Source organism: Psychrobacter immobilis, assembly GCF_904846285.1.
Classification (GTDB): Bacteria; Pseudomonadota; Gammaproteobacteria; order Pseudomonadales; family Moraxellaceae; genus Psychrobacter; species Psychrobacter immobilis_D.
The window spans coordinates 1-57,671 of the sequence record NZ_CAJHAD010000016.1 but is presented as its reverse complement, the minus strand read 5'-3'; the positions used below and the strand labels follow the sequence as shown (position 1 = coordinate 57,671).

Genomic DNA, 57,671 nt, shown 5'->3' with positions numbered 1-57,671 from the left:
GTGATAGAAATATAGAAATCAATACCGGTGGTTCTGGCAGTGCAAGTCAAACGCTTAGCCTAGGAGATGATGGGCAATCAACATTATCTGGTGACGCCACGACCTCAAGTACCGCAAAAGGCAGCAGTCGCTCGGCATCAAGTGGCAACCGCGGTGCCAGCAACAGTGAAATTGTCAACCTCATCAAACGAAACTATAATCCGCCGACAGCAGCGAAGGGCTCGACGCAGCGCACCACCTTAACCATCACTGTCAATGCCAGTGGTAATGTGGTGAGTGTCTCCGCTTCAGGGCCTGACAGCGCGGTCAATGAAGCTGCTAAGCAAGCGGTGTTAAATACTGGCAGCTTACCAATTGATGCCGATGACCCTAAATATCCTACCTTTACCATTCAGTTCAAGGGCAGCAATTAACCAGTTGCTCTAAGACGATATTATTGCTAACTTTAGCTTAAAAATCATTGCTAACTTTAGTTTAAGTAACTTGATACTCACTACGACACAATTATATCTGCTGCGATAGTATTTAATCGTTAGTTTACCGCCTATAACAAACATTATCCCAACCTAGGAGTTCGATTTGGTCATGCGCATCCATAAACAACTATGCCTCTCTTTACTTGCCAGCACCTCAAGCTTGATGCTTGCTCCTAGCGTCTTTGCGGCACCCGTCGTTTTAGAATTGGATTATGAGATTCCAGTACAGCAAAGCCAAGTGGCTTTTGTGCCCTTTGCCGGTGACACTACCTTATCGTCTATTATCTCGAATGATCTAAGCAAAACAGAGCTTAAAGTCACTAGCCAAAACCTACCGCAGCAGCCGCATAGTAGTAGCGAGTTAGCAGGCACGCTACCGGTTTGGCAAAGTATGGGCATTCCTTATCTTGTCATCGGTAGCACGCGAAGCAATCGCGGTAAAGTTGTTACCGACTATGAAGTTATTGAGGTTAAAACAGGACGCGTGATAGAAGGTAAGCAAACGTTAACTGCTGATAATAATAAAGAAAGCATGCGTTATGCAGCTCACGTTATCGCTGATAAAGTATATGAGCTTATCACCGGCATTCCCGGTGACTTCTCAGGACGTATTGCCTATATCGAAGAGATTGGCACTGGCAAAGAAAAAGTATCACGCCTAAAGGTCATGGATGCTGATGGCGAAAACGCCAAAACTATTACAGAGGTGGCAGGCTCTATCTTCTCGCCTACATGGTCACCTGATGGCAATCGCATCGCCTATTCAGTCCAGCGCGACAAATCTTACCCTGTTATCTATATACAAAGCGTGAGCGGTGGTGGTGCGACACCATTAACGCCATTCCCAGGTAGCAATCTTAGCCCATCGTTTTCACCAGATGGTAGCAAAATACTGTTTTCTAGTAGCTTTGAAGGTAGTGCCGATATTTATGAGATGAGCGCTAGTGGCGGTCAGCCTCGACGTATCACCAATTGGCCAAGCAGTGAAGTACAACCAAGCTACGCACCAGATGGCAAATCTTTTGTCTTCGTGAGTGACCGTGCAGGGTTTAACAAACCGCGCATCTATCGTTATGAATTTGGTTCAGGACGTACGACTCAAGTATCAAATAGTGGTTATGCGACCAGCCCGCAGTTTAGTAGCGATGGCTCACAGATTGCTTTTTTAAGTGGTCGCTCAGCTGCCATCATGAATAGTGGTGGCGCAGTCACTGCCAACTTGGGCAATACCGGTATCGACGAAGCCCCAAGCTTTTCGCCCAATGGTAAGCGCGTGGTTTACGCCTCAAAGCAAGGCGGTAAAGGCGTACTGACCATCAAATCGCTGAACGGTGGCGAATCCTTTGGTAAATCTGGTCAGGGTACTATCCGCTCGCCTGTCTGGTCATCGAGCCCTAAATAGCTTAATTAACTTTTCGTTTTACAAGTTAATGAAACCCTAGAAACGAAATTTCAGATATAAAAAAGCGTCTAATAAATATTAGGCGCTTTTTTTGACTTCAAAGAATGGTGCGACTTTTATAGTTAAAATTAGCTATAAGTAAGTAAAAACCAATACTTAAAAACTGTTAGCTAAAACATTAACTCATTGCATTACTCATCACTTGGATCGCTAGCTGGCGGAACCGCATGTCTTAGCTGTGCCACATCTTCAGCGGTAACCGTATCAGTAAAACCGTTCAAATCACTGACGACATACTGAGTGACCGCCGCCATCTGCTCATCATTCATCATCTTATGAAACGATGGCATGCCACGAAAGCCATTGATTAAGATATCAATGATGTAATACTTCGATTGCATTTTGCTGTTATTAGCGAGTGGCGGATAATACCCTGCGCCATAAGCGCCCTCGCCTTTATGCATATGACAAGCAGCGCAAGAGTCGTGATACAGCTTTTTACCATCTGTCGTCACAAAAGCATTTTTTCCTTCAAACTTTGCGTCCCACTCAGCAATACTTGGATCATTTTCCATAGTAGGAAGTGAGCTGTGATCAACGATATTGATAGCAGGTGCGGCAAGCTCCTCACGACTCATATAAACGCCGCCCCAACTGCCCGTATTACGACTTGCCTGATAATCATCCGTTGTGACGGGGTCTTGCTCATGTATACTCGCCACCGTCTGTACGTCATCTGACTGTTGACTACAGCCTAAAATTGCTGCACTACTCATCCCAGTCAGCAACATCACAGTCAGCAGTTTGGGTGTCATGTTTTTCATGACTTTTTTCTTCACGATTGCCTTCTTCACGATTGCATTGTCCATGATAGCCTCTGAATTCTTATAGTTATTCATATTAACCCAGCATTTTTGCTTTTTGGTGTAGGCGCTTGGCGGCATCCATACCAGATAAAATAGCGCCTTCTTGCCATGCCGGAATGTGTGAGCAATGCTCGCCCGTCAGTACAATACGGTTATCAATACTGCACAAGGTGTCGTAATGCTGACGACGAGTCGACTCATTCCAAATACCATAACAACCAAGTGTCCATGGGATACGGTGCCATACCACTGACGTACCGGCACGGAACTCTTTTGGATACTGAGGATGGATATATTTACCGTAAGCAAGCGCGACATTAATGCGCTCTTGCGGGGTTAAAGTATTAAATTTATAAGAGGTTGGGCCATAGCCATACGCGCCTAGTAATACCCCCGTACCGTCTTTGAACATATTTTCTGAAGGATAAGCAATCTGTGCAATAGGCATATCAGTATAAGTCAAACCGCCATAAATCCATTCATCCTCTTCCCAAAAGCGGCGATTGAACTCTAAGCCTACTTTATAAGAAGTCTCATAAGGTACCGCTGCCATCGCTTCTTTCATGGGTTTTGAGACATTGATGTCAAGTTGGGTCAGTACCGTTAGAGGAATATTACACACACACCAATCAGCACGGATGGTTTTGGTCGCGCCATTTGGGCTGTTGCTATCAACATAATCTACGGTAACGCCGCTTTCATCTTGATGAATCTTAGTAACTTTGGCATTAAACTCAATCATATCGCGGCATTCGCGAGTGAACGCATCGCCGATTTTACCCATACCGCCAACAGGCTGAAACATCGTTGGCTGATGCGCATAGGTCATGTGGTTGCCATAAATATCTGCCCACATGCCTGAATCTAATATCTCACTGATAGGCAAAGGCTTTGATGGGGTTTCATCAGGCATCAAGCCACCACCCGGAAAAACACTATAACCACGATGCTTACTGGTCGCATTGCTGGCGCGGTAGCGATAATCTTTATCGAGCACACCCCAACCTTTTAAGCCTTCTAGTAGCTTCTCTTTATCTTCTTTATTAACTGAGCGATCAAGTCCGCCAACATTCACCGCTTTTGATAAAAGCTCAGACACATGGCCTTGGATATCATTTTTTACATCACCCAAGCGCTGCGGCACACCATTAAAATGGGTACTACGGTGCAAATAAGCGCGGTCATTGGTTTGAATAAATGGCTGCATCTCAACGCCGAACTGTTTGCAGTAATGGAAGACAGCATAATGATGACTAGGCAGACGCCATGGTCCACCATTGAAGTAATTACCCTCTTCGAAATCGCAAGTAACTTCTTCGCCGCCAAGCTCTGTATATTTATCACCGCTGTTGAGTGTCCAACTACGACCGCCGCCACGATTTTGGAACTCGAGGACTTTGACGTTATAGCCCGCTTTACGTAACTCGTAAGCCGCCGTCAGTCCGCCAAGACCAGCACCAAGAATGACGATACTAGCGCCCGGCGGTGCACCTTTCAGATCGATGGTTTCTTTAAAGCTCGATTCTGAGGCAAATCCTAACGTCGTCATCGCCTGATACATGGCGGTTGCGCCCGCTGTTTTACCAATCATCGAGAGCAGTTGGCGCCGCGTGGGTGATTGAAGCATGTCTTTCATAATAATATTCCTTGAAGTAGACGTTCGTGCATAACGGTAGGCAGTGGTTGTATTAATAAGCGCTTATTTTTATTGATAAGCATTTTTATCAACTTTCAGCTTGGTCTAATTCTGCGTTTATTTGCCAAACTGCCCTACTTACCGTATTGCCATTAATCCCTGTCTTATAATGATGGTCCAAAACGCATTGATAAGATTAATAACCCGCTGTTTTATTCAATCTCTTGCTATCTGCACAGCCCCAATTTAAATAAATTAAATCAAAATCGTAATGATAAAAGTCATGACTGATAGCTAGTTTGTCATTAACGACGGCGCTTAGAACGTAAAATGGCTCGTATAATAAATATAATGACAAAAATAGCGACGATAATACCGATAATCGCCAGTAAGCCCGCGTACTTAATTAAGAAGGGCTTATCGACGCCTGTCGTCGCGATGCGATCGATATCGGCAGCACTTACCTCACTATTTGCATGACCACCAAAACTGGTACGGACGTAGTTGGTAATGCCAGCAATCTGTTCGCTGTTCAGCTCTTCTGAGAATCCTGGCATGATAGGTGACGTATTCGTCGCCCCTTCTACACCGTGAAGAATCATATTGACAAGCGCATCAGGCTTTTCGCGGCGAAGACTACTCAATCCAACGATAGGCGCATAACGTGCATCAGGCTGACCATAACCGTCGACCCCATGACAACTACCACATGCTGCTAGATATAAGGCTTTTGGTGAATTACTACCGCTGCTAACTTCTGCTTTTGCTTGGGCTAAGTAGTCTTTTTGCGCAAGCAAGTCATGAGTGATGGATTCATTGATGGGTGTTGGTAAACGTGCCACATTGACAGCAGATACCTTGTCATCGGTTTGAATAGCAGGTACGGCTTTTAGATAAGAGGCAATCGCGTTCAAATCTTCATTTTTTAGATAACGCGTACTGTGCGCGACTGCTTCACCCATCGGACCACCAGCATAGGCACGCTGATCAAGCTCGCCGGTACGTAGATAAGTGACAATATCTTGCTCACTCCAACTGCCAATACCACTTGATTCATCAGGTGTGATATTTGGCGCATGCCAATGACCGAGCTGCGCGCCTGATAAATACATTTTTTTATCAAAACCCATAGTGCTATTACGCGGGGTATGACAAGTACCGCAATGCTCTAGATTGTTGACCAGATATTCACCACGTTTTTGCGTCTCATTAAGCCCGTCACGCTTTTCAGTTGACGGTATATTGAGGAAATTCCAACCAAGCATTAAGCTACGGATGTTAAAAGGAAATGGCAGGTCAGTTTTTTGCTTAGGGGCTTCATCAACGGCCGGTACAGTTTGCAAATAAGCAAACAATGCGCTGATGTCTTCTTCTTTCATACCACTATAAGAAGGGTACGGCATGGCCGGATACAGCATATGGCTGGGCGCACGACCCTTTTGTAGAGCGTTCTTTAGATCCGCTTCGGTATAATTGCCGATACCGTAACGTTTAGAAGGGGTAATATTGGTTGAATAAATATCTCCCATCGGAGTTTCAATCGCTGTACCGCCAGTGTAGTTCTCGCCATGGCAGGCCATACAGTCAGCAGCACGAGCAATGTAGGCACCGCGATTGACAAGCTCGCTATTGGCAGGGCTTACATTAGGCAAGCTAGCATTGGGTAAGTTGGCATTAGGAAGGTTAGCACCTTCAGCCATCACGGCACTGGAGGTCATACCAATGACAAGCATCGATAACATCACAGAAAGTGGCTTCATAATATCCTCATATAGCTGGCACCTAGGGTGTTGTAATTATTGTTGGGACGAGGCATTTGATGTTGAGCAAATGATATTGAGTAAAGTCTTACGACTGGTCATACTCAACGAATAGTCCATTAAATGATGTAGCAAATCGTCCATAAATGCTTAATAAAGGAGTGTGATAAAAACAACTTAATAAAAGTAGTTAATAAATATAGCTATTGAATATAGTTACTAAAGAATGTCTACTCACCTCACTAATGTAAGACTATTTCACTACTATTACTTGAATAGTAACTCATTTACTGCATGTTTTTACAAAACTTAAAGAAACGTTGAATCCATGCTAACTCTTAGTTAGATGATATGCTTTTTTATATTATAATTATAAATAATACAATAAATCCCTTTAAAAACAATTACTAAAGTCGTATTAACACTTAATTTATTTATGAAAACGAATATATAGAGTGATTTATATTCTAAAACTTGTCTTTATTAGTTGTTTTTGATAATTTTGAGCGTACATAATAGATACATAGCTATGAGTTAGTGACAGCCTGATTTCGAGGAAAATTATTGTATTACTAACAAATCCTCTTTTGCGTCTTACCTTATTTTGTTTATGATGAGCGCTATTTTAACGTTGCACTATTTTAATGGTGCTACTTATCGCCTGAGATGTTTTATGAAATCATTTGCCTTTATAACGTTACTTGCAGCGACGATGCCTTTGACAGCTTGCCAATCTTTTCAATTTGTCGAGAGTCCCATCCCTGTAAAAAACGTTCCTATACAAACTGTTCCCGCCAAAGCGGTCATTGTTGACAGCATATACGCTACGACTGCACCTGCTTCTGATACCACCGCGCCTACTAAAACTATTTCTACTCAAAGTATCTTTGATAAAGTCTCAATACAAAATAACGCGCCATAAAACCAATAAAAAAGCAGATACCGGATGGATATCTGCTTTTATGTTTTACGCTTAATAAATTATCTATAGCGACTGCTTACTCTAACTGTCAGAAGCTGCTATTTGTGGTTTAGGCTGATGTTTAATAATGGTCTTAGCCAAATGGTCGCCAAACCAAATAGCGGTATTGATATCGCCTTCTCCGGGTGTTTTCTCAGGTGGGCCGTCAAGCGACTGGGTCATCAAACCCAAAAAACTTGAGAGACGGTTTAAATCATGCGCTTCATGACCCGTTGGCATGAGCGGCATACCTATCCAATTCATCCCATGTTGCATGGTATAGAGACAAATCTGCTGTAGGACGGCAAGCTTATCACCGCTAAGACCGCCTGAATTGGCAAAGCCTGCTGACCACTTCCCTTCCCATTTCCGATGATACCAACGTTTGGAGGTCTCATCCATAAAAGTCTTAAAACCTGCCGTCACGCTGCCCATATACACGGCGCTACCAAACACCAGTAAATCAGCTTGATCCAAAAAATCCCAATCGACATCATGAACATCGACCGCCTTGACCTGTGTTTCCGCTAATTGCTGACGCGCACCCATCACCACCGCTTCGGCGACGCGTTTGGTATGGCCGTAGTTACTATGGTAGATAACAGCCATCGATAAGTTGGCAACATCATTATCATGGGTTGAAATGGCAGACGCTGTGACAGATGTATTCATACAAACTCTAATAATGGCAATTAAAAATGAAGTAAAAATAGAAAATAAAGAAGGGAGTCCGGTGAACTATCGCAATATGACCAGAACTCTTAACTAATCGAGAAAACTAGCGTATTTATTATGGCATAACTACTTTATAGAAGCGCTGCGGCTAATAATCAATGCCATACGTCCTGTTGCAGGCTGCCCAAGATGCGTTTGACGCCGATAAGAATAATAATGTGGGTCAGCATAGCTGCAAGGTACAGCGGAATCATTGCTGACTATAATTCCTGCGCTATTTAATTGATCAGCGGCAAGCCTTGGTAAGTTCAGCTTAATTTTATCTGCTTCAGACGCTAAGACGTAACGTTCTTCAAAGCTCTCTAAATGCTGCATTGATAAAGCCTGATTATCGATACAGCCTGCTAGCAGCTTATCTCGTACTTGCCTGCCGACTTCATAGTTTTCTTGACTGATACAAACCCCAATCCATGCCATGATTGGTTCAGCACTGCTAAAGCGCTCAGCCGTTGCTTTTATGACACCGCATGCCAGCCCTTGCCAGCCTGCATGGATAGCAGCTATCTGCCCCGTTGCTGCTTGATATAAAACTATCGGCACACAATCGGCGGTCATAATCGCAAGCCCCAAGTCCGCTTGTTGGCTGACCATGGCATCGGCAGCCATAGGCTCCATACTGAGCGCTGTCTTGTCAATGTCATGGATATGATTACCATGGACTTGATTGACCCAGTACAAGCTATTAATAGGCTTGAGCTGCTTTTCTGTTAATTGCTCATTGATAGCCGTTAATAGACGCATGCGATTGTCTAAGACTTTTTTAGCGTTATCATTAACATGCAAGCCTAAATTTAACGAGCCATAACTTGTCTGACTTTTCTCGTCTGTTGGGCGATAATTTTTTAAATTAACTGCACTAGCACCGTTATTATCATCGCTAGTAAAAGCGGCGGTTTGGAAAACCGCCATGTCATCAAGCTGAGCGAGCAAGGTAATAGGCAGATTGTTTGTTATGCTAGGCATGGTCGGTGCACCAGTTTTATCGTTATTATTAAAGCATTACCGCTAATTTATGCTTCTTAAATAAAAATCATTAAGTCATTAATGATTATTCTTCATCATAACCATCGCTTAAGACCGCCATCAATTGCTGCATGTCTTCAGGAATTGGTGTTGTGACTTCGATATCTTCGCCCGTCGTTGGATGAACGAAACCTAAGGTATAAGCATGCAAGGCTTGGCGCGGGAAATTATTAATCGCTTGACGCTGCACTTCTGTTAAACCCGCACGCAATTGACGACGACCACCGTATACGCGGTCACCGACTATCGGATAGGTAATATGGCTAAGATGCACACGAATTTGGTGCGTACGTCCTGTCTCTAGACTGACGTCCACTAAACAATAGTTATCGTTAAGCGGGGTCACGGTTAATAAATGCGTGACCGCCTCACGACCTGCCGTCATCACCGTCATTTTGGTACGCTGATTGCGATGGCGACCAATCGGCGCGTCAATACGGCGATGACGCAATAAACTTGCCGCATCCCCTGCGACCACACATTGATAATGACGATAGACAGACTTATCTTTTAGCTGCTCCATCAATGCCATTTGCGCGGGCTTGGTTTTACCAATTAGCAATAGCCCTGAGGTATCTTTATCAATACGGTGTACCAATCCGGCACGCGGCAGATGGTGCTGCTGCGGATAATGATACAGGAGTGCATTTACCAAGGTGCCAGTCTGATTGCCAGCGCCAGGATGGACAACCATACCGACAGGTTTATTAATCACTAAGACATCATCATCTTCATAAACCACGTCGATGTTGATATTCTCTGGCTGATCTTCGCTATGCTGCTCTAGGGTCGTCGATAAATGCAGGATATCACCGGCTTTGACACGAATTTTTGGCTTTTGTACACTACCGTTATAAAGCAAGCTGCCATCACCAATCCAACCTTGTAGCTGTACACGTGAAAAATCGGTAAATATTTTTGACGCCAGTTTATCAATACGTAAACCAGCTTCGTCTTCTATTACCGTATGTGTAACATCAATGATGACAGGAACCGCTTGCCCAGCGACTGGCGTTGCACCATCGCTTTCCTCATCTTCATCATCAATCACGTCGCCGTCCATCAATTCATCGAGCTCGTCATCGTCATCGTCATCGTCATCGGAGATATCTTGTATCTGCTCATCGAGCGCACTTTCATTGTCATCAAGCAGCTCATTTTCCTCTAACAACTCATTTGGCATCGTTGATTTTTGCACAGGTAAACCTTTCGTTGGTAAAGCTTTCATGGCTAATTTTTGTGCTGATAGCTCTTGTGCGGTTAGCACTTCTGATGTTGAAAGATCAGCATCTAGGGATTTATTCTTGGGTAGTTTAGTCGTCATAGCATCATTATTCATAGCGGATTCATACATAGCAAAGTCGCTTACAGTTTTGTAAGCCGACTTCATAAGGAAGCAGACTAGCGCTTACTGACCATTAAAAATAAACAAGGTCAAAAAAAGCAATAGTCACATCGTCATAGTGTAACACGCTGAAAGTCTAAGCCCTACAGAAGCTGTGCGTTATCTATAATTTTATCACTGTCATACGATTGTTATGAGATGGCTGTTTAGCGCTGAGGTGATGTAGGTTACGCGGTCTATTAACTCTCTAAAATATGACTTGGCTGTAATTTACTGTATATTTGCCCCTGTCAGCCATATTCAATATCGCTCGTGACGGCGGCTCATGCTAAACTACGGAACAATGTCACCATGGCCACCATACATAAAGCATTAGCGCCATCATACATAAAGTATTGGCCGTTTAACTACAAAATAGATAACGAAAAAATAGACGAAGCAAACGTTATTCTATAAAGTAAGCCATGTTTTGCTGTATGCTATGGCACTGATTTTTAAAATAAGAATTTTTAAAATAATTGATGTTATTAACATTGGCAAAATTGCATTCGATAAAAATCATGTTGATAATGAGTGCGCTTATTGATAGCGCCTACTCAATAGCAGACAGTTAGCGGATGCCGCAAGCATCGTTTTTTATTATTACCTTTATTACCCTTTTATTATTTAGCTTAATAGCGTCGCTGCTATTACGCGTCTTGTGTCGGAGAAGAAGTATGCAAGCTGTTGGCAATACGTTTATCAAACTGTCCTCAATCACCCTACTTGCGCTAAGCGTTAACTTGGTGGGTTGTCAAACGTTTAAAGACCTCACTGGCGGTAAAGACGTGGATGCGGTTGAAACTGCTGAGAAGTCAGAGCAAGGTTATTATAACAGCGCCATCGCCCAGATTGATAAAGGTCGCTATACGCAAGCTATCGAAGATTTAACCAATCTTCGCACCTTTTATCCAACCGGACAATATGCCGAACAAGCATTGCTCGATATGATGTACGCCCAATACGAAAGTGGCAAGTTTGAGACCGCTGCAGCCAGCGCTGAGCAATTTATTAACCTATACCCTTCTAATCCGCAAGTCAGCTATGCTTACTACGTACGCGGTGTGGCCAATATGCAAGGCTCATCAGAAGGTTTGAAACTGTTTAAGCTCAATCAAGCTGAGCGTGATACCGCTTATTTGCGTATTGCCTTTGCTAACTTCCAAGAGCTTATCAATAAATACCCTAACAGCCCTTATGCGCCTGACGCCGCACAGCGCATGACCTTTATCTATAATCAGTTTGCTGAAAGTGAGATGAGCGCGGCAAACTGGTATATCGAGCGTGAAGCGTATGTCGCTGCGGTAAACCGTGCCAAGTGGGTGTTCCAATATTATCCATTAAGTGAATCTGTGCCTAACGCCCTTGCAGTATTGGCTTATAGCCATGAAAAACTCGGTCTTGACGACTTGGCAAAAGAATATAAAACTCTGTTGCAAATCAACTATCCAAATATGCTAAGCGCTGATGGACGCGTCAAACTCAATACCAAACGTGAGCGCACTTTGTTTACTAAATTGACCTTTGGGCAATTGAACCGCTTTAACAAAGACACCTCAGTTGCGACAGGCGATTACAATGGTGCTACCAAAACCCAAGTGATCCGTAATGCCAGCCAATTAAGATTGCCAAGTGATAATGCGGCAGCAGCCAATGCTAATGCACCTCTAAATATGTCTCCTAAGCGCGCTAATAGCGGTATCAATGTTGGCTTAGGTTTACCTGAAGCATCAGCTGAACGCGTGACCAGTCAATCGAGCACCGGCGATGCCGCTAGAGAAGCCGATGTCGATCCACAAAACGTCAACCCTGTACGCCGTACCACATTACCTGCTGAGTAGGCTGATACTACTCTCGTCTATTTTAGACGCTTAGCGCCTATCATCAAAAACAAGGTCAACATTCTGTTGGCCTTGTTTTGCTATATATCGCTTAATCTGTCTGTTCCAAAATAATTGACCTATGGTAAACTGTTTTTTGCATGAGCATCCCAAATCATATTCTTGAGCAATTAAATAGCCAAGCTGACTTAATCAGTATCATTGGGCGTCATACCACGCTTAAACGTGCCGGTAGTGAGTACAAAGGCTGCTGCCCGTTTCATGGCGAAAAGTCGCCCTCTTTTTATGTCAATCCGCAAAAAAACATCTATCACTGCTTTGGCTGTAGTGTCGGTGGTAATGCCATCAGTTTTTTACGTGATTATGAAAACTTAACTTTTATCGAAGCGGTTAATGAGCTGTCCAAACAAACAGGCATCGAAGTGCCAAAAGAAGAGCAGCAAAATGTCAGCTATCAGCGTAGTAAAAAACAGCCAATTGTAAAGCCCGTAGTAGCAACTCAAACACCGAAAAAACATTCAAACACTGAGCAAGTATCTGCTGATACGTCATCAGGGCATATGCAATCGGATTATAACGATAGTAATTATAATAATAGCTATGAGAACTACCCGCCACTAGGTTCCTATGACTCTATGCCTTATATGGCGGATGATTATGATTCAGATGCTTATAATACAGAGCATCAAGCTGATAATGGCTATCCGCCTGCATGGTTGACTAATGATGCTGATACTACCGCTCTCTACGATGACAATAGTGCCTCTGATAAAGACGGCAATCTTTATGAGCTATTAGAGCAGATACAGCAGTTTTATCAGCACAATCTCACCATTCATCCGCATGCCAAGCACTATTTTTTATCGCGCGGTATTACTGACGACATCTTTGAAACCTTTGGTCTTGGCTATGCGCCATTTGGTTGGCAGCATCTTGAGCATCAATTCCCGCAGGATATTGAAGGCCTTAAAGCATTAGGCTTAGTACGCAAATCAGAATCAGGGCGTGATTACGACTTGCTTCGTGATCGGGTTATTTTCCCGATTCGCGATAACCAAGGTCGTACCATTGGTTTTGGTGGTCGCGCGCTCGATGACGAAGTGAAGCCCAAATATATCAATTCCTCTGACTCACCCGTTTTCCATAAGCAGCACGTACTATACGGCTACTATGAATCTCGCCAGCAGCGCGCAAATGATTGGCTGGTGGTCGAAGGCTATATGGATGTCATTGCCCTTTATCAAGCCGGTATCCATGGTGCCATTGCTTCTATGGGTACGGCGATTAATGAGAGTCAAATATCACGGCTATTGACATTAAACCCTACCCTGACATTGAGCTTCGATGGTGATAGCGCGGGGCAAAAAGCCGCTTGGCGTACCCTTGAAGTGGCGCTGCCTGTGCTTGGCGATGATAAAGAGCTAAGGTTTTTAACATTACCTAACAATCATGACCCTGATACTTTTATTAAAAGTCAGGGGGCAGATGCGATGCGCGAGCAAATCGCTACGGCCATGCCGCTATCTCAGTATATTTTTGCCTATTTAAGCGAGCGTTATGACTTAACCTTGGCAGAAGGTAAAGCCAAGCTCATGTCGCAAGTACGCGCTTTGACCACTGCTCTACCTAAAGGCAGTAGCTTTCGCTACTTGCTGAACAATGACATTTATCAAAAGCTTGGCGGTAAACGCAATCAGAATAAGGACGCCAAAGACGCGCTGCTAGATTTTGATGGTGATATGACCATCAGTCAGCAATTGCAGCTGTGTTTTTTATTCCAACCACGTGCCTTGAGTGATGACCCTATCGAAGCCATTTGGCAGCAGGCAGGTATTAATGAGTTAAAGCTGCCGGCTCATATTAAACAAAAAGCCTCTGCCGATACATTGCGTCCACTGGCTTGGGAGGACCTGCAAGATGATGCCCTGCTCGATATCGTCAGCACCATTAAGCGCTGTCTTAATTATCTGCCAAAAGACGCCAATGCAGCGGCGCACTTTATCTTATCGAATGTCAAACCCAGCACCCAAGAGACGCTTAGCCGCGATTGGGGTGGATTTTATAAAGCCCTTACCACGCGCAATATCTTAAGCCTTGATGGTTTGGTCGAAGAATTGGTCAGCCAAATGATTGAACGTCATATGAAGAAAAAAATCCAAGATTTGGTCAAGAACCCTGACAACATAAAGCTGGCGATTGTCCGTAAGCAATCACAATTATTGAATGACTGGTTACGTGCGCAGCAAGCAGAGCAATCGGCACAAATGACAACGGTTAAATCTTAACAGCTAGGCAGAATTTTTATTTATGAGTAGCAACCCTTTAAAAGCATCGAGGTTGCCCCCACTATTAATGATTATGCCAAGTTGCATATACAGCCCTCAATTAGGCTACTGATAAAAAACCAATGGGTGAAAAATAATTGGTAGATAAATAGCAGCGAGCATCACTAGCTCGTGCTTGATTATGCTGGTTTGTGTTAAACTGTGTCGCTAACTATTTATAGCACGACTTAATAGATGACGATAAACCCGCATCATTAAGCACTGTTTTAGGTAAAAACACAGCTTTAGGTATACATTTTTAAATGCGCTTTTTAAAAGATAAGTTTTAAAACGCCGTATTTTTGGATTGCCATTTTTTAGCTCACAGTATTCTTAGGTAGTGTTGTTTTTTAATTAATAGTATTTTTTAGATAATATGATTTTGAAGTATTTTGCGCATGACCAATTTTTAGCGGTTTTTTAGTATTGTAATTGTAGTATTTTGAGCCTTTATTCATATCCACTCATTTTTGTTATTATTGACAACCTTTACGCCATATCTTGATGAATCGATTGATTATATCAACGCACCCAGCGAGCGATAGCGAGTCACAATATAAAAATGTCCGATACAAGCAAGCGAGTATTTATGAACGATAAGTCAGTTTCTAAGTCCACATCTCAACTGGCCACCTTAATCCAAATGGGTAAAGAGCAAGGGTATTTGACCTATGCTGAGGTGAATGACCAACTGCCCGACTCTATTACTGAAAGTGATCAGATTGAAGATATCGTGCAAATGCTAACGGACGTTGGCATTAAAATTTTTGAATCTGCGCCCGATGCCGATGACATCTTGATGAACGATGATTCAAATGATGACGAATCAGCAGCCGATGAGGCAGCCGCAGTATTAGCAGCAGTTGAGACCGATCCTGGTCGCACTACTGACCCTGTGCGTATGTATATGCGTGAAATGGGTACGGTTGATCTCTTAACCCGTGAGGGCGAGATTGCCATCGCCAAGCGTATCGAAGAAGGTATTCGTGACGTGCAGCATGCCATGTCTTACTGGCCGGGCACAGTGCAGTTCGTCCTTGACGAGTATCAAAAAGTACAAGATGGTGAGAAAAAACTGTCTGATGTTATCACTGGTTTTTTAGATCCTGAAACTGAAGCAGACAAGATCGCTGCCCAAGAAGCCAAAGAAGCGGCGAAAGAAGAGCGCGAGCGTATTAAAGAAGAAAAGGAAAACCCGCCTGTTATCAAAGCCAAAGTAAAAGCGGCGCGCGATGATGATGACGAAGACGAAGAAGAAGTTGAAGAAGAAGCCGAAGAAGAAACCGGCGGTATCGATCCAGAAGAAGTACGTCTGCGCCTAGAAGAGATCGAACACTTATTTATCAAAGCCAAACAAGCCTTGCTTGATTATGGCCGTGGTAGCGTAGAAGCCGATACTGCGTATTCTTTACTTGCTGAACGCTTTATGATGCTCAAGCTAAACAATCGTTTGTCAGACCAAGTCATGGCTATCATGCATGATGTTTATGATGATGTGCGTAAACAAGAGCGTCAAATCATGCGTTTGGTCATTCGCCGTGGTCGTATGCCGCGCGATGAGTTCCGTAAAACTTTCCCTAGCAATGAAACCAACGTTGATTGGCTCATTGAGCGTATCAAAGGTAAGCCTGCTTTTGCGGGTACGCTAGAAAAAGTCGCTGACGATGTGATTTTACTACAACGTAAAATTCGTGATTACGAGCAACAGCTCGACATGAAAATTCACGACATGAAAGACGTTGCCCGTCGTATGGCGGTTGGTGAAGCCAAAGCGCGCCGTGCCAAGAAAGAGATGGTCGAAGCTAACCTACGTCTGGTAATTTCTATCGCTAAGAAATATACCAACCGTGGTCTACAGTTCTTGGACTTAATCCAAGAAGGTAATATCGGTCTGATGAAAGCGGTCGATAAATTTGAATACCGCCGTGGTTATAAATTCTCGACCTATGCTACTTGGTGGATTCGTCAGGCGATTACCCGCTCTATCGCTGACCAAGCACGCACGATTCGTATCCCTGTGCATATGATTGAGACCATTAACAAGATAAACCGTGTCTCACGTCAATTGCTGCAAGAGATGGGTCGCGAGCCAACGCCTGAGGAATTAGGCGAACGCTTAGAGATGGACGAAGTTAAAGTCCGTAAAGTGCTAAAGATTGCCAAAGAGCCTATCTCTATGGAGACGCCTATCGGTGACGATGAAGACTCACACCTAGGTGACTTTATCGAAGATGGTACGATTTCAAGCCCTGTTGATGATGCGACCGCAGCTGGTCTGCGTGAAGCCACGCGTGACGTATTGGGTAATCTGACTGAGCGTGAAGCACGTGTGCTAAAAATGCGTTTTGGTATCGATATGCCAACCGATCATACGTTAGAGGAAGTTGGTAAGCAGTTTGATGTGACGCGTGAGCGTATTCGTCAGATCGAAGCAAAAGCATTACGTAAATTGCGTCATCCATCACGTTCTGAGCATTTACGCTCTTTCCTTGAAAATGACTAATTGAAATAGTATGTGCTAAGCACATATCAACATTCTTAATGACAAACTAAAAAAGCTGAGCATGTCTCAGCTTTTTTGTGCTTGTTATTTGATGCCGGCTATTTGATGGCTGTTATTTAATAGCTATTAGTGTTTATCCATTAAATATTGAGCCGCTATAGCATTACATAAGCAATTAATTCATAAAAATATTGCCTTTATTTAAAATAGCGAGTATAACTACCTACCGTTCGGTAGCTAAAAAATTAAATGGATAAATAGTTAACAGTGTACTCTTATGAATAAACAAATCAGCTTAAAAATAGTCATCTCTCTTGCCATCATTGTAGCGCTTGGCCCTGCAGCGATTGACATGTATTTGGCCTCAATGCCAAATATGGCAACAGACCTCAATACCTCCTACGCCACCACGCAAATCACGCTGACCGTCTTTCTTATCTTTATGGGTTTAGGACAGCTGGTATTTGGTCCTGTATCTGATGCCATAGGGCGAATAGCACCATTATCTGTAGGCTTGCTGGCATATATTGGTGCTTCAGTATGGGCGATGTGGTCACAAAGTATTGAAAGCCTAATCTTTGCCCGCATTTTGCAAGGTCTTGGCGCATCGATGGCTATCGTGGTGGTGATGAGCATGGTACGTGATCTCGTCGATGGATCAAGAGCTGCCCAAATTTATGCTTTATTAAATACCATTGTGGCATTAGGTCCAATCGTTGCGCCAGCAATCGGCGGTATCGTCGGTGCGCATTATGGTTGGCGCGGCGTTATGTTTATTCTGGCGGCGTTAGGTATGATTGTACTCATTAATACGCTGTTGAATATCGAAGAAACCTTGCCGAAAGACAAGCGCATTCAATTAAATATAAAAAATATCACCAGCATTTATGTCGGCATATTGAAGAACAAAACCTTTGTCTTTAATCTATTTGCGCTATCTGCGGTGTATTTCTTTTTGTTTGCCTACATCGGTGGTTCTGCTTATGTTTATCAATACGACTACGGTCTTAGCCTAGAGCAATTTGGTTTTGTCTTTGGCTTGACCAGCATCAGTTTGATTTTAGGCGCTTCTTCTACCGCTTATTTGGTCAAAAAAATATCAGCATCACATTTGGCCTTAATCGGTGCCGGTGTCATGATGCTCGGTAGTGCCGTCTGCATCGTCGCTTATCTGCTATCGATGGGTTTGGTCGGTATTGTCACTGGTATTGCCTTGGGATTATTTGGTCTCGGTGTATTAGAAGCGACGCTGATGGCAATTGCAATGGACTCGCAGCGCAGCGCTTTAGGTTCAAGCGCGGCTTTATTGGGCGCCATTCCTATGTTACTCTCATCTACTGCCACACCCATCGCGGGACAACTGGTTCAGAATAACACCTTATATTGGCTAATTTTGCTAGGTGCCATGGGACCAATTATTTTAGCATTGGTCTATCTCGGTTCTAGAAGCTTAAAACCTTATACTACTGTCGCCACAACATCATTAGAGGAGGCTTATGCAAAGCCATAAACCACGCTCAAACGCTAAGCAACGTATTATTGATGCCGCGTTTGAGCCTTTCTTTATGTACGGCTACGAGGGCGCATCACTCAGTGATATTGCCAAGGCTGTGGGTATCCGCAAAGCCTCTCTCTATACGCATTTTGTCAGTAAAGAAGCCATATTTTTGGAGTTACTACAAGATGCACTTGAGTCAGAATGTACATTTATTAAATCATGCTTTGCGACGGTTAGTGAATTTCCTGCTCCCGGTGAAGCGTATTGCCATGCTTTTAAAGCGCGTTACGAAAGCGCGATTACCTTACGGTTTTTAATTCGCATGGCCTATGCCGCACCTGTGCTTCTGACTGATACCAGTGCGGCAACTTTTAACGTTTATATTGAGGTACTGACGGAACAAATACAGCTGGCTCTACAGCCTTATCAGCTAGACTCTGAGCAGCTAGAGCTGTATAGCGATGCTTATCTAGGCGTGATTGATAGCTTAAGTGTGGAGCTTCTGTATGCAGAAGGCTTATATGAGCGCCGTTTTAAAGCCATGCTCATGCTCTACCATACTTCTATTGAACAGCTCGATAAAAAATAGATTTTTAAATCTAAGTTGCTTTTATTGATGGTTGTTTGGACATCACTTGCTAATGATGACTGAGTTCGCCTATCATATAGCTGAGCTGCTTAAACACGAACTACTTCAACAGTAGCTCAACGCTATTAGAATTACTTTCAAATCTATACAGTGCGACTAGGATGAGTTTTTCGTAGCCTCTGTGATAACAGCAAGCAAGGAAAATTTATACCAGTCGCACACAGCTATAACGTATCGCTTTTATTTTTAACTGACTATATCTGAATTTTATATTTATTATTAAAAAATAAACCTTGTCGGGGTGCTTTGATTTTGGCGTTTTAAGTACAATCAAAATCATGGCTGAGAGTTACCCGCGAACCTGATGCAGTTAGCACTGACGTAGGAAACAAGCGTGTCGATATATAAGTCACATTTACTTTATATTTTGCCAATCTATTTAAATTAGACTGGCAAATTTTCTGTGCCCTATCTCTTCTCGTTTTCTGTCATTTGCTTGCTCGCGTTTTATAAAAGTAAATAAAAACTATGGATTACCAAACGCTACGTCACAATTGCCCGTCATGGGATGACTATATTCAGCATGATTTCGTCAAGCAATTGGCGGCAGGTACGCTCGCCCCTGACAGCTTTCGTCACTACCTCATCCAAGACTATTTATACTTAATTCACTATACCCGCGTGATGGCGCTAAGCGTCTATAAGAGTGACACGCTGGCACAAATGCGCGTCGGTCAAGCAGGTATCAACGCCATGCTCGATATGGAAATCGGCATGTATCTGGATTTCTGTCGTCAGTGGAATATACCACTTGATGAAGTAGAGAGTGCTGCTGAATCTGCCGTAACCATCGCCTATAGCCGCTATATATTAGACGCTGCTATGTCAGGCTCACTGGCCGAGCTATATGCTACGATTGCGCCTTGCTTGATGGGTTATGCTGAAATTAGCAAGCATATCAAAGAGCAAGGTTTTATCACGGGCAACCCTTACCAGCCATGGATTGATGTGTTTTCTAGTGAGGAGTTTCAAGTAATTACCGCGCAGAACGAAGCACAGATTAATACGCTGCTAGCCGATGCCAGCCCTGCTCAGGCAGACAAGTTCCAACGGTTATTTAATACCGCCGCACGTATGGAAGTTAATTTTTGGCAGCAGGCATTAGATTTGTCTTAACTTATACTCAATCTAGCTTGATTCTAAAAAAACCCTCTAAAATTAAAAACAATGATCAACAATAACGATCAACAAGGAGAAACACCATGGCAGCATTCGATGAACACGCAAGCGCGTACGACAGCTGGTTTTTTGACAACCAAAACTTACTGACCAGTGAGCTAAAACTGGTCGCTCACTTCTTAGATAAAGATAGCGAAATATTGTCTATCGGCTGTGGTAGTGGTCTTTTCGAATCACTGTTGGCCAAAGATTACGGCATTCATATCACGCATGGTATCGAGCCATCGAAAGACATGGCTGAAGTTGCCGAAAAGCGCGGCTTGCAAGTAGATATCAGCCCTGCCGAAACCTGCGAGATTGAGCCTAATAAATTTGATATCATCATGTTTAATGGCAGCGTCAGCTATATCAGCGATTTGGATGTCTGTATTAAAAAGGCATTTGATGCTCTAAAGACTGGCGGCAAGCTCATCTTGATTGATGTGCCAAAAGAAAGCGGTTTTGCCAGCTTATACAATTTAGCCAGCGCGGTAGATACGTGGGAGCATCCACTACTCGAACACATCTCCCCTGCTGACCCTTATCCTATTGAGCTGGTGAAGTCAGCAAACTGGCGTACCTCTGATGAGAAAATCGAGTTAATGCAAGCCAATGGTTTCGTCGATTTCGAATATGCGCAGACTTTATTGACCCATCCTATGTATGCCAATGACAAGGTACAAGAGGTCATCGAAGGCTATGATCGCGGCGATTATGTGGCGGTATGTGGTTATAAAAAATAATGATTTTAATATGAGTTATCGTTGGCTGACCCTTGAATAATATGATGAGCGTCCTTATAAATGGTGCATAAAGCGCTTATCGGCATAACCCATAAGCTCATATCTTCACAAAAATAAGGACAACATCATGACTGATGATCCAAAAGACATCACTAACCCAAATCAAACCCCTAAAAGAGAAGTCAAAGTCACTGAGCTGGTCGCCAATGACGGTATCTTAAAAGGCAAAAAAACCGACGTGCAAAATCCTGAGCTGTGGCAGTTCCCAATGAACTACCCACTGAGCATTATCGGTCATGAAGGCGAGCATGACAGCTTACTCAATGAAGTGAAGCTTATCCTTGGTAGCCAGTTTCCAGAGTTTGATTTGGCGTCTATGGAAGTTAAACCGTCAAAAACAGGACGCTTCCATTCTGTGCGTGCCAATTTATACTTGACCACCGTTGAGCAAGTGAACACGCTTTATGCATCACTCGATAATGCAAAAACGGTACGCATGGTCGTCTAATCATAGTTTTATCAATTTAACAAAAACCAGTCCGTTTTTCGTCCGAATCGTCACTCATATGGGTGGCGATTTTCTATTGTCTGGGGTACAATCACCACCCGAAATATGCGCGCCATTCAGCAGATTTGCGCTCGTTAATTTAGCCAACAATAAAAAGCAAATTCGCGCCATTTTTTACAAAACTTTTATTATTTTTCTTATTGGCGTCTAACCCTTATCCCATCGTCCTTTGCTAAAATTTGGACACGCTTTACCCTCTCATCAACATAGTTTGCCGCTAAAATCAATATAGCATTTTCAAAATTTTCCCGCTATATTGTGTCCACCTACTAACAAATACGCTATATGTAGTGCTCAGTGATTTAAATCCTCACTATGAGCAATGGCATCGTTTTGCCTAAAAAAACACTCTGCCGTGACAGGATGTTATAGCGTAATAAAGATAGCGTGATAAAGAATGCCCGCCGGTATGAACCGCGCCGCATTACTATAAGTAACACTATAAGCATCATTATAAATTAATTGCCAAGCAATCAACTTACGAGGTCAGCATGACACATATCGATAAAATCCAAGTAACCAAACGTGATGGACGTTTAGAGCCTATTGATTTAGATAAGATTCACAAGGTTATCGAGTGGGCTGCTCATGATTTAGATAATGTGTCGGTATCACAAGTTGAGCTAAAGTCGCACATTCAGTTTTATGAAGGCATCAAAACTCGCGATATTCACGAGACCATCATCAAGTCTGCCGCTGACCTTATCTCTGAAACCACGCCTGATTATCAGTATTTAGCCGCGCGTTTGGCCATCTTCCATTTACGTAAGATTGCTTATAATAAATTTACCCCGCCTCACTTGTATGACCATGTCAAAAAGCTAACTGATGCCGGTAAATACGATCAGCATATCCTAGCTGACTATAGCCGTGCGGAATTTGATGAATTAGAAGAATATCTTGACCACTGGCGCGATATGAATCTTGCTTATGCTGCTGTCGAGCAAATGGCGGGTAAATATCTCGTGCAAGACCGCGTCAGCAAGACCGTTTATGAAAGCCCGCAGTTCTTATATATGCTGGTTGGTATGTGTCTGTTTGCCAGCTATGAAAAGTCAGAGCGTCTTGATTACGTTAAACGCTTCTATGATGCGACCTCACAATTCAAAATCTCTCTACCAACGCCTATCATGTCAGGTGTACGTACGCCATCGCGCCAGTTTAGCTCGTGTGTATTGATCGAATGCGGTGATAGCCTAGATTCTATCAACGCCACCACCAGCGCCATCGTACGCTATGTATCGCAGCGAGCCGGTATCGGCATCAACGCTGGTCGTATCCGCGCCCTTGGTAGCCCTATCCGTGGCGGCGAAGCGCAGCATACTGGCTGTATTCCTTTTTATAAATTATTCCAAACGGCGGTTAAATGCTGCTCACAAGGCGGCGTGCGTGGCGGTGCAGCGACGTTATTTTACCCATTATGGCATTTAGAAGTTGAGTCGCTACTGGTACTGAAAAACAACCGCGGCGTCGAAGACAACCGTGTCCGTCATATGGATTACGGCGTTCAGTTAAATAAAACCATGTATACCCGTTTGATTAAAGGTCAAGATATCTCGCTATTTTCACCAAGCGACACCCCGGGCTTGTACGATGCCTTCTTTGAAGACCAAGACAAGTTTGAAGAGCTATATACCAAATACGAGAACGACCCTAGCATTCGTAGCCGTCAAATTCCAGCTACTGAGCTGTTTAGTTTGATGATGCAAGAGCGCGCCAGCACCGGTCGTATCTACATCCAAAACGTTGACCATTGCAACACCCATAGCCCGTTTGACGCCACAGTTGCGCCGATTCGCCAGTCAAACCTCTGTATGGAAATCGCCCTACCGACTAAGCCACTTGATAATATCAATGACGAAACCGGTGAAATCGCCCTTTGTACGCTATCAGCGGTCAACTTAGGTAAAGTTGAAAACGTTAGCGACATCGAAGAGCCAGCAGAATTAATCGTCCGTGCGCTTGATGCCCTGCTCGACTATCAAGACTATCCAGTCAAAGCGGCTGAAAATGGTAGTATGCGTCGCCGTACCTTAGGTGTTGGCGTGATTAACTATGCTTATTATTTAGCGAAAAATGGCGTGCGCTATTCAGACGGCAGCGCGCTTGGTCTAACGCATCAAACCTTTGAAGCGCTACAGTACTATCTCTTAAAAGCGTCAAATAAATTGGCAAAAGAGCAAGGTGCGTGTCCGGCATTTAATGAAACCACTTACTCGCAAGGTATCTTGCCGATTGATACCTATAAAAAGGACTTGGATAAAATCTGCCAAGAGCCGCTACATCTCGATTGGGAAACGCTACGCACTGAGATTACCACTCATGGTCTGCGCAACTCTACCCTAACCGCCTTGATGCCGTCTGAGACCTCTAGTCAGATTGCCAATGCCACCAACGGTATCGAGCCACCACGCGGTCTGGTGTCTATCAAAGCGTCAAAAGATGGCATCTTAAAGCAAGTGGTGCCTGAGATTGACAAGCTAAAAGATCAGTACGAGCTACTGTGGCAAATGCCGAACAATGACGGTTACCTAAAGCTGGTCGCTATCATGCAGAAGTTCGTCGATCAAAGTATCTCTGCCAATACCAACTATGACCCAACGCGCTTTGATGGTCAGCGTGTACCGATGAAGGTATTGCTAAAAGACTTGTTGACGGCGTATAAGCTTGGCGTGAAAACTTTGTATTACCATAACACTCGTGATGGTGCGAATGATGCCCAAGCGGATATGGAAGATGATTGTGCTGGTGGTGCTTGTAAGATTTGAGAACCGTTAAAAAATTGCACTGCAATTTTAGGTTCGCAAGAGAAATTCTTTAAATAGAATTTCTGGCGGATGGCGGGTTTGGCTTTTTGGTTAAGCCCGCTGTTTACTGCTATAAGATTTTCTAGGGAGTGGACGTAGTGGAGTTACACTACATGAACTATTACTTATAATCGGTAATAACTATTATGGAAGATATAAAAATAAGACCTAACATGAAAATAGGTCAATTAGATGCCGAAAGCGATGCTAAGTTCCTAGCAGAGTGCTATGTGGATAAAGGACTTATAGAAGTACTAATAGATACAAGTGCTAGTGAAGCTATTATTCTTGGTAGAACAGGAGCTGGTAAAACTGCATCGTTATTGACAGTGAAAGAAGCTGTAGATAAAGAACGCTCAAAACTACTCAATTTAGAAGATGTCTTTCTAAGATATATTGATAACTCTAATATCATAAAATTTTTAACATTGAATAATGTTAATTTAGACCTATTTTATAAATATCTTTGGCGACATATTTTAACAGTCGAATTCCTTAAGCTCAAATATCCACACTTAAACGATGAGAGTAAGTTTTCTCAAATTATAAATGAACTCAGAGATTTGATTCGTCGTCCTGAGGAAAAAACTGCTTTGAAATATTTGGAACAATGGTCTGATAAGTATTGGATCGAAACTGTTGAAAATATTGAAGAAATTGTAAATAAATTCTCAAGTGATATGAAGGCTGGTTTTGAAGCTGGTTTTTTAGAAAACAAAATAAATGCCGAAGGTGCTCAAGGCTTATCAGAAGAACAAAAAGTTCAGGTAGAAAGTAGGGTTCAAAAAATCATTAATGACTTACAGATATCAGATCTTTCTAAAGTTATTGATTTAATGAACAGACATATTTTCAATGACCAAAAAAAGAAATACTACTTGCTGATAGACAAGCTCGATGAAAATTGGGTATCAATAGAAGTTAAGTACGGTTTGATAAAAAGCCTAATTGAAGAGATAAAACACTTCAGAAAGATAGAGAACGTAAAAATATTAGTTTCTTTAAGACTAGATTTGTATCAACTCACGCTAGAGAAAACTCGTTCTAGTGGTTTCCAAGAAGATAAACTATTATCCTTAATATGGGACTTAAGTTGGACAGAAAAAGACCTAAAAGAGATCGTCGATAAACGTATCACGTTTCTATACAAACACAAATATACTAATAGAGATATAGTTTTTGAAGATTTATTTCCTGTTGATAACAACGTCAGAAATAGAGATTCTTGGCAATATTTAATTACCCGAACGTTCTGGCGACCAAGGGATATATTACAATTCGTGAACTATTGTTTAAGTCAGTCAGCAGAGAAAAGCTTAATAGAATGGAGTGCTATTTACAAAGCAGAAAAGGAATATTCAAAAGATAGATTAAAAAGCTTACATGAAGAGTGGTGTGATATATATCCATCGTTGAAATATACTATATACATATTGTCAAACGCTAAAGAGATAGTATCTATAGATGATTTCAAGGCAGTTCTATCAGAAGATAAAATCCTTCAGCTATATGAGTTATTTAATACACACAAAATCAATGACCAAATATCAGAAGTTATCAATAACTATATCATTGGTAACGGATATCAAGAAAACATTGTTTATGAAGTTTTAAGCTGTTTCTATCGTACGGGTTTAATAGGTACTTCAGATAGTTTACCGGATAGTTTTGAATGGTCTTTCAGACACTCATCCTCTAAATCCGAGTTCGAATGTAGTCATGCGAAGCACTTAAAAATACACAAAATGTTTCATCAAGCTCTTCATATTGAACAGTAATTTTAGAGTACCTCTCATGAACCCTATGTTTTAAAATTTATATAATTAGAACACTTTGGCTTTACCGCTATAATTGAAACACACAAAGAATAAAAATGACGGAGGTCATAGACGTGCAATATACCGCAATCATCAAAGACGGTGGTTTGTTTATCCCTAACGTATTTTCAGACCTAAACGATGGTGGCTCGCATATCGTGCAAGTAGAAGTCGATATCGAGGAAGTTCGTCAGCAATTAAATAGCAGCGCAATGCCAAAGATGGACGCGCCAAGACCAGCAAAAAAACCAGTAAAAAAGCCGCTAAAAAAAGAAACACACAAAGCCGCAGAGGTAGATTTAAGTACGCTGCGTAAGAGCGCTATCGATGAGCTGGAAGGATTGGATGATAGTGAGCTTAGCGAGATTTTCAAAGCCTATATGAATGATGGACAAGAACCAACGCAAATATCTTTAGAGAACTTATAACGCCCTTTTGAAAGTATTTCTCAGGTGGCATTTTCAAACTTTTGATTCACAACTGTATCACTTATAAAGGTGGAACTATGACTTACTCGATTTTTTCCCAAACGCCAAACAATGCGCTAAAAGAGCCGATGTTTTTTGGTCAGCCGGTCAACGTGGCGCGTTATGACCAACAAAAGCATCCTATCTTTGAGCAATTGATTGAAAAGCAGCTGTCGTTCTTTTGGCGTCCAGAAGAAGTCGATGTGTCACGCGACCGCATCGACTATGGCAATCTGTCGTCACATGAGCAGCATATCTTTATAAGTAACCTAAAGTATCAGACCCTACTCGACTCTATTCAAGGTCGTAGTCCAAACGTGGTGTTATTGCCGCTAGTGTCTATTCCTGAGCTTGAAACGTGGATTGAGACGTGGACGTTTTCTGAAACCATTCACTCGCGCAGCTATACTCATATCATTCGTAATATCGTCAATGATCCGGGTATTGTCTTTGATGACATCATGCAAAACGAGCACATTTTAGGGCGCGCGGCTGACATCGCCAAGTATTACGATGACTTGTACTACAACTCACAGCTATACAATATGTATGGCGCAGGTACGCATACCGTCAATGGAAAAGAGGTAACCGTTAGCTTAAAATCGCTGAAAAAACAGCTGTATTTATGCTTGATGGCGGTTAACGTCTTAGAAGCCATTCGCTTTTATGTGTCGTTTGCCTGCTCGTTCGCCTTTGCTGAGCGTAAGCTGATGGAAGGTAACGCCAAGATTATTAAATTAATCGCCCGTGATGAGGCGCTACATTTAACTGGTACACAGCATATCCTAAACTTGATGCGCAATGGCAGAGATGACCCAGAGATGGTCGATATTGCCTATGAGTGCTATCAAGAAAGCATCGATATCTTTACCAAAGCGGCTGAGCAAGAAAAAGAATGGGCCGGTTATCTGTTTAAAGACGGCTCAATGATTGGTCTCAATAAAGACATTCTTTGCCAATATATCGAATTTATCACCAACTTACGTATGGAAGCGGTTGGCTTGCCAGTGGCATTCCCGAACTCTAAATCAAATCCGATTCCATGGATTAATACGTGGTTGTCTTCTGATAATGTCCAAGTGGCGCCGCAAGAGACGGAAATCAGCTCGTACTTGGTCGGTCAAATTGACTCAGATTTATCAGACAGCGATTTTGATGATTTTGAGTTATAGAGTAGAGTTGTAGACAATAGCTTTTTAAAGAGTATCGTTTAGACATTCCAAAATGATAGGAAATAAAAAAGTTAGGGATATAAATAGGATAAAGTTATGACTTGGGTAATGACGAGTAAGAAGCAATTCTACTTGCATGATGACGAAAGTCTGCTTGATGGCTTGCTACGCACCGGACATGATGTCAATTATCAGTGTAAGGAAGGCTACTGTGGCAGTTGCCGTATCAAGCGCATTGCCAGCTCACACGTTATTGATTATCCGTTTGAGCCACTTGCTATGATTGAAGAAGATGAAATCCTGCCCTGCTGCTGTCGCGTGCAAGGGGTGATTTATATCAATCATGAGTTAATAGAAAAATAGCTGCTAAATTAGTAAAGCTATTATTAAACATTAAAAGTCTAATAAAAAAAGCGCGTTATCTGTAAGATAGCGCGCTTTTTTATTATTTATAACACTCTAAAACTGTTTGCTTAAACTTTATTTTATGGAGCATGCCGTTATAAATTTGCTTATAAAGGTGCGCCATCTCTTTCAAAAAGCTGCAATAACTCTTCACGCATACGGTCACGCTCTTCTTCTGACATCATCGGCATCTCTTGTCTTTCACCTTGTAGATTCGGATCACCCATACCGCCAAGCGTTTCATCTTGAATGACAACAGGTCGTGCCATCGGCTCTTGCGCCGGACGTTCCTCTAACAATATCTTCACTTGCGCATTTTTACCGCGGCGTAAGATTTGCGCGTTTAATGTAGTATTCGGTGCTTTACGAGCGACATATTGAATCAAGGTATTGGCATCAGTCATCTCAATACCGTCAATCGTCAGAATAACATCGCCGATACGTAAACCGCTTTTAGCAGCAGGGCTCTTAGGAACAACGTTCAGCACTTCTACGCCAGTTGAGGTTTCTAGCTGCGTTGGGTCACGTAATTGTGATTGTATCTCAATCCCTAACCAACCACGGCTGACCTTACCATCTTTAATAATAGCGTTCATCACTTGCTCAACAATAGCAGTAGGAATGGCAAAACCAATACCCATCGAGCCACCAGAACGTGAGTAGATAGCGGTATTGATACCGACCAATTCACCAAAAGCGTCAACCAATGCGCCACCTGAGTTACCCGGATTAATAGCGGCATCGGTTTGGATAAAGTCTTCAAACTTATTGACCCCAAGACCTGTACGTCCTGTCGCTGAAATAATACCTTGGGTTACCGTTTGTCCGACACCAAATGGATTACCAATCGCCAATGTAACATCGCCAACTAGCGTAGGTTCTTTACGGAAGCCAAGTGGTGTTAGACCCGTCATATCGACTTTAATCACTGCCAAATCACTGTCTGGATCCGTGCCAATAAGCTTAGCACGGCTCTTGCGCCCATCATTAAAGGCCACCGTAATCTCATCCGCTTTTTCGATCACATGGGCATTGGTAACGATATAACCATCTTCTGAGACAATCACGCCCGAGCCTAAATTGGTATTACCCTGCTCTTCTGAAGGTGCGCCGTGGAACTCAAAGAAGCGGCGCAGTACCGGATCATTCATATAAGGATGCTCAGCCATCGTTTGAGTGGTATAAATATTGACTACCGACTGCGAGGCGCGAGCAACGCCATTATGATAAGAAGAAATCGGTGCCGGCGTATCGGAAACAGGCGTCGACGCTTGCTGCTCAGCGGGCGTGGTTCTAGGTGGCTCCCACGCTTGCTCAGATGCCGTTTTCATGCTCGTAAACAACCAGATAAATGCTGCAATCACTATCAGCAGCAAAATCCAAGGTAACCATTTTACCAGACCAGCCTTGTCATTGGCGTTTCGAGATGACGACATATAAAAACCTCTATATTTTTGAAAACTACTTTTATAAAACCATTTTTATAAAATAATGAAGGATGAATCAGCGAATACACGTCTAATCAATCAGATGTAATTAAAAAGGATTAACGCCAGCTTGAATAATTTCAGGGTTATAAATTATATAGATTCAGGTATGTAAATTATAACTGGCAACACCGACAAATAGTAACGCATCGTGTACCGTTTCAGTTATTCGCCTTGTCTACTCTCTTACAGCACCATGCTAAAATAGCAATGATAAAGCCCTGATGATTTATAACACGTATCATTTATAGATAGGTGTTTTTATAAATAGGTATTTTGATTATTTAACATATAAACTTCAACCATTTAAACAGTAAAAAATCGAAGCTATAAAAGAGCAAAATAGTGAAAAACTGCAATAATTATAAGGAAACTCTATGACCGAACACAATAGCTTAACCGAACCTTCAAACCAACTTTCAAGTACGACGATTAGCGCCCAAGCCTTAACAGATTTTTGTGACGAATACCTATCAGCAGCAGCCTTTAAAGACTATGCGCCCAATGGTTTACAGGTAGATGGTGGTCGACCTATACAGCGCATCGTTACTGGTGTCACCGCATGTGAGGCTTTAATTGATGCGGCGATTGCTGACAGAGCCGATGCCATTTTGGTGCATCACGGTTATTTTTGGAAAGGCGAGCCTACACCCATCACAGGCATGAAAGGTCAACGTATCCGCAAACTCATGCAACATGGTATTTCTTTGATTGGCTATCATTTGCCGCTTGACGCTCATCCTCGCATTGGCAATAACGCCAAACTGGCTGAGCAACTTGATATGAGTATCATTGGCGCGCTTTATCCTAGCGAATCACATCCGGTTGGTAATATTGCCACTTGCACACCGCAGAATGCCCAAAGTCTTATTACGCAGATTACCGATGCACTAGGACGCCTGCCACTACACATCTCTGCTCATTATCAAGCCTCAGATACTGACGGATATAATGGACAGAATAACAGGCCGATTGAAAGAGTGGGTATCTGTACCGGCGGCGCGCAAGATATGATTGAACAAGCCGCCCTAATGGGCTGCGATGCTTTTATCTCCGGTGAAATATCAGAGCGTACCACGCATATTGCCCGTGAGCTTGGTATTGATTATTTTGCTTGCGGCCATCATGCGACAGAACGTGGCGGTATTCAAGCATTAGGAGAACTCGTTGCTCAGCAATTTGGCTTAGCAGTGACTTTTGTAGATATCGATAATCCAGCCTGATGATTAAGCAGTTTTAGTAAATTTTTCGTTGTTTTGGCACTAATTTTTAACATTTTAAGCACAGTACAAGCATTTTATTTCCTGTGGCAATCACTTTTTTTGACGTTTATTGTCAGTGAATTGATGAAAACGAGGCGATTTTTTACCTTTTATAGTGCTATTGTTAAGTTTTATCGCTAATTTATTAACTCTACTTGAATAATGTAGTGAAAATCCGCATATTAGTACCTGAAGAAAGAATGTCTTGTCATGAGACTTCCCATTTTTATAGCTTCCGGTTATGGTGCTAAAACAGTGTTTATTGTCTAATAAACTATTTTTTTATTAGATATTCTGCTTTGTTTTAGCGTCGCGATACTGCTAAGGCAAGCCCTATTTTCTACTTATATTTAGTGAGTAGTTAGAAAGTGTTTGCTTGTTTTTATCGCTAGACAGTACGTATTATCGACCATTTACTCTACTACAACCTATTTAGAGAGTAGCTGGCTAATAATCTGAGCGTTGCAACGATTAAGTGCAGCTGTACCGCGCTTATGCGACGTTTTTGTCTCAATAATTTATTCATGACCTTACCTATGTTTACGATAGTTGAATAACGGGTCTTTTATTCAATAGCCAACCTAGCATCGATGAAGGAATCATCCGATTTATAGCCTTTGCGGTGTGGTGCGTCTTTTTTTTAGAATAGTGTTTGAAATGATTTCTATTTTGAAAAAAGTTTAAAAAAAGATGACATTAAGTATTGGCTAGCTGATTGAAAGATTTGAGTGCTAACGCTTATATAACGAATGTTAGTCCAACTATATTTAAACAAGATGACATTGTACTTATTTTATTTATAAGGACAATATTATCTAAAATGCAACGACAGTTCATGCCGCTTATATAGTAATACGCTTTTGATAAGCATATATAAGCAGCATAAATTGACACAGCGTTTTGTGGTATGCAGGATGGCTAAAATCAGGAGACATCCATGCAGCGAATTACTTATCGTGCGAAAGCATCTGCGCGAGGGGCTAAACGCCGTATATCATATATACTGCAGCCTTCTAAACGCTTGCTAAGTACCAAAAGTAACATCGTTCCAGCCGTTGCACCTATTAAAGTGACTCGTTTCGCCAAGACCAAAAAATTGGCGCAAATATCTAGTATTGCCCTGCTCTCTCTACCTGCTGAGAGTCTGACGACAATGGGCGCGCCCATACCAGCTTATGAGCATGTCATGTTAGAGAAAACTCTGACCATTGCTGCTGTGCCAGGCGATAGTACTTACTTTGCGACTGATGGCTTTCAGCATGGTTTTGGCTACGACTTAGTGCATAGTTATGCTGATGAGCTCGGGGTAAAAATCGAGCTAAAGGCTTATGCCAGTGAAGATGCAGCGCTCAACGCTTTAAAATCAGGCGATGCCGATATGGCATTGACCACAGCCAGCACTCAGCTAAAAAGCCAGATGAATTTATCGTCAGTCAATGTCAGCTGCGGCTATGACGCCAGCTTGACCAAAAATGGTTTACACCCTAAAGTCAGTTGGACGTTTAATTCAGCCAATGATCCGTTATCACAAAAAGCCAGTTATTTCTTATGTGATAGCATGAAGCTTGAACACACACAGAAATTGGCGGCATTTTATAATCAAAATTTATTAAAAGATGCTTATAGCCAAGACCATTTTAAAAAGACCCTGATAGAGAAATTACCCGACTATCAATCGTCGTTTGAAGAGCAAGCGCGCAATTACAACCATGATTGGGAGTTGCTGGTGGCAATGGGCTATCAAGAGTCACATCTTGATGCTAATGCTGTCTCACCGACAGGGGTACGCGGCCTAATGATGCTGACCAATAATACTGCCAAAGCGATGGGCGTCTCCGACCGCGTTGACCCTTACCAAAGTATCGGTGGTGGCGCTCGCTATTTGGAGCAAATGAAAGCCGATTTCGCTGATGTACCAAAGACCGACCGCATCTGGTTTGCCCTTGCCGCTTATAATATGGGTCCAAATGCCGTAAAAGGTATCCAGCGTAAATTGAATGCCAATGGTATCGATGATAAAAGCTGGGCCAATATATATGCCTACTTATCTGAAAACAGAGCCTCAAATAGCCGTTATGGTCAAGCGATGCATTATGTGAGTAATATTAGAAGTTATCTTGAAACCATTAAAACGCAGACGGTTTAATCAGCTTTCTTTTTAAAATATTTTTAGTAAAAGCTTGTAAATAAAATACCTATAAAACTTTTGCAATAAAAAAGCTGCTCTATGAAGAGCAGCTTTTTTTAATGCTTAAAATTTGTTAAATGCGATTACATTATATATTAGCGATTCGGTACGGTTAGACGTTGACCGCGTTGTAGCATAGTATCTACAGCGATATTATTCATATCCGCAAGCTCTTTGGTTGAGACGCCGTATTTACGCGCCAATCCAATCAAGTTATCGCCTGAACCAACGGTATAGCTGACCGTCGCTTTTGGTACTTTAATGGTTTGACCACGTTGCAACTGGGCGTTAGTCGCTAAATCGTTAGTAGCCGCTAAGTCTTCTACCGAGATGCCAAACTGACGCGCTAGCGCAATAAGGCCATCTCCCGATTTAACTTTATAGCTCTCAGTATTGCCAAGCTTTTTACCGCTAGCAGTACTACTAGTGGCTTCTGCACTGGCGCTGCTGCTGCCTTTATTACTGTTACTGCTGCTACTAGCATTACTATTAGCTGTACTAGAAGCGCTCACTGTCCCATTAGCAGGAATGGTAATCGTACGACCCAATATTAAATTGGAATTAGTTTTCAAGTTATTGGCAGCTGCTAAATCGCCCAATCCAATATTGTAACGCTGCGCAACGCCCGTCAAGGTATCGCCTGATTTGACTTTATAGCTGACTGCCTTGTCGTTAAGCTGACGATCTACCAAATCTTTGGTAACAGGTACTTTAATCGTTTGACCACGTTGCAATCGCGCTTTGGCATCAAAGTTAGTATTTACGGCTGCCAGTTCTTCAGGACTAATGCCAACGCTATTTGCGATACCGATTAAAGTATCACCTGATTTGACTTTATAGTTGGTGGTTGCCACTGAGCTTGAGCTACTAGCAGGAGTATTGCTGCTAGTACTGCTCGATGTGCTGCTAGCCACACTATTAGACGTAGTAGGCGCAGTCGTAAATTCTACATTAGCTGGTACTTTTAAGTTCTGACCAACATATAGTGAATCGGTCGTACGAATATTATTTAACGTCGCCAAGGTAGTAGTCGGCACCTTAAACTGGCGTGACAAAGCAATCAAACCATCACCAGGTTTGACTTTATAGTTTTTGGTTGCCGCACTCGACTTAGTAGGTTTGGTCGATGGCGCTGCAGGTGTGGTCGCAGGCGCGGTTACTTTACCAGGAACCAGCCATAGTTTTTGACCACGTAGCAAGTCCGCTCTACTGCTCAGATTATTATAAGTTGCTAGCTGAGTCACTGACAAACCAAAGCGATTGGCTGTACCGATAAGGGTATCACCGCTTTGTACCACATAGCTTTCTGGCTGACTGGCTGCTGTATTGCTCGCACTACTCAAGGGTTCAATCGATTTGGCATTATATAGATATAACGTACTGCCCGCTAATAGATTAGCGCTAGCATCAATCTGGTTCCATTCAGCAATATCACGCCAGTTGACACCCGAACGACTGGCGATATTTGCCAAGGTATCGCCACGTTTTACGGTATAAGTACTGCGTGTACCTTGTGGTTTTGGTTTGCTGACCGAGGTTTTTGGGAAGCTCAGTTTCTTTTCTTTACCACTGGCTTCTAACACTGACTGCTGCGTCTGTACTGCTGATAGGTTGATATTACCATCTGCATTGATGACATTGGTTTCAGGTGTACTAATACGAATTTGACTGGCAATAAAGTCACGTTCCGCTTTACTTAACGGCGGTTCTTGAATGATGGTATTGTTTTGCGTAATTTGTGCCGATGTGGTCGGTAAACTGTTGCTGCTTTTTAGCTCGGCATTAATCTTTTTGGTTTCTGCCGAAGTCAGTGGCTGCTCAGTACGGAATGAGGTATTGCTGCTATAAACAGAGCTGCTCGTCGGTGAAACCGTCGGCGGAATATAGCTGGTGGTTTGCTGCGGTACACTGGCACTCGCGGCATATTCAGCAAGCGCGCTACCCGTAGAAGGCAATGATGTGCCGCCAGTATAAGGTTTATTATTGTAGCTCGGCGTAGTAGAAGTAGAGCCTGAGTAGCTTGGCGCGGTAGCAACATTGCTACTGGTGTTACTAGAAGCAATCACATTACTACTACCATTACCTCTTAAGGCGCTCAGTTTCGCATCCGTCGTCAAGCTGACATCATTAGGAATAATAACACGCTGCGGACCTGATGCATCGATACGAGCTGACGTCAGTGCCGTGTTCAATCTTTCCAATTCATCATAACTGACACCAGTTGTCTGCGAAACTTCGGCTAAGCTGACGCCATAGTTGACCGGCACACTACGGAAATGCTGACGGTTAGCGATAGCGGGCAGATAAACGCCATATTGCTCAGGCTTGGCAACAATTTCAGCAACCGCTAAAAAGCGCGGTACATAGTTCATGGTTTCAGTCGGTAATCTTAGCGACCAATAATCGGTCGGCAAGCCACGCGCAGCGTTGGCATCGATAGCTTTTTGCACTCGACCAGGACCGGCGTTATAAGCCGCTAGTGCTAGCTCCCAACTACCAAACTGGTTATGCAGTGCGGTCAAAAAGTCATAAGCGGCACGGGTTGATTCGATAACATCACGGCGACCATCGTAAGTGCTACTTTGATTGAGACCATAGATACGCCCTGTACTTGGGATAAACTGCCATAAACCTGCAGCTGCCGCACTACTGGTACCACTTGGATCGTATGAGCTCTCAATCACAGGCAATAACGCAAGTTCAGTTGGAATATTACGGCGCTCAGCTTCTCGTACCGTATGGTAAATATAGCGACTGGCACGGGCGGTCAAACGGTTAAGATAGTCTTGACGACTGGTAAACCAACCTTTTTGCGCTTCAATACGCTGATTATAAACAGGCTGACCACCATTCATACGGTAGCCTGCCCGCAAGCGATTCCATAAATCACCATATTGTTGAATGGCAAGTTTATTACCCTCAACCATCGTCATGTCGGTGGCTTCTAATAAATCAGCCAGCTCATCCAAGCTTTCAGCGTCCAAAAAAGCTGTTGAGTAATCAGCGCCAGTACTTGGCTTAGCAGCTTGATTGACAGGACGCTTCGCAACCACAGCTGAGCTGCCGGTCGCACCCGTCTTCTTCACCGCCGAGGTATTACTACAAGCACTGATAAGTAAAGTCGACACCGCAAGCGTCAGTGGTAAAGCGATAAATGAGCGAGATTTTGATGACACAGTAGACATGATAGTGGAAGTTTCCTAACAACAATAAGTGATAAAATAAAGTTAATCGACAGTATAGTACGCAATCTCAAACAAAGACCAGTCTATTATGAAAGATAATGGACAGAATTTAATCCGCCCTATCTTTCAATGGCTAAATAGCGGCATGATTTATACAATTCATTAACTAGCGCTGTTGATGACGGCTTGTTGATGACTAATTAATCGCCACTTGTGAGACAGCGCGTAAAAGTACTGCATTACCGGTCGATAAGGTAAGCGTCACTCTCGATGTCGTGACAAATGAAACTTTTTGCCCGTCTTTTACCCAGCTTTCATTAGTGGTGACATTGGCTTTTGCTTGATCACCGGTAATGACAATATTATCCACATTGATATCGTAGCGGTAATTTGAGGTATTACTCCAACTGTTTTGCAGTAATTTTAGATAAGCATCTTTGTCGAGGCTGGTAGACTTGCCTTTTCTTGACATTGAAATAAGCGCATCATCAGAGACCAAACGCGCCACTTGATTGGTGTTTTGGCTATTGGCAGCTGATTTCATGGCGGCAACGTAGTTTTGCACCAATGATTCGGTCATGGTTGCCGCTTGCGCGCTAATAGTCATAGTGCTGGCAGCCGCCATTATCGCAGTTACGCTAGCGCTTTTCATCAATAAGGCCAACAGCCCTTTTCCCCATAATTTTTTCATGCTATTCCTTAGTGATACTATTGTCGTTATGGTCATGCATAATTTTCATTATGCCATCATGATGCTTAACGGTGATGTATCATTTAATTATTAATTACTGCTCTCGTAGATAAAAATTATCATATAAACTAAAACCAAATCGTACTTTTATAAAGTATACTTTTATGAAATTAAGTATAGGAATAAGTCATATATTTATAAATTAGCTATCTTACATCTGGTTAAATCTAAGATTTTAAGCAGTGTTTTGTTACGATAATTTAGACTATCACTAAATTCTCACAGCCATGTGACACCCTGTTTAATTATTGCGAATGTCACTCTAAAATGGCTGTTTGCACTCAATAAATTGTGAACTTATAAAAACCATCTCAACACCCTATGATTGATGGTTTAAGTCACTTAATGCAAGGTATTTTGAATAGCTGTATTTCTAATGGTAATGTTTTTAATAGCGATGTTTCTGATGTCGGTGTTTCTAATTTTTATCCTCGGTATGAATGTCTTCATACTGCTCGTCATCACTCAGCTTCATACCCAAGCGCTCAACGCGTCTGTCCATCATCTGCCGAGCTAACGCTTGCATGTCTTCGACGCGGTCTATTTCATCGATAATCTCAAGACCCAACAAGGTCTCAAACACATCTTCCAAGGTTACTAAGCCTTTGACCTCACCATATTCACCGACCGTAATCGCAATGTGAAGACGGTTTTTTAGCATCAACTCTAACAAATCAAACAGCTTCATCTTTGAAAATACAAAGGTAATGTCGCGTTTATAATCTGTCAGTGGTTTGTGGGCAGCATTATTGAACTTTGCCAATAGCATGTCGGTTTTTAATACAAAACCGGTGATATTATCTAAATCGCCATCATAAATTGGTAAACGAGAAAAAGTAAGTTTTGGTCGGTCAACTAGCAGATCAGCAACGGTTTTATGTTCTTCAAACGCCAGCATCACCGAACGCGGGGTCATAATATCTTCAACTTTAATGGCACCAAATGCCAATAAGTTACGAATGATACGCGACTCTAAGGGGTCAATTTGTCCTGACTCTTCACCAATGCTGGCAAGTGCCGCAAACTCACGACGGCTAAACGCCTGCGGTTCTTTGCCGCGTACTAGCAATTTGGTTAATTTTTCTGAAAACCAAATAAGTGGATATAGCAGCAAAATAATACCGCGGACAAAATAAGCAACCAGTCCACCTAATTGACGCCAATATATGGTTCCAAGTGTTTTTGGCATAATTTCTGACAAAAATAAAATAGCCAAGGTCATAACTGCAGAGAAAAGTCCAAACCAAGCGCTACCAAAGACAATCGTCGCCTGCGCACCAGCGCCAATAGAACCTAAAGTATGCGCTACGGTATTTAAGGTTAAGATAGCTGCCAACGACTGATCGATATTATCAACCTTTAAGCGTTTTAGCATGTTGGCTTTTTTTGGATTGCTTTCTTGAATGTCAGCAATATATGACGGGGTCATACTGAGTAATGCGGCCTCTGCCAACGAACAAATAAATGAGATGCCAATCGCTACGAGTACAAATAAGATGAGTAGTAGCACGCTACTTGCGCTTGGGTCTGCTAAGCCATCTGCAGCCAGCACCGATTGCGGTAGTAACAGAGTAAGTAAGAGCGTTATCAATGCAGATAACATGGAAAGCCGTTTTATAACAAAACGCCACATATTAAGGCGCATCATACCGAAGTAAGTTTTACTAAAGCGAGTATAGCCACCCATCGTCGGGGGAGGTTCAGCGGATGCGTCTTTACGACAGGCGCGCGGACGGTATAAACGAGGTACAGATATAAAAGAGGTGAACAAGTTAGGTAACCTAAACAAAGAAGTAAAAGGAAGTCACAATATATCATGAGCTGACGGCAGCAGATAGAAAATAATAGCCGATAGCGTCTAATTTTTATCTATTTAACGACCAAAATCATGCTCAAGACAGCCTATTATACCCCCATTTATAGCGATATAAACCCTCGTTTAATCGTAGCGGCAATAATGGCATTCCATAGTCAATAACTATTTATATCAAAGATATAATGTATTGAATAAAGCTATTTTTTGACTATTGTGACACTATGCCAATTGATATATCTACTTAATAGTCGGCTTTTACTGCTTGCTGAGCGTCAGAGCACTCTACCCTTTAACTCCAATCATTCTATCATTTAGAATAGCAAAACGATTGTTAGGCTAAATATTGGCGGTTAGTATGTTAAATGGGTAACAAAAACACGCCTAGCCTATGATTAACAGTTACCAAGTCTGGGATTTTTTGTTACTATGCCTGTAAATTTATTGTTATCTATGACTTACTGAGAGAAATTATGAGCTTTTTTATTCAAGCTGCCCATGCTGCGCCAGAAACTGCCGGAGCTGCGTCACTATTTGGTCAAATCTTGTTGCCAGTGGCGTTTTTTGCCATTTTTTACTTTTTGGTGATTCGTCCACAGTCAAAACGCACCAAAGAGCACCGCGCTATGGTCAATTCATTGACTGTTGGTAGCGAAATCATCTTTGCTGGCGGCCTTATGGGTCGTATCAAAGCACTAGAAGGCGATTATGCGGTTGTGAGCTTAAACAACAACACTGACGTTAAAGTACAACGTGCTTCTGTTATTTCAGTATTGCCCGCTGGTACTATCGAAAGCGTTTAAGCATTATCGATGTATTTGATGATTGTTAAACATGAATTATTAAACATTGGTTGTGACTAATTGATGGCTATTATCAATTAATAGTTGTAATGACTTTAAAATGACCGTACATTATTTACGGTCATTTTTCGCTTTACTGCTTTACGCTTTACCGTTTTTTGCTTTACTATCATCGCGGATGATCACAGTGGTGCATGATTCAGTACGACTACTAAAACAATATAGTAGCTCTCCCTTTAGTCACTCACCCTTGTTATCGCTAACTTCCCATCTGCTAACTTGTGGCCTGCGTCGCCAGTAGTTTATCAACTTAAAGAAGTGATTATGCAATATCCCGCTTGGAAATACTTACTCATCACCGTCGTACTCATCATTGCCGGTCTATATGCGGCTCCTAACCTATATCCTGATGAACCTGCCGTACAGATTACCAGTGCAGCAGCAGGTACGCAGCTGTCTGAAGGTATCTTGACTCAGTCTCAAAGCTTGCTCGAAGAAGCAGGCTTGAACAATCATGATGGTACCTTTGAAGGCAATAGTGCGCTGGTGCGTCTCGACAATCCAGTCGATCAGCTAAAAGCTCAGGAAGTGCTGCGTCAAAATCTAGGCGAGGACTATGTGGTCGCGCTGAACTTGGCACAGACTACTCCTGAGTGGCTACGTGATATCGGCGCAAGACCCATGAAACTCGGGCTTGATTTGCGCGGTGGTGTGCGTTTCGTGCTAGAAGTGGATATGGACAAGGCGCTCGAACAACGCTTAACCAGCGCCAGTCGTGATATGCGCCGTGACCTACGTGCTGAACGTATTGCGGTTAAAGGTATCAAAACAGAAAAGCGTGGCGTGGTGTTGCATTTTTCTGATACTGATACCCGTAACCGTGCGCAAAACATCCTGCAAGGCTCTATGGGTAACACATTCTCCTTACAGTCTTCTATTGATGAGCAAGGCCCTGCCCTGATTTTAGCTTATAACGATGCAACCTTAGACGAAATCAATAGCTACGCGGTCAACCAAAACTTGACCACCCTACGCAATCGTATTGCTGAGCTTGGGGTTACTGAGGCCTTGGTACAATCACAAGGCGCTAGCCGTATCGTGGTTGAGCTACCGGGTGTACAAGATACTGCAGAAGCAAAACGTGTCCTTGGTCGTACGGCAAACCTTGAGTTCCGTATGGTCGCTGAAGGCGCTGAAAATTATATGGGCGGCATTCCGCCTGCTGGTACCGAAGCATTTCCATTTGAAACGCTTGATGGTCCACCAGTATTGCTAGAGCGTCAAGCGATTGTCACCGGTGACAAGGTTACGAACGCGCAGACAGGTATTGATGAAAGCGGCTCGCCTGAAGTAAGCATTACCCTAGATAGTGCTGGTGGTAAGCTGATGCAAAACGCCACGCGTACGGCTGTCGGCAAACAAATGGCGGTGCTGTTTATTGAAAATAAACAACGCATTACTTATGAAGAAGATCCAGCAACTGGTGAGACCGTCGAAGTACGTACGCCGTATGCTGAGACTAAAGTTATTAACCGTGCAAATATCCAAGCGGTACTGGGTTCGTCTTTCCGTATTACTGGGCTTGATAGCAGTGCTGAAGCCGCTGAGCTTGCGCTATTGTTACGTTCAGGCGCACTGGCAGCCCCGATGTATTTCGTTGAAGAACGCACCATTGGTCCATCATTAGGCCAAGAAAATATCGATAAAGGCCTATTCTCTACCCAAGTGGGTTATCTACTGGTCTTCGCCTTTATGATTATTTTCTATCGCTTATTTGGGGTGATTGCTAATATTGCCCTAGCGATTAACGTCATTATCATTATTGCCATTATGTCAATTTTAGGCTCATCACTGACCCTACCCGGTATTGCTGGTATCGTCTTAACCATCGGTATGGCGGTCGATGCCAACGTGCTGATTTTTGAGCGTATACGTGAAGAGCTGGCAAACGGGGTCAGACCAAAATCCGCTATCGTGGCAGGTTTTGATCGTGCCTTTAGTAGTATTTTCGATGCCAACATCACCACGTTATTGGTCGCCTTTATCTTATTTGCGATTGGTACGGGTCCGATTAAAGGCTTTGCGGTTACCCTCGCGATTGGTATTGTCAGCTCACTATTTACCGCGATTTTGGTAACCCGTGCGCTGGTACAACTTGCTTACGGTAAGCGTAAATCTATCAAACGTCTGAGCATCGGTTAGGAGAAAACTATGGCCATCGATAATAACAACCCTTTAGAACAACAGAATAACCCCGAACCGAATGGCTCAAATAGCGAAGCTAGTACGCGCCGCCGTAAAAAACCGCGCCGTGATGGTAAAGGCAGTAATACCCAAAGCAATAAGACGTCTAAGACGAGCTTGAGTAAAAATAAAACGCGTCGCGGTGGTAAAGATGCGAGTCAAGACAGCCATGCATTGGCCACGCAAGCAATGGATCCTAATCTAAATAATTTAGACATAGGTGATGCTGAAGATAATGCAGCAGCAGAAGCTGAAGGTGGCATCAAAGCCATTGGCGATCAGCGTATCATTCCTTTCATGAAGATAGAAAAGCCAATGGCAATTCTATCTATCATTTTGGTCATTGGTAGTATTATCGCGATTGCCATCAATGGTCTAAACCTAGGTCTTGATTTCACCGGCGGGGTTTCAGCCGATGTGCGTTATGAGAATCCTGCTGAGCAAGTCGAAGTGGTCAAAGCCTTGGCTGATAATGGCTTTGATGATGCCGTTGTGCAATATCTAGGCACGCGTCAAGAGCTACTAATACGCTTACCACCCCAATCTGATAACGTTGATGGCTTGAACGCTAGTCTGAGTGAAGCATTAAAACTTCCTAATAATAATGTTGAAATCAGTAACGTTAATATCATCGGTAGTCAAGTTGGTAATGAGATCTATCTAAGCTCAGTCATGTCGATTGTATTAGCATTGGCATGTATGCTTGGATACGTCGCCTTGCGCTTCCAATTCAAACTGGCGATTGGTGCGGTATTGTCACTATTTCACGATGCTATCGTAACCATCGGTGTCTTTGCTTTATTTGGCTTCCCATTTGACTTGACAGTACTAGCAGCCATCTTGGCATTGATTGGTTATTCATTGAACGATACCATCGTCGTCTATGACCGTATCCGTGAAAACTTCCGCCGTGTCCGTGGTATTACTGCGCGTCAAACGATTGATTTGTCATTGACAGAGACGCTACGCCGTACGATTATGACCATCTCAACGGTACTGTTGGTTGTGCTCGCGATGCTATTCTTAGGCGGTGATGGCTTATTCTGGTTCTCGGCTGCGCTGTTTATTGGTCTACTTGCTGGTACTTACTCATCTACCTATATCGCAAGCTCTATTCCTCTAGCAATGGGTCTGTCACGTGATGACTTTATCGTTAAAGTAAAACCTGAGTTTGAAGAAGAAATCGTGACCTTTAATGATCCAAAAATGTTTGAGCAAGACTGATGCTTATATCAAAGCCAATAATTAGACTTTTTAGTTATTAAGTTGGTAAATGTTATTACGATAAAAGCACCTAAACTCTAGGTGCTTTTGTCTTTGTGCTATTTTCATTTATATTTTAATATCATCTGATAAGTACTTAGAAATCTTTTCTGCCTTGTTATTATATAAGCGACTGTGTTATGCCATCTACCTTGCCGCCAACTGTTATGCCACCGATTGATACTCGCTATACGCGCATCATTGCGATTGCACTGCCGGTATTATTGGCTAACCTTGCGATGCCGCTACAAAGCGTCATTGATACTGCGATTGTCGGTAATATGAATGACACTGCGAAGCTTGCTGGGATGGGCTTAGCCATACAACTACTGTCTTTGATACTGGTCAGCTTTAACTTCTTGCAATATGCGTCATCTGGTCTGTCTGCACAAGCACTGGGTCAACTCGCTAATAAAAACACTTCTAGCAATGCCTCATTAAATCCCTCTAAGCAAAATCAATCACCCTTGCTATCAATTTTACAACGTGCTTTGTTACTCGCTTTTATGATTGGCACAGTTTTGCTTATCGCAAAACCTTGGCTGATTGATTTTGGCTTGCAAGCGCTTTCTGCCAATCCTGACAGTGGCAGCGCGGCAAAGACTTATTTAGATGTACGTTTCTGGGGTATCATCGCTGAGCTGATGAACTTTGCATTTATCGGCTGGTTTGCCGGTCAAGGCAAGACCCGCTATATGCTTTATCAGCAAGGTTTTATCGCTATGCTTAATATCATACTAACCTTATTTTTTGTTTACGTGATGCAAATGGGCTTGGTTGGAGTGGCGTTAGGAACGACGATTGCCTTTTGGCTTGGCGTGGTATTGGCATTATGGCTGAGCCGTCGACATCTACAAATCTCTTGGCGCGCGTTATTTACAGCTAATAAAGAACACTTTAGCAAAGATAAAATGCTTAGGCTATTTTCATTAAATAAAGACATTTTTATACGTACGCTTATTTTAACGATAAGCTTTGCTTGGATTACCCGTCTTTCTGCCCAAAGCGGCGATGTCATACTGGCCGCTAACGCCATCTTATTGCAGGTATTGAGTATCTCAGCCTTTGCCCTTGATGGCGTGGCGGTATCTGCAGAAACCTTAAGCGGACAAGCTGCTGGACGACGTGACTGGCCGCGGTTCCGTATTATCGTCAAACGTACAGGCGTTGTCAGTTACGGACTTGCCTTGATGCTAAGTGCGATATGGTGGCTTGGCATGCCGACTTATTTGCAATTTATGACCAATATCGAACCAGTCTTTGCGCTTGCTTATGACTATCACCTTTATGCCGTACTTCTCCCCCTTGTAGGCGTTGGCGCTTATTGGTTAGATGGGATATTCTTTGGTTTAACGGCAGGTAGTGTCATTCGTAATGCCGCACTGATATTAGCGATTATATTTTTCCCTTTAAGTTGGCTACTGTATCAACAATGGGATATGACCGGCATCTGGCTGAGCGTTTGGTGCTTATTATTATTAAGATTGATTATTCTTAGCGGATTTTTATACCACGCTCATCAAACAGGCAGCTATGAAAAATTGCAGCCTGAATCTTAATTATTAAAGTAATTAGCTGAAATCATGCTTGTATGATGGATTTAGAAAAAAAGACAAGAGACAAAAAAAACGACAAATTAAAGTAAGAAAAAATTAGGATGTCACGTGAATACTCAATTAAATGAGATAAATCAAAACCAAGCCTACCATTACGATTGGGCGGAAGGTTTTAAGAAAAGCTTGCCGGTCGCTATGGGTTATTTACCTGCAGGGATTGCCTTTGGCGTGCTCGCACAAGTGGCTGGTGTGCCAGTGTGGGCCACTATCATGCTAAGTGTGGTCTTATATGCAGGTGCAGCGCAATATGCTTGTCTGCCGATGCTGAGTGCTGGATTACCGATTGGTAATATCGCAACCAATATTGCTGCCATTAATTTACGTCATGTTTTTTATGGTATGCCATTATTACAATATCTGCCAAAGAATAAAATAGCCAAGACTTATTGTTTATTCGCCTTAACGGACGAAACTTTTTCAGTGATGACCAGTTTGCCAAACGAGTCGCGACAATCATTGATACTGCCGATTAGTTTGTTTAATCAAATCTGGTGGGTATTAGCTGGTACGATTGGCGTGATGATTGGCAGCACACTAAGTGATTTGATACCGCATTTGGATTTCGCTTTGGTATGTTTATTTGCCATTTTAGCTTATGAGCAATTCCAAAGTATCAAACGTTATTTCCCGATTGGTATTGCGGTTATTGCCTTAGTGATTGCCTCATTTTTTACCAGTAATTGGTTGTTATTAGTAGCGATTACGATTTGTATGCTGATGATTTTGGCCCGTGGTTTTTGGGTGCAGCGTAGTGGTCACAGGGCAGAAGGAGGCAGCAATGAGCAGTAGTTATCTGATTTTCGCAACGCTTGCGATAGCCGCAGTGACCTTTATTACCCGCGCTCTTCCCGCTTTAATACCCAAAAAGCTACTGGATACGCCTTGGCTGCATCGATTGAATGAAAGCTTGCCGCTGTCTGTGATGGTATTGCTCATATTAACCAGTCTTTCTTATCAAGGTTTGTCACAAAGTACTGGTATCAATAGCGCAGAAGTACATTTATTAATGGCACAAATAGGCGCCTTATTATCAGTATTAGTTGTCTATCATCTTAGCCGTCAGTTATTGGTCAGTATGATCGTCGGTATCGCTGCGATTAATGGTTTTTTGTGGTTATTTACCCATTTCTTAGGCTGATTAAAGGTTTATTGTATACAGTAGATTAAATTTCAAAAAGATACAGCGCGACTGGGATGAATTTTTCGTAGCCTCTGTGATAACAGCAAGCGAGTAAAATTTATACCAGTCGCATGTGGCTGTTAATTCATCAATTTTATTTCACACTGACTATATTTATTTTTGCCCATAAAAAAGGCTGTAATCTCAATGATTGCAGCCTTTCTATTTTGCCATTACTTTATTTTAAGATATTTCGTCTCTTACAGCTCTTCTACGCCCATCATATCGACTGGGGTATCAGCCACGATTTGTACGCCTTTTTTACCAGTCTTGGCAGTGTCATTACGTTGCTCTTGCAAATGCTCAAGATAGGCTTCGTTGATTTGTCCGGTAATGTAGCAGCCATTAAATACCGCACAATCAAAACCTTCAACCTTGCTATGCTTAGTATCTTTGACAGCTTCAATCAAATCGTCCAAATCTTGGAAGATTAAGCGGTCAGCACCGATAATCTCACGCACTTCTTCAACGCTATGACCTGAGGCGATTAGCTCGCTACGCACTGGCATATCGATACCATAGACGTTTGGATATTTAACTGGCGGCGCAGCACTGGCAAAGAATACTTTACGGGCACCAGCATCACGTGCCATTTGGATAATTTCGTGACAGGTGGTACCGCGAACGATTGAATCATCAACCAAGAGAACGTTTTTGCCTTTAAACTCAAGTGGCACGGCGCTTAGCTTTTGGCGAACTGATTTTTTACGTTGCTGCTGACCTGGCATGATAAAGGTACGACCGATATAGCGGTTTTTCATAAACCCTTCACGGTACTTGATGTTCATCTTTAACGCCAGCTCCATCGCTGAAGTACGCGAGGTATCAGGGATCGGAATGACCACGTCGATATCATGGTCCTCACCCCATTCGGCAAGGATTTTATCGGCCAACTTTTCACCCATACGTAGGCGTGATTTATAAACAGAAATATTGTCCATAATAGAGTCTGGACGGGCAAAATACACATATTCAAAGATACAAGGCGTATATTCTTGTTGCTCGACGCACTGATGAGTATGTAGCTTATGGTCTAAATCAATAAAGATAGCTTCGCCCGGTTTAACATCACGCACAATACTAAAGCCTGAACCCGTCAACGCGACTGACTCTGAAGCGACCATATATTCTGTGCCGCCGTTAGCAGCCATGCGCTTACCGAAAATCAGCGGACGGATACCATTTGGATCACGGAAGGCCAGCAAACCATGACCAGTAATCAGAGCAACCACGCCATAAGCGCCTTCAATGCGCCCATAAACCGCTGTCACTGCTTCAAAGATATCCGCAGGCGTTGGATTGGTTTTATCCAAATTTTGCATCTCATGCGCAAGGACATTTAGCAACACTTCAGAGTCTGAATCGGTATTTAAATGGCGGCGATCTTCTTGATATAAAGACTTAGCCAAGCTCTCAGCATTGGTCAAATTACCATTATGTGCAAGCGTAATACCATAAGGCGAGTTGACATAAAAAGGCTGTGCCTCGGCACTACTTGAGGTGCCAGCAGTTGGATAACGGACGTGACCGATACCAAACTTACCCACCAGCTTTAGCATATGACGGTTCATAAACACGTCACGTACCATGCCATTTTCTTTACGTAAATAAAGACGACCGTCCTGTAAAGTCACAATACCTGCCGCATCTTGCCCGCGATGCTGCAACATGGTTAAGGCATCATAAAGAATTTGGTTGACTGGCTCATGAGCTGCGACCCCAACGACTCCACACATAGTTGTATCCTATTTTGTACCACACATTGATAACACAATAACGGCTGACAAGGTTGTCTTGAATTTTCGCCTATCATTTGCCGCAAAGCTGATGATCTTGCTGAGAATAACGTCTCACGGACAATAGATAAGGACAATTATCCATAAGACAAGTTGATGATGATAAATAGAGGTGTATTTTACGAATATTAAAGAGGATTGAATAGCTTTTTTTGAGCGCTTATCACGCATATCAAGCTTAAGACTGATTGACCTGATCCCATGCCAAGCCAAACATATCTGAGACCAACTCTTTACCCATAGGGGCATAAGGCAGTAATTCAGGCGCAAGCACCGAAGTTTCCCATTGCGGCATTTGCACCAATAATGGCGCGCTGACGCTAAGCACCACCAAAACCATAAGCACATTTTTTGCCGCGCCAAGTACCCCGCCCCCCATTTTATCAAGGACGCCAAGACGTAAGGTTTTAAGTACCCCAGAAAACACAAACGCAACCAGATGCATAATGGCTAAGATAGCAATTACAATCACTAAAAACGCCAGCGCCATTTGCAAGACAGGATTCTCTACCATACTTGATAATTGCGGTGCGACCGAACCTGCTAAACGCGTGGCAGCAATAAGTGCGACAAACCAACCGACCAAACCGACAGCTGTCTTAATTAGACCTACCTGAAAACCCCGCCATAAGCCAATCAGGACAACCACAGCAATCACAATGTCTAAACCACTCATGTTTATCGCCTCATTTGCATCTTATATGGTGTACTTCAGTAAAGTTAAAAAGCTTACCATTGTGAAAGTCGTTAAAAGTCTTAACCATCCATCGCATCGTAATAGCCGCCGATAGATTGAATGCAAGACTGTACCAGTCCAGGCCCTTTATAGATAAGCCCGGAATAAAGCTGCACCAAATCTGCACCTGCTTCGATTTTTTTGACCGCTTTGTCACCGCTATCGATACCGCCAACGCCAATCAACGCTACCTTACCACCCAGCTGATCGGAGAATTGTTGTAAAATCTGGGTGCTAATGTGGCTGACAGGACGACCTGATAAACCGCCTGCTTGGTTACCATCGGGCAAGTCTTCAACACCCACGCGGCTCAAAGTGGTATTTGTGGCAATCAAACCATCAATCTCAAAGTCCAGCAACTGCTGGGAGATATAATCAACTTGTAACGGCTCTAAATCGGGAGCGACTTTTAATACCAATGGTACATAAAAGCCATATTCGGTTGCCAATTGATTGTGGCGGTTTTTAATGGTATCTAATAATTGGGTTAACGCTTCACCACTTTGTAAGTCGCGCAAATTCTTGGTATTCGGAGAAGAGATATTTACGGTAATATAAGAAGCATGCGGATAAACGCGCTCTAAGCAATAGACATAATCATCAGCTGCATTTTCAACCGGTGTCGCCGCATTTTTACCGATATTAATGCCAATATTGCCTTTGTATTTACAGCGTTTTACATTTTCAATCAGATAATCAACACCTTCATTATTAAAGCCCATCCGGTTAATAATAGCATCGGCTTGCTTGATTCTAAATAGTCTTGGTCTGTCATTACCGGCTTGCGGCTTTGGCGTAACGGTACCCACTTCAATAAAACCAAAACCCAACTCTGCTAACGCATCAATATAGTCACCGTTTTTGTCCAAGCCGGCGGCAAGCCCAACAGGATTGGCAAACTGCAAACCCATACAATCGGTTGGCTGCATTGACTGACCATATACTAAGCCTAACACACGCGCTTTATGAGCTTTATCTAATAAAGATAAAGTCATCTCATGCGCGTGCTCAGGGTCCATATTAAACAAAAAAGGGCGAAGTAAGGCGTAAGACATAGTAATGACAGACCCTGCTTGAAAAGAAATGATAAATAAGAAAAACGAATGAGGTCAAGCGCTGCGATTATATCAGCTTAACTGAAATAAGACCAAAGTTTCATAGGACAAATTGCGCTATATCCTGCGAATAAATAATCGTTAACGCTGTCAATTGACTTACTTAATAAGCCAATATCAGACAGCATTATTTATTCGTATTTGCTGCTTATTGATATTCTTGTTTTTATATTAGGGAACTGGGCGTCCATCAGTGAGCGCAATCCAACCACGTACAATACGGTACAGATGCCAAATAAAAGTAAAGCCCATAATAATAAAACCCAAACTGGCCAACAATACTGAGCCGATGGCAATATTATTGGTTTCAGCGAGCATGCTTACGCCAAAACCACCTAAGGCAAATGTGATGATAAGCACACCAACAACAAACAGGAAGATGCTATACCAAAAGGTCTTAATCTGCCAATCAAAATGGGTAGCAAGCCAAGTACCATCAGCATCATGGCGTTTGGCATAATTCATAAAAATAGGCACAATCCACAGCAGTCCCGCGGTAAAATAGCTGAGCACATAGAGCAGATACGTGATGTGATTATAGGTAATCAAAGAACGGCGCTTATTATCACTCATAGTATTATTGGTATTGTTAATCATACTGTCACTCGTTATATTCTGTGGCTAATAGCTATATTATTGTGGCAAATAAGCAAGGTTTCAATGCGGCAAACTTTAAACCATCAACATGGTTAAATATGTTCCAACATAATTGAGTACAAATATTAAGAAGTCACGGTCGCCTGTACTTGAATTGCTTTAGTGACCGAATCTTGCTGCATAGACAGTTGAGTAAATTGCCAACCTTGCTGTTCAAGCTTACCGAGTGCGCCACTAACCACGGCTTGGCTTGGATGAGCAAAGCTCAGTTGCACCGCATCGCCAGCCGCAATGACCTGCGCATCGGCAATCCCTGAATTATTTAATAGCGCACTGATACTACTAGCCGGCGGCATGGCATCTACGCCATTTGCAATACTAGCAGCATTTAACGCATTGCTATCAATGTTACCAGCTTGGGCACGTAACCAAAAATAATCAGCGACCTGCTCTTGATACTCATTTTTGCTCGCATTTGCTGCTTGATGGACACTATAGCCGCCATAGCCACCGATAAATAATAGCAAGAATGCCGATAATAACATCAAGGCTAATTGGTCACGCGCAGACAATGCCTGCCAACGTGTCGTTAGGATACTTTGATAGCTACTCATCCGCGTTGATAACGCACTGCTTCGAGGGTCAGTCACAATAGTGCTGCGTTTGGCGAGGCGCTGTAATCTTTTCATGGTTACCCTTTATTGCTAACGCTGCTATTGTTTTCTACCACATCAACGGTCACTTGACCACTAAACTGCCCTTGCTCATTGCCGTTCACTTGTTCTAATTTGGCGTTTAAGCCTTGAGAAACTAGCGTATTGGTAAATTGATCAAGACTGCCGCGGTCTGGTGCAATCAACGTAAAGCTAAGCGCAGTTGGCTGCATGACTAGAGCTTGTGCGCGTAATGACGACTGTTTAATCAACGGTGATATACGTGATAATACGGCTATGTGAGAGTTAGGCGCTTGGCTGTCACTACGCAGTTTTGGTTGCAACTGCACTTGTAGCTTTGTGCGCGTACTAAGCGGCTCATTTGGAAACCAAGACTGATACTGAGTGGCAATCTCGGTTTTGGTCGCCGCTGTCGCCGCCTTATACTGATACCATTGCACTCCATCGGTCGCCATCTGTAATACCAATGCTGACAGCGCGACCATCATCGCCACCCGCAGATACGGTGATAATTGCGAATCTGTTGATTTAATAAAAAAGTTCAGCGCATGGCGTTCAGGAATTTCAAGCGGTTTAGGAGTAACGGGAAGCGTAGTTAATAATAATTGATGCTCGGCAATCATTGCCGCCGTTTGAGTAAAGGCGTTGGCGGTAGTTTCATGCTTTGTTAAATCAATATCATCACCAAGTGCTGGCTCATTAGTAAAATTTTCAGCAAGACCATTATGAGAAGCGTGATTAGAATCATCAAAGGCACTATCAATGGCTGGTAATAGCAGCACTTCACTTAAATGCGGAAAACGCTCAAATATTAAAGGCAAGTAACTGACTGCCATGCCTTGATGTAAGGATTGGCGCAGCAGCATCGTTTGTTTGTCTTGGTACAATACAAACAAACGATGCTGCCCTGCGCCCTCTTCTGGCGTTGGCAGTAATAAAAAATCAGGCAGTAACGCTACGATGTTCATGCCAACAAGCTTAGCGCTTTGCTGCCATGATTCGATATCGCTTTGAGCCAAAGCATAAAAATGATGACTGCTATTCTCAGTCATTTGGCGAATGGCTAACTGTTCAACTGGTGTCAGAGAAGTTTCTTCAAATAAATACTGCTTACCGCTCATACCTAATTGTTTGAGCTGAGCCGTATTTAGCTCAGAATCTACTTGTAAGACATGGCTTGAGGGGAAATACAGGCAAACCGATTTTTGACTATTGGTTTTATAGCTACCATAGATGTCATGTAGCTGTTGCCAGCTGTCAATCAATTGCCATTGCTTTATGTCTTCATGCCAGACCGCTAGAGGACTGTGCTGCGCTCTTAACCAAACATGTAACACCAAATGTGTCCTTAATTATCAAAGCTGCTGTTTAAAGTCATTGCTTATTGAAGCTGTCATTTATTAAAGCGGCGGTCTAGCAAAAATATATAGGGTTTTACGAGCGTTTTTATTATTGTTACTGATAAGGTTGTTCTGGGACAAAACGGTCTATCTCGGTTGCCATACCCGCCAGCACAAAATCCATCTCAAACACACGCGCTTCTGCTAAAGAGAAGGATTCAGGGTAATCACCCGTTAGTAGGCCAGCGATATGAGCAACGATAGACATATGACAGACGACCACCAGACACTCTGCTTCAATATTACCAATATCTATCAGCGCCTGACGAGCATCGTCAGAAGGCGTGATATTCTCTTGTATTTGTGATGGCACGTTAGGTGCACGTAACTGTAGTGCTGCCAGTGTCTGCTGCGCTCTCTTATAAGGACTCACGACAAAACAATCAGGTTGATAATGAGTGGTAATATACTTTGCTGTTTGCGCCGCTTGCTGCTGACCAAAATCAGTCAACTGACGCGCACTGTCTGGGCGCGTCTCATCTTCTGCTTGACCATGACGTACTAAGATAATTTTCATAATCTTAACTACCTTGTTTATTACTTTTATCTGACTAATTTGATAATAATAAGCTTGTGACGATGAAACTATTTTAGTACTAAAACATCTGTCTTCTACCCTATTACTGATTAAGCATCATTAATTAACCATTACTTATTATTGTCATCATCTTTTTTATGCTTAGCTTTGCTTGCCGTTTGCATTTGCGCCGTTAGTGCAGCATTGCTATGATCATGCTCCATGACAAACTCAACATCACTACGGAATCCCGCCTCCATAAGATGTAAGGCGACGCCAAGCGCGGCTTTATCTTCATAAATGACCGCATGCAGAGCATGGGTAATCGGCATATAGATGCCTTCTTTGGTGGCTTTTTCATGAACCTGCTGAATAGTATTCACGCCTTCTGCGGTTTGACCCAGTTTTTTGACCGCAGCATCGATAGTCATACCGCGACCGATCATGTTACCAATACGATAGTTACGACTCAGCTCTGAGCTACAAGTAGCATATAAATCACCGACGCCCGACAGACCTAAAAAGGTCAGCGGATTGGCACCAGCATGCACGCCAAAACGGCTCATTTCCGCTAAACCGCGAGTCAATATCATGGCTTTGGTATTTTCGCCAACTTCATAAGCTGCCGCCATACCCATGGCAATGGCATAAATGTTTTTCAGCGCGCCACCAAGCTCAACACCGCGAACATCATCACTGGCAAACACTCTAAAGAAAGCACTATGTAATGCTGCTTGTACCGCATGGCGTAGTGGCTCAGAGTCACTGGCAATGACCGTAGCAGACGGCATATTTTTCATGATCTCAATGGCGAGATTTGGCCCTGACATCACGCCAAAATTTACTTCCGGCAGCTCATCTTTAATAATATCACTCATCAAAGCAAAGGTATCTTTTTCCATACCCTTGGTTAAAGAGACAATAGATTGCCCGCTAATAAAGGGCGCGATGCTTTTAAGGGTTTCGCGAAACGCGAGGCCTGGGACAGCGATAAAAATAATATCGGTATCTTTGACCGCCGCTTGTAAATCGTGGCTGTATTTGAGGCGATCATCAAGCTTATAACCGGGCAGATATTTTTTATTGGTCTGCGTCTTTGACATAGCCTTAACAGTACGTTTATTGCGTACCCACAGCGTGGTATCACAGCCATTGCGGGCAGCCAGGTTTGCCATGGCCGTACCAAAGCTACCGCCACCTAAAAATGCCAAACGCAATTTGGTTGGATTGTTATGGATTTCTGCCATATTTTTTGCCACCGCAGATTCAACCGCGCTAGGATTTAACTTCTTACGTCCAAGCCCAGATTTGGTGGCACGCTCAATGATACCGGATAGCAAACTGTTTTGTTTTTCAGCCCCTTTGTCATCTGTTTGACTGTCCTCTATATTTGCATCTGTCTTTTTATCATTAGCGCTGGTCATATTATTTTATCCGTATTGACTGACTGAATTATGATTAGAATTTGTGCTGAGTATACAGTGAGATTGACGGTATGTTTCAACAATTATTGATATAGAACCGTTATTTTATTGAAATAACGTGACCAGTTTGGTCATTGTTTTGCTTTGCTGTGTCGCGTTATGACAGCCATTACCTTATTGAAACATCGCCGTAATCATAGACCTGTCTCGACGCTATGACTCAAAACGCAGTAATGGCTCAATACCAATCGGCTTGCGCGTTGGCATATCGCAAGGACTGCTGCCAGTATAAACAAAAGCCGTGACATAATCATCTGCGCCAACGTCAAAATAGGCTTTGACGGCAGGCTCATTAGCCAATAATCCCGTACGCCAAACCGTACTAAAGCCCTGAGCTTGTAGTGCCAAAATAAGGTTTTGCACTGCTGCACCTGCACTGAGCATTTGCTCAAAAGGTGGCACTTTTTTATGCACTTGCATGTGGGTGACGACTGTAATAATAACGGGCGCACGCAGCGGCATATTGTAGGTTTTCTTGCGTGATTTCTCAGACAGCTCTTCGCCCTCTTGCGCCGCTTGTGCTTCAGCAGCGGCTAAAAAAGCACGGCCCAAGTCATGACGGGCATTACCTTGAGTGACGATAAAGCGCCACGGACGCAGTTTTTTATGATCAGGCGCGGTAACCGCACAATCAATAGCTGCTCTAATCTGGCTTTCTGTCGGTGCCGGAATGCTCAAATTGCCGATACTACGTCTTGATTTAATCCAGTTAATCAGTTGCTCATCGGTTACTTGCGCGTTTGCCCCTCTCGGGCTTTCGGCTTGATTTTCTTCACTATCACTGTTCAGTTCGTTGCTATTATCCATATTATCTTCAGAACTATTCATATTTTATCCTTATTTATTATTATGCAAATGCATTAGCGATATGCCTTACGCCGCTTCTGAGCCTTCGATGCGATGATCCATGCGCAAATAATCTTCTGACTGCATCTCAAGCAGGCGTGAACGTGTACGCTCAATCTCAAAGGCCAATTTTTGTCCTTGATAGAGCTCGAGAATTGGCTGCTCTGCTCTTACCAATAGTTTGACGCGGCGATCATAAAACTCATCAACCAGATAAATAAAACGGCGGGTGGGATCACGCAAATCATCATCCAAAGCGGGCACAGAATTGATTAACACTGTGCTAAATTCTTTGGCAATTTCGATAAAATCAGACGCTGAGCGTGGCTCCATACATAAATGACGGAAGTCACAAAATAAAATATCTTCAGTACGCGCATTGATTTTGATTTCGCGACCATTGATGGTAATAGGCGCGTTGCTGATTTTCTGATTGTTGGACAAACTGGCGAAACGGTTGGCAAGCCAGTGGTGATTGGCCTTAGTCAACGGCGATTCATATAACTCCGCTTGCTGTAAGACACGCAGACGATAATCAATGCCAGAGTCAATATTCATCACCGTGGTATGACGCTCAACTTCGGCGATAGCTGGCATAAAGCGATCACGGTGTAGACCATCTTTATAAAGTCCTGATGGTTCAATATTTGATGTTGCAACCAAGGTGACGCCGCGGTTAAATAGCATGGTGAACAAATCGCCCAAAATCATGGCGTCTGAGACGTTAGAGACAAAAAACTCATCAAAACAGATAATGACTGCTTCTGCATAAATGATATCCGCGACTTTTTCTAGCGGATCGCTCTGGCCTTGTAGATTATTTAGCTCTTGATGAACGCGCTGCATAAAGTGGTGAAAATGTTGGCGCATCTTACGCTCAATGGTCAAAGAGTCGTAAAACATATCCATCATCCATGTTTTACCGCGTCCTACTCCGCCCCACATATATAAGCCTTTGGGCGCAGCGGGTTTTGATTTTAGAAAGCTAAAAAAGCCTTTTTTTTGCGCCACGCTATCATTGAGCTGATGATACAAACCATCTAAATAGCTCATTGCCTGATATTGCTGCTCATCTCGAGTAAACTCATCAGTGCTGATGGCCTGCTCATAACGTTGCAAGGGAGATAAACTCATAATACGACTCATCATTAGACAAAATAAATATAAAAAACTAAAAGCATTGTTAGCTAAACGGGCTAACAAAATCTATTTTAGTGCGAATCTTTAGACCCAAAACTATGCTTTTCTAATAAACCTTTAAGCTCAGATAAACGTCCGTGAAAAAAGTGCCCAGCGCCATCAACGATACTAACCGGCAGTCCGAGACGCTCAGCAAACTCCTGCATGATAGCAGGCGCAACCACATTGTCTTCATTACCATATATCTCAAAGGTTTTCTCAATCGGTAAGCTCAAATCATCGGTGGCGTTTTTTTCGACTGAGGGTGCGATAAGAGCAACGTTTGCTATTTCAAAATCACTCAATCCCCAAATATGCGGCGATACCATAATTTGCTCAGCGACACGCGCTATCACATAACCACCAAAGGAGAAGCCACCTAGCCATAGCTTACGAGCGTTGGTCTGCTCTGCAATCCATTGTAGCACGGTCATCGCATCGACTACCTCCCCATCTGCGTAGTCGTGTTCGCCGGTTGACTGACCAACGCCGCGAAAGTTAAAACGTACCACATGCATGCCGTTATCACGAGCAAAACGATACATGGTCGTAACCACTTTATTGTTCATTGTGCCTTCAAATAACGGATTGGGATGGCAAAGTAGCGCCACTGTATCGGTATTCGTATCTTTAGGATTGTCTTGTTGCCATAGCGCGTCGACTTCGAGCACGCCAGCAGGAGCAGGAATCAGTTGCATAGAATTACTTACTAATTAAGAATGAATAGTCCAATTATCCTAGATATGGTTTATATTTCAAGTGATTTGCTGTGTACCTGCAACGTTGCACACAATAACCGCCTAGACACTCCTCGTCGCAATACGTTAGATTCATACAAGTTGTCGAGCAATATATTTAACTTATAGGAAAAAGGAAACCATTATGAATATTTTTAATAAAACCGCTACTTTAACAGCAACACTGGCTGCGGCTCTGGCTTTAAGTGCCTGTCAAAGCACGCCTTCTTCACCGGTGATTCAGCGCGCTAACTCGATTTATGAAACCACGGGTATCGCTGAGAGCAAAGTCAAAGCTCAGCAAAATGCGATAGACAGTGCGCAAAAAACCTGTGGAAGAAAACAAGTGATTATCGTTGATGACAAAGTAAAATATAACGGTATTTTAAATGAGCAAACGGGCCGTATGGTCGGACAAGCGGGCGCGGTCATCGGTTCGATATTTGGTACGGGCTCACCAGACTTATCACGTAAAGATGATTATGAGTATATGATTAATTTCCGTTGCCAATAAGACAGTTTATTATTTAGCTTTTAGCTTTTAGCTTTTAGCTTTTAGCTTTTAGCTTTTAGCTTTTAGCTTTTAGCTTTTAGCTTTTAGCT

The 57,671-nt window shown here is 42.8% G+C and carries 46 protein-coding genes and 1 riboswitch (1 of these 47 running past the window's edge); of the genes, 25 read left to right on the top strand and 21 right to left on the bottom strand.

Annotated features, from left to right (window positions below; genetic code table 11):
• A protein-coding gene (locus tag JMX13_RS09990; RefSeq protein WP_201612358.1) for a cell envelope integrity protein TolA crosses the window boundary here: on the top strand, positions 1-413 show its final stretch. The gene continues 601 nt to the left of window position 1, outside the view; 413 of the gene's 1,014 nt are visible here — the last part of the coding sequence; its start codon lies off the left edge, out of view; its stop codon occupies positions 411-413.
• 172 nt (positions 414-585) lie between these two features.
• Entirely contained in the window at positions 586-1,878 is a 1,293-nt protein-coding gene (locus JMX13_RS09985) for a PD40 domain-containing protein (RefSeq protein WP_201612343.1), read from the top strand.
• Between the two features lie 191 nt (positions 1,879-2,069).
• On the opposite strand, the gene JMX13_RS09980 is transcribed toward JMX13_RS09985, so the two are convergent.
• The 3 genes from JMX13_RS09980 to JMX13_RS09970 form a co-directional block, all read right to left on the bottom strand.
• Positions 2,070-2,702, bottom strand: a complete 633-nt coding sequence (locus JMX13_RS09980; RefSeq protein ID WP_201612357.1) for a c-type cytochrome — start codon at positions 2,700-2,702, stop codon at positions 2,070-2,072.
• Positions 2,703-2,778: 76 nt separating this feature from the next.
• Entirely contained in the window at positions 2,779-4,380 is a 1,602-nt protein-coding gene (locus tag JMX13_RS09975; RefSeq protein WP_201612342.1) for a flavin monoamine oxidase family protein, read from the bottom strand.
• Between the two features lie 305 nt (positions 4,381-4,685).
• Positions 4,686-6,140 (bottom strand): cytochrome c, encoded by a 1,455-nt coding sequence (locus JMX13_RS09970; protein WP_201612341.1) that lies wholly within the window; start codon positions 6,138-6,140, stop codon positions 4,686-4,688.
• 673 nt (positions 6,141-6,813) lie between these two features.
• Here JMX13_RS09970 and JMX13_RS09965 point away from each other — a divergent pair.
• Positions 6,814-7,062 carry a hypothetical protein gene (locus JMX13_RS09965; protein ID WP_201612340.1) on the top strand — a complete coding sequence of 83 codons (249 nt, stop codon included), beginning with the start codon at positions 6,814-6,816 and terminating at the stop codon, positions 7,060-7,062.
• Positions 7,063-7,143: 81 nt separating this feature from the next.
• On the opposite strand, the gene JMX13_RS09960 is transcribed toward JMX13_RS09965, so the two are convergent.
• The 3 genes from JMX13_RS09960 to JMX13_RS09950 form a co-directional block, all read right to left on the bottom strand.
• Positions 7,144-7,773 (bottom strand): flavodoxin family protein, encoded by a 630-nt coding sequence (locus JMX13_RS09960; protein WP_201612339.1) that lies wholly within the window; start codon positions 7,771-7,773, stop codon positions 7,144-7,146.
• Positions 7,774-7,902: 129 nt separating this feature from the next.
• Complete coding sequence (locus tag JMX13_RS09955; protein ID WP_227686284.1) at positions 7,903-8,799, bottom strand: polyphenol oxidase family protein; 897 nt, start codon at positions 8,797-8,799, stop codon at positions 7,903-7,905.
• An 85-nt stretch (positions 8,800-8,884) separates the two neighbouring features.
• A complete protein-coding gene (locus JMX13_RS09950; RefSeq protein ID WP_413786316.1) occupies positions 8,885-10,042 on the bottom strand; it encodes an RluA family pseudouridine synthase in 1,158 nt (385 codons plus the stop codon).
• 878 nt (positions 10,043-10,920) lie between these two features.
• Here JMX13_RS09950 and JMX13_RS09945 point away from each other — a divergent pair.
• From JMX13_RS09945 to yfaE, 13 genes are all read left to right on the top strand, one after another.
• Positions 10,921-12,084, top strand: coding sequence for an outer membrane protein assembly factor BamD (locus JMX13_RS09945; RefSeq protein WP_201612338.1), 1,164 nt, complete (start codon positions 10,921-10,923; stop codon positions 12,082-12,084).
• Positions 12,085-12,224: 140 nt separating this feature from the next.
• Positions 12,225-14,369, top strand: coding sequence for a DNA primase (locus JMX13_RS09940; protein ID WP_201612337.1), 2,145 nt, complete (start codon positions 12,225-12,227; stop codon positions 14,367-14,369).
• A gap of 628 nt (positions 14,370-14,997) precedes the next feature.
• A complete protein-coding gene (rpoD, locus tag JMX13_RS09935) occupies positions 14,998-16,911 on the top strand; it encodes an RNA polymerase sigma factor RpoD (protein ID WP_201543071.1) in 1,914 nt (637 codons plus the stop codon).
• A gap of 277 nt (positions 16,912-17,188) precedes the next feature.
• On the top strand, positions 17,189-18,421 hold the full coding sequence (locus JMX13_RS09930; protein WP_201612336.1) for a multidrug effflux MFS transporter: 1,233 nt from the start codon (positions 17,189-17,191) through the stop codon (positions 18,419-18,421).
• Complete coding sequence (locus tag JMX13_RS09925; protein ID WP_201612335.1) at positions 18,408-18,998, top strand: TetR/AcrR family transcriptional regulator; 591 nt, start codon at positions 18,408-18,410, stop codon at positions 18,996-18,998. Before JMX13_RS09930 ends, JMX13_RS09925 begins: the two co-directional genes overlap by 14 nt.
• A 287-nt stretch (positions 18,999-19,285) precedes the next feature.
• A riboswitch (TPP riboswitch) is annotated at positions 19,286-19,403 on the top strand.
• Between the two features lie 123 nt (positions 19,404-19,526).
• Positions 19,527-20,174, top strand: coding sequence for a thiaminase II (gene tenA, locus JMX13_RS09920; protein ID WP_201612334.1), 648 nt, complete (start codon positions 19,527-19,529; stop codon positions 20,172-20,174).
• A gap of 86 nt (positions 20,175-20,260) precedes the next feature.
• The gene (locus JMX13_RS09915; protein WP_201612333.1) at positions 20,261-20,959 is read left to right on the top strand and encodes a class I SAM-dependent DNA methyltransferase; all 699 of its coding nucleotides are present in this window, start codon (positions 20,261-20,263) and stop codon (positions 20,957-20,959) included.
• A gap of 127 nt (positions 20,960-21,086) precedes the next feature.
• Positions 21,087-21,467: a YbeD family protein gene (locus JMX13_RS09910; protein WP_201612332.1), complete on the top strand. Its 381-nt coding sequence runs from the start codon at positions 21,087-21,089 to the stop codon at positions 21,465-21,467.
• Positions 21,468-22,018: 551 nt separating this feature from the next.
• Positions 22,019-24,295, top strand: coding sequence for a class 1a ribonucleoside-diphosphate reductase subunit alpha (gene nrdA, locus JMX13_RS09905; RefSeq protein WP_201612331.1), 2,277 nt, complete (start codon positions 22,019-22,021; stop codon positions 24,293-24,295).
• Positions 24,296-24,480: 185 nt separating this feature from the next.
• Positions 24,481-26,112, top strand: coding sequence for a P-loop ATPase, Sll1717 family (locus JMX13_RS09900; protein ID WP_201612330.1), 1,632 nt, complete (start codon positions 24,481-24,483; stop codon positions 26,110-26,112).
• 95 nt (positions 26,113-26,207) lie between these two features.
• Positions 26,208-26,579 carry a hypothetical protein gene (locus tag JMX13_RS09895; RefSeq protein WP_227686283.1) on the top strand — a complete coding sequence of 124 codons (372 nt, stop codon included), beginning with the start codon at positions 26,208-26,210 and terminating at the stop codon, positions 26,577-26,579.
• Between the two features lie 77 nt (positions 26,580-26,656).
• Entirely contained in the window at positions 26,657-27,790 is a 1,134-nt protein-coding gene (gene nrdB / locus JMX13_RS09890) for a class Ia ribonucleoside-diphosphate reductase subunit beta (RefSeq protein ID WP_201565347.1), read from the top strand.
• 96 nt (positions 27,791-27,886) lie between these two features.
• Complete coding sequence (gene yfaE, locus JMX13_RS09885) at positions 27,887-28,153, top strand: class I ribonucleotide reductase maintenance protein YfaE (RefSeq protein ID WP_201543079.1); 267 nt, start codon at positions 27,887-27,889, stop codon at positions 28,151-28,153.
• Positions 28,154-28,302: 149 nt separating this feature from the next.
• On the opposite strand, the gene JMX13_RS09880 is transcribed toward yfaE, so the two are convergent.
• Positions 28,303-29,631, bottom strand: coding sequence for a S1C family serine protease (locus JMX13_RS09880; RefSeq protein WP_201543080.1), 1,329 nt, complete (start codon positions 29,629-29,631; stop codon positions 28,303-28,305).
• A gap of 428 nt (positions 29,632-30,059) precedes the next feature.
• Between JMX13_RS09880 and JMX13_RS09875 the strand changes: the two genes are divergently transcribed.
• A complete protein-coding gene (locus tag JMX13_RS09875; protein ID WP_201612329.1) occupies positions 30,060-30,905 on the top strand; it encodes a Nif3-like dinuclear metal center hexameric protein in 846 nt (281 codons plus the stop codon).
• A 976-nt stretch (positions 30,906-31,881) separates the two neighbouring features.
• Entirely contained in the window at positions 31,882-33,090 is a 1,209-nt protein-coding gene (locus JMX13_RS09870; RefSeq protein ID WP_201612328.1) for a transglycosylase SLT domain-containing protein, read from the top strand.
• Positions 33,091-33,227: 137 nt separating this feature from the next.
• On the opposite strand, the gene JMX13_RS09865 is transcribed toward JMX13_RS09870, so the two are convergent.
• From JMX13_RS09865 to JMX13_RS09855, 3 genes are all read right to left on the bottom strand, one after another.
• Positions 33,228-36,317, bottom strand: coding sequence for a LysM peptidoglycan-binding domain-containing protein (locus JMX13_RS09865; RefSeq protein ID WP_201612327.1), 3,090 nt, complete (start codon positions 36,315-36,317; stop codon positions 33,228-33,230).
• A 196-nt stretch (positions 36,318-36,513) separates the two neighbouring features.
• Positions 36,514-37,008, bottom strand: coding sequence for a nuclear transport factor 2 family protein (locus JMX13_RS09860; protein WP_201543084.1), 495 nt, complete (start codon positions 37,006-37,008; stop codon positions 36,514-36,516).
• Between the two features lie 478 nt (positions 37,009-37,486).
• A complete protein-coding gene (locus tag JMX13_RS09855) occupies positions 37,487-38,824 on the bottom strand; it encodes a hemolysin family protein (RefSeq protein WP_201612353.1) in 1,338 nt (445 codons plus the stop codon).
• 530 nt (positions 38,825-39,354) lie between these two features.
• On the opposite strand from JMX13_RS09855, the gene yajC reads away from it, so the two are divergent.
• The 6 genes from yajC to JMX13_RS09825 all read left to right on the top strand — a co-directional run bounded on the left by yajC (position 39,355) and on the right by JMX13_RS09825 (position 45,945).
• Positions 39,355-39,684, top strand: a complete 330-nt coding sequence (gene yajC / locus JMX13_RS09850) for a preprotein translocase subunit YajC (protein WP_201543085.1) — start codon at positions 39,355-39,357, stop codon at positions 39,682-39,684.
• Positions 39,685-40,008: 324 nt separating this feature from the next.
• Positions 40,009-41,886, top strand: a complete 1,878-nt coding sequence (secD, locus tag JMX13_RS09845; protein ID WP_201612326.1) for a protein translocase subunit SecD — start codon at positions 40,009-40,011, stop codon at positions 41,884-41,886.
• Positions 41,887-41,895: 9 nt separating this feature from the next.
• Complete coding sequence (gene secF, locus JMX13_RS09840) at positions 41,896-43,152, top strand: protein translocase subunit SecF (RefSeq protein ID WP_201612325.1); 1,257 nt, start codon at positions 41,896-41,898, stop codon at positions 43,150-43,152.
• A gap of 179 nt (positions 43,153-43,331) precedes the next feature.
• Positions 43,332-44,750: an MATE family efflux transporter gene (locus JMX13_RS09835; protein WP_201612324.1), complete on the top strand. Its 1,419-nt coding sequence runs from the start codon at positions 43,332-43,334 to the stop codon at positions 44,748-44,750.
• Between the two features lie 105 nt (positions 44,751-44,855).
• Positions 44,856-45,596 carry an AzlC family ABC transporter permease gene (locus JMX13_RS09830; protein WP_201612323.1) on the top strand — a complete coding sequence of 247 codons (741 nt, stop codon included), beginning with the start codon at positions 44,856-44,858 and terminating at the stop codon, positions 45,594-45,596.
• Positions 45,586-45,945: an AzlD domain-containing protein gene (locus tag JMX13_RS09825; RefSeq protein ID WP_201612322.1), complete on the top strand. Its 360-nt coding sequence runs from the start codon at positions 45,586-45,588 to the stop codon at positions 45,943-45,945. Before JMX13_RS09830 ends, JMX13_RS09825 begins: the two co-directional genes overlap by 11 nt.
• A gap of 242 nt (positions 45,946-46,187) precedes the next feature.
• Here JMX13_RS09825 and purF read toward each other — a convergent pair whose 3' ends face one another.
• The 11 genes from purF to JMX13_RS09770 form a co-directional block, all read right to left on the bottom strand.
• Entirely contained in the window at positions 46,188-47,723 is a 1,536-nt protein-coding gene (gene purF / locus JMX13_RS09820) for an amidophosphoribosyltransferase (protein ID WP_201612321.1), read from the bottom strand.
• Positions 47,724-47,961: 238 nt separating this feature from the next.
• Entirely contained in the window at positions 47,962-48,459 is a 498-nt protein-coding gene (locus JMX13_RS09815; RefSeq protein ID WP_201612320.1) for a CvpA family protein, read from the bottom strand.
• Between the two features lie 80 nt (positions 48,460-48,539).
• Entirely contained in the window at positions 48,540-49,574 is a 1,035-nt protein-coding gene (locus JMX13_RS09810; RefSeq protein ID WP_201612319.1) for a quinone-dependent dihydroorotate dehydrogenase, read from the bottom strand.
• Positions 49,575-49,805: 231 nt separating this feature from the next.
• Positions 49,806-50,231, bottom strand: coding sequence for a DUF4870 family protein (locus JMX13_RS09805; protein ID WP_201612318.1), 426 nt, complete (start codon positions 50,229-50,231; stop codon positions 49,806-49,808).
• Between the two features lie 125 nt (positions 50,232-50,356).
• A complete protein-coding gene (gene gspM, locus JMX13_RS09800) occupies positions 50,357-50,920 on the bottom strand; it encodes a type II secretion system protein GspM (RefSeq protein ID WP_201612317.1) in 564 nt (187 codons plus the stop codon).
• Positions 50,921-50,922: 2 nt separating this feature from the next.
• A complete protein-coding gene (gene gspL, locus JMX13_RS09795) occupies positions 50,923-52,242 on the bottom strand; it encodes a type II secretion system protein GspL (protein WP_201612316.1) in 1,320 nt (439 codons plus the stop codon).
• 118 nt (positions 52,243-52,360) lie between these two features.
• On the bottom strand, positions 52,361-52,822 hold the full coding sequence (locus tag JMX13_RS09790) for a SixA phosphatase family protein (protein WP_201612315.1): 462 nt from the start codon (positions 52,820-52,822) through the stop codon (positions 52,361-52,363).
• Between the two features lie 131 nt (positions 52,823-52,953).
• On the bottom strand, positions 52,954-54,246 hold the full coding sequence (locus JMX13_RS09785) for an NAD(P)H-dependent glycerol-3-phosphate dehydrogenase (RefSeq protein WP_201612314.1): 1,293 nt from the start codon (positions 54,244-54,246) through the stop codon (positions 52,954-52,956).
• Positions 54,247-54,459: 213 nt separating this feature from the next.
• Positions 54,460-55,134: a nitroreductase gene (locus JMX13_RS09780; RefSeq protein ID WP_201612313.1), complete on the bottom strand. Its 675-nt coding sequence runs from the start codon at positions 55,132-55,134 to the stop codon at positions 54,460-54,462.
• A gap of 45 nt (positions 55,135-55,179) precedes the next feature.
• Entirely contained in the window at positions 55,180-56,286 is a 1,107-nt protein-coding gene (gene zapE, locus JMX13_RS09775; RefSeq protein ID WP_201612312.1) for a cell division protein ZapE, read from the bottom strand.
• A 77-nt stretch (positions 56,287-56,363) separates the two neighbouring features.
• Positions 56,364-57,029 carry an alpha/beta hydrolase gene (locus JMX13_RS09770; RefSeq protein WP_201612311.1) on the bottom strand — a complete coding sequence of 222 codons (666 nt, stop codon included), beginning with the start codon at positions 57,027-57,029 and terminating at the stop codon, positions 56,364-56,366.
• 184 nt (positions 57,030-57,213) lie between these two features.
• Between JMX13_RS09770 and JMX13_RS09765 the strand changes: the two genes are divergently transcribed.
• The gene (locus tag JMX13_RS09765; protein ID WP_201612310.1) at positions 57,214-57,582 is read left to right on the top strand and encodes a hypothetical protein; all 369 of its coding nucleotides are present in this window, start codon (positions 57,214-57,216) and stop codon (positions 57,580-57,582) included.
• The last annotated feature ends 89 nt before the right edge of the window (positions 57,583-57,671 follow it).

What these genes read in the sequence shown, in the direction of transcription:
- JMX13_RS09960 (WP_201612339.1), bottom strand. Translation starts at nt 7,773, where the DNA reads ATGAATACATCTGTCACAGCGTCTGCCATTTCAACCCATGATAATGAT.
- JMX13_RS09865 (WP_201612327.1), bottom strand. Translation starts at nt 36,317, where the DNA reads ATGTCTACTGTGTCATCAAAATCTCGCTCATTTATCGCTTTACCACTG.
- gspM (WP_201612317.1), bottom strand. Translation starts at nt 50,920, where the DNA reads ATGAAAAGATTACAGCGCCTCGCCAAACGCAGCACTATTGTGACTGAC.
- JMX13_RS09825 (WP_201612322.1), top strand. Translation starts at nt 45,586, where the DNA reads ATGAGCAGTAGTTATCTGATTTTCGCAACGCTTGCGATAGCCGCAGTG.
- JMX13_RS09860 (WP_201543084.1), bottom strand. Translation starts at nt 37,008, where the DNA reads ATGAAAAAATTATGGGGAAAAGGGCTGTTGGCCTTATTGATGAAAAGC.
- JMX13_RS09940 (WP_201612337.1), top strand. Translation starts at nt 12,225, where the DNA reads ATGAGCATCCCAAATCATATTCTTGAGCAATTAAATAGCCAAGCTGAC.
- yajC (WP_201543085.1), top strand. Translation starts at nt 39,355, where the DNA reads ATGAGCTTTTTTATTCAAGCTGCCCATGCTGCGCCAGAAACTGCCGGA.
- JMX13_RS09875 (WP_201612329.1), top strand. Translation starts at nt 30,060, where the DNA reads ATGACCGAACACAATAGCTTAACCGAACCTTCAAACCAACTTTCAAGT.
- JMX13_RS09765 (WP_201612310.1), top strand. Translation starts at nt 57,214, where the DNA reads ATGAATATTTTTAATAAAACCGCTACTTTAACAGCAACACTGGCTGCG.
- JMX13_RS09985 (WP_201612343.1), top strand. Translation starts at nt 586, where the DNA reads ATGCGCATCCATAAACAACTATGCCTCTCTTTACTTGCCAGCACCTCA.
- tenA (WP_201612334.1), top strand. Translation starts at nt 19,527, where the DNA reads ATGGATTACCAAACGCTACGTCACAATTGCCCGTCATGGGATGACTAT.
- nrdB (WP_201565347.1), top strand. Translation starts at nt 26,657, where the DNA reads ATGACTTACTCGATTTTTTCCCAAACGCCAAACAATGCGCTAAAAGAG.
- yfaE (WP_201543079.1), top strand. Translation starts at nt 27,887, where the DNA reads ATGACTTGGGTAATGACGAGTAAGAAGCAATTCTACTTGCATGATGAC.
- JMX13_RS09910 (WP_201612332.1), top strand. Translation starts at nt 21,087, where the DNA reads ATGACTGATGATCCAAAAGACATCACTAACCCAAATCAAACCCCTAAA.
- nrdA (WP_201612331.1), top strand. Translation starts at nt 22,019, where the DNA reads ATGACACATATCGATAAAATCCAAGTAACCAAACGTGATGGACGTTTA.
- JMX13_RS09770 (WP_201612311.1), bottom strand. Translation starts at nt 57,029, where the DNA reads ATGCAACTGATTCCTGCTCCTGCTGGCGTGCTCGAAGTCGACGCGCTA.
- purF (WP_201612321.1), bottom strand. Translation starts at nt 47,723, where the DNA reads ATGTGTGGAGTCGTTGGGGTCGCAGCTCATGAGCCAGTCAACCAAATT.
- JMX13_RS09895 (WP_227686283.1), top strand. Translation starts at nt 26,208, where the DNA reads ATGACGGAGGTCATAGACGTGCAATATACCGCAATCATCAAAGACGGT.
- JMX13_RS09945 (WP_201612338.1), top strand. Translation starts at nt 10,921, where the DNA reads ATGCAAGCTGTTGGCAATACGTTTATCAAACTGTCCTCAATCACCCTA.
- JMX13_RS09780 (WP_201612313.1), bottom strand. Translation starts at nt 55,134, where the DNA reads ATGAATAGTTCTGAAGATAATATGGATAATAGCAACGAACTGAACAGT.
- JMX13_RS09805 (WP_201612318.1), bottom strand. Translation starts at nt 50,231, where the DNA reads ATGATTAACAATACCAATAATACTATGAGTGATAATAAGCGCCGTTCT.
- JMX13_RS09975 (WP_201612342.1), bottom strand. Translation starts at nt 4,380, where the DNA reads ATGAAAGACATGCTTCAATCACCCACGCGGCGCCAACTGCTCTCGATG.
- JMX13_RS09835 (WP_201612324.1), top strand. Translation starts at nt 43,332, where the DNA reads ATGCCATCTACCTTGCCGCCAACTGTTATGCCACCGATTGATACTCGC.
- secF (WP_201612325.1), top strand. Translation starts at nt 41,896, where the DNA reads ATGGCCATCGATAATAACAACCCTTTAGAACAACAGAATAACCCCGAA.
- JMX13_RS09970 (WP_201612341.1), bottom strand. Translation starts at nt 6,140, where the DNA reads ATGAAGCCACTTTCTGTGATGTTATCGATGCTTGTCATTGGTATGACC.
- JMX13_RS09980 (WP_201612357.1), bottom strand. Translation starts at nt 2,702, where the DNA reads ATGAAAAACATGACACCCAAACTGCTGACTGTGATGTTGCTGACTGGG.
- rpoD (WP_201543071.1), top strand. Translation starts at nt 14,998, where the DNA reads ATGAACGATAAGTCAGTTTCTAAGTCCACATCTCAACTGGCCACCTTA.
- JMX13_RS09810 (WP_201612319.1), bottom strand. Translation starts at nt 49,574, where the DNA reads ATGTCTTACGCCTTACTTCGCCCTTTTTTGTTTAATATGGACCCTGAG.
- JMX13_RS09815 (WP_201612320.1), bottom strand. Translation starts at nt 48,459, where the DNA reads ATGAGTGGTTTAGACATTGTGATTGCTGTGGTTGTCCTGATTGGCTTA.
- JMX13_RS09790 (WP_201612315.1), bottom strand. Translation starts at nt 52,822, where the DNA reads ATGAAAATTATCTTAGTACGTCATGGTCAAGCAGAAGATGAGACGCGC.
- JMX13_RS09955 (WP_227686284.1), bottom strand. Translation starts at nt 8,799, where the DNA reads ATGCCTAGCATAACAAACAATCTGCCTATTACCTTGCTCGCTCAGCTT.
- JMX13_RS09950 (WP_413786316.1), bottom strand. Translation starts at nt 10,042, where the DNA reads ATGCCAAATGAGTTGTTAGAGGAAAATGAGCTGCTTGATGACAATGAA.
- JMX13_RS09870 (WP_201612328.1), top strand. Translation starts at nt 31,882, where the DNA reads ATGCAGCGAATTACTTATCGTGCGAAAGCATCTGCGCGAGGGGCTAAA.
- secD (WP_201612326.1), top strand. Translation starts at nt 40,009, where the DNA reads ATGCAATATCCCGCTTGGAAATACTTACTCATCACCGTCGTACTCATC.
- JMX13_RS09915 (WP_201612333.1), top strand. Translation starts at nt 20,261, where the DNA reads ATGGCAGCATTCGATGAACACGCAAGCGCGTACGACAGCTGGTTTTTT.
- JMX13_RS09925 (WP_201612335.1), top strand. Translation starts at nt 18,408, where the DNA reads ATGCAAAGCCATAAACCACGCTCAAACGCTAAGCAACGTATTATTGAT.
- JMX13_RS09785 (WP_201612314.1), bottom strand. Translation starts at nt 54,246, where the DNA reads ATGACCAGCGCTAATGATAAAAAGACAGATGCAAATATAGAGGACAGT.
- zapE (WP_201612312.1), bottom strand. Translation starts at nt 56,286, where the DNA reads ATGAGTTTATCTCCCTTGCAACGTTATGAGCAGGCCATCAGCACTGAT.
- JMX13_RS09965 (WP_201612340.1), top strand. Translation starts at nt 6,814, where the DNA reads ATGAAATCATTTGCCTTTATAACGTTACTTGCAGCGACGATGCCTTTG.
- JMX13_RS09900 (WP_201612330.1), top strand. Translation starts at nt 24,481, where the DNA reads ATGGAAGATATAAAAATAAGACCTAACATGAAAATAGGTCAATTAGAT.
- JMX13_RS09880 (WP_201543080.1), bottom strand. Translation starts at nt 29,631, where the DNA reads ATGTCGTCATCTCGAAACGCCAATGACAAGGCTGGTCTGGTAAAATGG.
- JMX13_RS09930 (WP_201612336.1), top strand. Translation starts at nt 17,189, where the DNA reads ATGAATAAACAAATCAGCTTAAAAATAGTCATCTCTCTTGCCATCATT.